Origin of the sequence: Bacillus cereus group sp. BcHK124 (genome assembly GCF_027712065.1) — a bacterium.
In the GTDB taxonomy this organism is placed as follows: domain Bacteria; phylum Bacillota; class Bacilli; order Bacillales; family Bacillaceae_G; genus Bacillus_A; species Bacillus_A pacificus.
Window position 1 is genome coordinate 57,672 of record NZ_JAQFPJ010000013.1, and the last position, 57,671, is coordinate 115,342.

Below are 57,671 nucleotides of genomic sequence, written 5' to 3' on the forward strand. Positions count from 1 at the left end.
AGATGCAATGAATGGAGATTTTCCTGCCGAAACACTTGAAAAGACAGTGTTAGAAGGCGTATCATATTTTAAAGAGCAAGAACTTTTCGAATACATTAAAGAGTATGAAGAATATCTTGCTACTGCATTTTATAAAGAAAATAACCATGTTAAAGCAAGTCATTATTTCTATTCATGTTCTCAAGCAGGAAAAAAAGCTTTTGAGAAGGAGGCATTAAAATGAAAAAGACAATGCTCGGTTTAGTTGGTGTAATTACTATTTTTACTTTAATGTTTGGTGCCCAATCCCCTACAGAAACACAGAAAGCTATTGATGTTATTCAATATGCACACGGAAATCATGGTGGTTAAAGTCTTAATTTAATTCATTTTTCATAACTCATGCATTATGAAAAGGGAAGAAATTTTTCTTCCCTTTTTTAGATTATTTTATTTTGTATATGTTATTTTTCTATTTTTACTGTCTAAACTTTGTTGTCTATTTATTATAATTCTTGGTGAATCGTTAGAATTATAAATTATTGTACCTAAATCTAATACAATAGATAGATTTTCATTAATTCTGTTCATAAAATAATCATCAGGTAACCAACCCAAAATTCATTAAAGTTCCTCCTTAAGTACATTAACGTGACAAAACTAGATTTCAGCGAGAGATACATTTTGTCATTGAAGGTTGTACTTTTTTAATTAATAACACCATAAAAATTTGTTAAATTAGAGATAGGTTATTATTGCATGGATATAGAAAGATACTAGGAGTTGAATATAATGAAAAAAAAGTATATTGAATTTATCTTAGAAAATCAGGAACATATGAAAAAAATACAGGAATTAGATAATATATCTAAAGAAATTGGAGATCATTTACTTGGTAAGATCGAAAGAACTTCTAATGGCATTTTAATTTCTGAAAGTAAAGTGCATGACTTGAGCTATCTTGAAAGGGAACTTGAGCGATTAATTGAAGATAATTACTTCATGGACAACGATTGTGATTGCTTCGGTATGATAGAGCAAGGATATATGCATGCCCTTTATAACCATTTCCCATTAGATTTGATAGAAGCTATAACCACTGAACAAACGAGAAGACATACAAGAAAAAGGCATCCTAAAAAGAGTTGGGAAAAGCTAAGATCTTATGGATTGGAAACGGTAGATAAAAGGAAGAATACGAACATCGCATTTTAATACTAAAAGTTTAAATTAAAAAATGACTCCCGACAAATTAGAAAAGACAATTAAAACAAGAATGTTGTATAATGTTGTATTTTGATAAAGAAGACCTACATGAATATGTATTAGAATAAATTAAAAAATTTGTGGTTTTATTCCTTCAAGAAAATAACCGTTCAAGTGTATATGTTATAAAAAAATATAATTACACCATTCCTTATACATTTATTAGAATGAGTTAAAAAGATTGGGACATTTAGAGAGGAGGCGCAACTATTAATGCATACACAAGAAGATTTTTATAAGAAATTAATAGAGGAACAAAGAGTAGTAACGATATTTTTAATAAACGGAGTAAGAGTACCTGGAGTCATTATTGCTGTTGATAAATTTTCAGTGCTAGTCTCCAGTAACGGAAAGCAACAATTCCTTTATAAACAAGCTATTTCAACGGTTTCTTTATAAATAAAAATCTGCTTAAAATTGAATTTTGTTAATTTAAGAAGTTGTAAAAATAAAAAAAGGAATCCTTAGTAAAAGGATTCACCCCAGGAAATATAGATAAATAAAAAGAATTAAGTTTATTATAAAATAAAAGCATACTAAACATATTGAGAAACAAAAAATATTGAAGGTTGATAGCAAAGATTAATGTTTGCTATACTAAATGCGCACAAATATATGCAAAATCACAAATAAAATAAGGGCAGCTATGCTAGGCTGCCCTTATTTTATTTTTAATTTCATAATCCGCTATTTAATTTGAGGTATTTATAAACCTAGTACACTAACAATCTGACATGCTTTGGAATTTGCAATATGATAGTACATCTCTAATCCTCTTCTTTCGGAGCGGAGAATCTTGCCACGCATCTTAGATAAATGCTGAGATACAGTTGATTGAGGGACATCTAATAGCTCTGTTAATTGTGTTACATTACAAATTTTGCGGTGTTCTAGCTCCTTCACAATTTGTAATCTAACTGGATGAGCCATAATCTTTAATAATTCTACATCCGCCTCTGGGATTTTGTACATTTCATTACTTGCTTGAATAGTTGTCATTTTAATTTCTCCTTTTATAATTTCTTTTTGTTTTAATTATCTATTTTTAAGTATGTTTTTTTACTTGAGTACATTGTTCATAACCACTATATTGTTTGTTCTTTTGTCTCTGTATCAGATTTAATATATAGAAGTATTATGATGGCTAAAAATCCAATAAAAGATAGCATAGGTATTGAGATGAATCCGAATAAATTTAAGTAATCCTCTGTACAAGAAACTCCTACTGAACAAGTCTTCATCTCACTAATAGGAAACGCTTGAATTGTAATTTGATAGACAGATAACATTAAACCGATACACGCAAATGGAAATGCATACGTGCTGACGTGCGGATCTTTTCTATACATTCCTATCCCCAGTATTAATACTAATGGATACATGGCCATTCTTTGGTACCAGCACAAATCACATGGCGGCAGCTTCATCCATTCACTAAAAAACAAACTAATTAACATTGCACTAGTAGCTATCGTCCAAGCAATTGCAATGTGGTACTTACGAATCCATTCCATTTTATGTTCTCCTCACACGATTTTAGTTGCATTGAAGGTTTTATAATAAGGATGTGATATTATCTCAATTATCTATTTAGAATGTCACTAACTTATTTCCGTATTTGGAATAACCGGTTTCAATGGATAGTATCCAATCATTTAGATCTTCCCAGTCATACCCCTTATCTTTCAACTCTGGTGGAAAGCAATTCTCAAAATCATCACGCATTCCGTACATAGTTTCTAATGCTGTTTCTAGTGGACCGAATCTATATACAATATGTGTTTTCACTCGTTTGTTTTTCTTTTCTGCTACAGCCAAATATACATATCGTCTTTCCTTTGCTAAAACAAACTTCAAGAACCCTGGTATTTGACTCATCTAAAACATTCCCCTTTCGGTTTTCCTTACCCTTTTCTGTTATATACGAGTAAGGAAAACAAGCGCTTTTGCTGTATTAATTTAAGAGATGTCTCATTTTTTTGCTTTGAAAATACAAGAACACACTCATTATGACAATATTTATCACACCAGCTGCAGCTCCAATTTTTGATATAACATACACATATTCATTACCGCTAAATGAAAATAGACTCAAAAAAATAAAGAAAGTAGAAATAAAAAAAGATAAGAGCATGTTTCTTTTGTTTCCATTCATTCAAGAAACCTCCTTTTGGAATAAGTATTGATATTAAGCTGCATCATTACGGTTATAATGCCGATTCTTTTCATCTACAAATCCTTTAATGCTCCACACACCAGCCTTTAATTCTTTTGCTTTTTTTTCTGCTTCTAGCATTTCAGGTAGAAATGTAGTATTAGGTCTAGAAATATAGGCTATAATCCCATAACCAGACTTGACCATTAATTCATTAATATGTATTCCGTTACAAAATACATAAGCCAATTTCCTACCGTATTTGTCTTCTTTTTGTCCCCGATCATAAACCAAAGTGACACTTTTCCCTTCTAGCTGTTTCTTTAAAAAGGAAGAGGCTTCTTTTCCCATCTTTTGTGGTGGGATTTTTTGAGATACAGACTCAGGAGTATCCAATAACAGTAACCTTACCGTCTGTTTCTGACCCTTTACGTTCACGTCTATCGTATCTCCGTCCTTTATATGTAATATCTTCCCTTTAACAGTCTCTAAGCCTTTTATTTTCCCCTTATAAGCTTCTGGAATATCAACAATACCTTTCCCTTCCACGTGCTGTTGTATACCGTTTTGTACTGCTTGGGCAGGTCTTGAATCATTTTTTGTTTGCGTTGAATTGCTACATGCTGCCATTTGAAATACGAATGATGTTATACAAATAGCCTTAATCCATATTTTCATATCGAAATTTCTTCCTCCTAATCAAAATACGTGAATAGCCGCATCTAAAAAACAAACGGACTCTCTATTGTATTTACTTCTCGATAATTACAACATAGGCAAAACTGTATCCATTTTGGATAATCATTATAAAGCGCTCTAAATGAGCGTTTCTTACAACTTGGACATATTGAAACTATATTTTCTTCATTCTCTTCCTGACTTTTCAATTTTTCAAAAGAAACATTAGTAGATGCTATACTAGTGGTACACAATATATATCCCCCTTTTGAGTCTTGAAATTTCAAAAACAAATAAAAAAGGACACACCTATGGCATATGTATGCGTAGGTGTGTCCTTTTGCAAGATAGTTTTAGAAGTATTTTGTTACTTTTATCATATCATAGTTCTAATTAATTTTATATATGAAATTTAAGATTTTGCGATATTATTTCTTCTTCTCATATATAAACGAGACTCTCTTCTGTGAAGAGTCATATGTTAATTTCGCATCGAATGATTTTCCTGTTTTTTTCGATATAAATCCTTTTATTGTATCCGTCATATTCTTTTCTAATAATTTTTTTATTTGACTAGCTGTAATTCTTTTTTCAAGTATCATTCCTGAAACAATGAAATCACAGCCCTTCTTGTATTGTTCGCATAGATAGTTTGTTTTCCCTATTATGACTCTACTCTGGCATAATGGACATTTACCTACTGTACGATCATCTGTAGTTGGAAATTCAAAACAAATACTAAGATCCGGGTTTAATCGAATCGCAGCTGTGAATTCTCCTTTTCCCCCACTAAAACCACTAATGAAGTCTGTTACATTGTTATTAACTAGCTTTTTAATCTGGCTATCGGATAATTTCTTGCCTTTAATTTTAGCCGGCAACATAAAATCGCATCCGTTTTGATATTCTGAGCACCCAAAAAACGTTTTACGGTTTAGGATTTGTCCTTTTTGACACTTTGGACACTGACCTAGCGATAATTCTTCAACTGAAGGTAGATTAAAGCTGACTTCACCGTTAACAAATGCTAGATAAGCAGAAAACTCTTTGCCATTAGATTTAAAACCTTTTATAATGTCCGTTTTATTTTCTTCAAACAGTTTTTTAATTTGTGCTGCAGGAATTGTTTTTTCTTTTATTCTTTTGGGTAATCCAATGTTACAGTTTGGATGATTGCTACACCCGAAAAATTTCCCTCTATCTAAAATTATTCCATTTCCACAAGGACATTGGCAGACTTCTATTTGTTGCTTCCAGGTCTCTATTAGGTTGTGCGAAACCGTGTCAGGTATTCTTATAATCTCTTGTGTTATTTTTTGTACAAATGTATTTGTTTGGGCAATGAAGTCCTCATAACTCATTTCATTTTTTTCAATACGGTGTATCATTCCTTCCATTTCAGCTGTGTATAGTGGATCTTTAATTTGCTGAACAGGAAATTGTTCAATAAAGGCACGGCCAATTGGAGTCGTAGTAATTTTCCCTTTTTCAATGGCTATATAGTTCTTCTCATGTAAAGCTGGAATAAAGGTTGCTTCGGTTGCAACGGTTCCAATTCTTTTCCCCTTCATTAATTCCTTTAAATGTTCATCGTCAATTTTCCGTCCTGCTGTTTCCATGAAAGTCAGAATTGAGCTTTCTGTGTGTAGAGCTGGTTTCTTTGTTTTGGATTCCTGTAACTCAAAATCGCAAATTTGAAGTTCCTGTCCTTTCTGCATGATAGGAATTTTAAATACTTCCACACTTTCTTCCTCTATTTCCTCTTGAAACACTTCTAGAAACCCTTTTTCTCGAAGTACACTTTCTTTTGTTTGATAGTTATTTCCCATCGCGTCAATAAGCGATACTTCTCTTACCAGGTATACTGCAGGACGCATGAAATTACCCACAAAACGTTTTACCACGAGGCTATATAGTTGTTTTTCAATCTCTGGACGACCTTCCTCTTGATATTGTTTAGTCGTCGGTATAATAGCAAAATGGCTTGATACAAGCTCATCATTGAACGTTTTATGTTTCACATCAATTGCTTCAATGTCGACGGATTGTACCAGTAAAGAATACTGACTCTTAGCTAGTGCCTGCATAACACCTTTTACACGGTCCACTTGTTCTGTAGGTAAATGCCTAGAAGATGAGCGAGGGTAGGTTATGAAACCTTCTTCATACAAAGTTTGAATGTGTTTTCTGGAAGTTTCAGCATTAATTTGTAATTGCGCATGAGCATCTTTATACAGGTCTGTTAAGTTATATAGTAATTTAGGATTCTTCTTCCTGGTTCCCTCTTTAAACTCTTCTACTACAAGATATTGTCCTTTTAAATCTTCTCCTAAACTTCTTAATGGCGATGGGTTTAACACTTGGTCTTCTGTTTTCATAACCGGTTTAAGTCCTAAATCTGTTATTAGCTGCAGATGATAATAAGATTGTTCTTTATAGTTTTCAATTGCTAATTCGCGTTGGCGTATCTCATTTAATAAACACATTTGTACACGGCCGGATGACAATAAGAACTTATTTTGTGCTAATTTTGTGGTACATCCCCTGGTTATATTCATCCCTAATAGATAATCCAGATACTGCCTTGCTTTAGCAGAATACGCGAGTCCATCGTATTTAGACGCACTTTCTAATCGATTGAGAGCTGTCTCTAATTCTGCCGCTTCAAAAGAGGATTTATATACACGAGATTGCTTTTTATTCACACCTGCAAATTCATATACTTCCCTATAAATTAACTCTCCCTCGCGGTCCGCGTCACAAATGTTCACCGCATGGTCAACATCAGGGCGTTGCAGCAGTTTAACAAGGATTTGTAATTGTTCAGCATTCTCTTGTTTCACCTTATAAGCTGGCTCATAAATTAAAGGTAAGTGTTCTAAACTAAACACTTTGTACTTTGGATCCATCTCTTCTGGATTTTTTAATTCCAGCAGATGCCCACGGCACCAACTGACAATATAATGTTCATTTTCATAATAACCATAATAAGGTTTGCTACCAATGTACTTTTGTGAGTGACGGAATCGTGGCGATTTCATAATTTCATTGGCCACTTTTGGTTTTTCGGCAATAAATAATGTTTTCCCCATAACTTTTTCCTCCTTAAGCAAAAAAAGGACACACCTACGCTATGGTTATGCGTAGGTGTGTCCTTTTGCAATATGATTTTTTCAGTATTGGATTACTTATATAATAACATTTACTCTATTTATATACAAATCGAATCAATGTTCAATGAGACTCCTAAATATCTATCAGGTTGTTTAAACTTCGCAATGATTTTGTGAAGTGCCGAGCATTTCCCCAATTTCAATACATCTATTGTTATGTTTTAACCCCGATAATAGATAGATGATTAATAACGAATATTGCGACAATCCCTTGTATATCAACAATATCCTGCTTTTTTACCAGCAAATTAATGTATTATGTAACGGTCTTTGTGTTACACCCTTCAAAGCATTCAGGATGCCTTTGTATCAATGTTTTTTAACATTCGATACTACCTTATGGAGCGTATACACCTGGTAAATTTACCGTGTATCACTTCTCCATTTATGGCGTGGAAATCCGCCGAAAATTTAATAATTCACACTCCTGCACCCAGGGTTTCTTAATGATTTGTTATCTTTTTAAATACATCTATTAGTTTGTTAAACCCTAAATAGAGGGTCCTAACCGACTTATTAATAAGTATTTCAATACATCTATTATTATGTTTTACCTACCAGGTTCCTCCTTTTATATAAAAAGAGGACGCATTTCAATACATCTATTATTATGTTTTTCCTAAGATTCCTACTCATATGGTTACTTGGCTGTCCGCATTTCAATACATCTATTGTTATGTTTTATCTCGATAATATATGGATGATTAACAATAAATATTGCGACAATCCCTTATATATCAACAATATCCTGCTTTTTTATCCGCAAATTAATGTATTATGTAACGGTCTTTGTGTTACATCCTTCAAAGCATTCAGAATGCCTATGTATCAATGTTTTTTAACATTCGATACTACCTTACGGGGCGTTGACACTTGGTAAATTTACCGTGTATCACTTCTCCATTTATGGCGTGGAAATCCGCCAAACTACTTCCTACTACATTATTTAATTAATATTTTCCATCTGCTCTATATACTGTTCTTTATATTTTGTTAAATTTAATTTTTCTTGTAACTTCAATTGTTTTTGTATTACCTTCTCAATATTGTACACAGAAATGTTTTTGGCAGCATTGTAGTCTGCATGAACTTTAAAACTACATTGCTGACATTCAAAGGTAGATTGATTTTGCCGATTATTTTTATGGATATACCCACATTCACTACATCGTTGACTTGTATAGGATGGGTCAATTTTCACCACTTTAATCCCATATTGATTTGCCAGATTCTTGATTTTTTCCTGCAAATCAAAATACGTCCAATTTTTTAGGAATGTTTGTTCTTTACTTATTCCTTGTAAATCCTCTAATTGTATAGTGCCACAATTATATTTTAAGCACTGTTGCACTATATAATTGGCATACTTATGATTCGTAGCATTTCTAAACTTGGCTATTTTATCATTTAGTACTTCAATTGGTTTAATTCGTTTTTTACGGCCTTTCCCTATCCTATTTCCACTACAATACTTACCTTGGCGTAATAAACTTATACGTCTATGCTCAATTTTTTTTCGAAAAGCCTCAATTTCTTCACCACTAATTGCCCCTCTTACCAAACCTTTATTAAACGCAAAATAGAGAACATTTATTTTCCCCATATCTATGCCCATAATTAAATCTTCATCAAATTTAAGTTCTTCTTTTATATTTGACTTATAAGTAATAGATAAATACCATTTCTTTTTATGTTTATGGAGCATGCAAGCGCCTTTGGCATATGTACTATCAATTATTCTATCTAAAATTACCTTCATACTATTTTGTTTTCTTGTCGATAATTTCACTAAAATTTTACCATTGGGTAAATCGTTTTCTTTTATAAATTTTGATGAAAAAAGAGATACGCTTGCGATATAATCACCACTCTTTTCTTTTATTATCTGAATAGAGTTTCCATGAATATCAATTGGTAAATTGTTTCGGAATGAAGGAATGGACATCTCACCACTCCAAATTTCTTTTTTTCTACTATTCCAGGTCTTAATTGTCTTCTGTAGAGTAGTGGACATATTGGCTTTATTAATATCTTGATATTCTTCTTTTAACTGATCATAAATATATCCACTTATGGTTTTTTGAGTACACCCATATAATTGTTGGGCACTTGGATATTGGCCAGTATCCTTAAAGTGCTTCAATGATTGATTATCATATTCCCACAATTTTTGTATAGTTCTATTCCCAATAGTTCTAAAATGATATGAAAGTGTACGTAAATATATTTCAAACGTCTTCCATTCTATATTTACAGGACAGACTATTTGGTATTTCATTACTTTTACAGCTATGCTCAAATATGTCACCTCACCGTTATATTAATCAATACATCAATATAACCGTTTTATTAAAAAATATACTCTGTTTAGCTTTTATCCTTATTTGTGCTGCATTAAAATATATACTAAAATGTAGTACCCTGTCCCACTCGTAACGGAACTAATGTTTTAATATTTAAAGAAAAGACGATTGTTTATCATAAATGTAAGGATATTATTCTAATTCGAAAAAAATTTGCCATATAAATATCCATTCGACAATATATTACATTTTATAAATGTATATTGTGTTATGATATCGAAGGATTTATCTACAGTAGGAGGAACGCATAAATATGTTAAAAAAATTATCAGTATTTCTTATTGGTACTTTGCTATTATTTGGTTTAGCAGCCTGTGATAGCATCAAATCGGTGGCTAGCGATGTTACAGTAGGAAAAGTAATTGAAGAATTTAAGACTGCAGGACTTGAAGCAGAACAGCCTAGTGATCTACCGGAAAAAGAATTTGGGAATACTAGAAAAGATGCGAAACGCATTCTTGTACCAGCACTAGGAGAAGATAGTGGTGGTAGAATATTTGAGTTTAAAAACAAACAAGATCTTGAACAAGCGAAAAAGTACTATGACGATTTAGGTAACGGTAATCAAATGTTATTCTCTCATACTTACGCAAAAGGTAATTTTCTTTTACAAATGAATGGTGACATGGAAGATGCCCAATTTAACAAATATAAAGAAGTAATGGACAAAATAATTAAGTAAGTTAAGGAATCCGCTTTCATTTTTCAGAAAATATGATATGATTATATTTGGATGGTAGCTCGTATAAATCTTATTAAATTTAAAGTGGTTATCAAGTCGAAGAAAAGGCACTCAAATGAGTGTCTTTTCTTATGGACAAAGTAATATAAATTATATTATAAATATATAGTAATTATAAGTAAATGGGGTGTATATCATAATTAATTTCGAGCCATTAAGTCCAGTTATGAATGACATAGCAATCAAACTTGCCATGGTACTATTTATACCGTTATTCCTAGCATTAATTGTCAAAGTTATACTTATGAAATTTATGAAAGAGTCGATTGCTGGCAGAATTGCAAGTCTATCTCTATTATTTTTCATGTACTATGTATTTATATTTGTTGCAGGATAAACAGGTATCTTAGGGTGTCTGTTCCTTTTAAAAGTTAGAATCAAAGTGATTTTATAATTTCATTGGCCATTTTTGGTTTTTCTGCAATAAATAACGTTTTCCCCATACCTTTTTCCTCCTTAAACAAAAAAGGACACACCTACGCTATGGTTATGCGTAGGTGTGTCCTTTTGCAATATGATTTTTAAGTATTGGATTACTTTATATGATAACATTCCCTCTATTTATATACAAATAGAATTAAGATTCAACGGAACTCTTTAACATCTATTGTTACGTTTAACTTCCGATAATATAAGAACAATTAGCATTAAATATTGTGAAAATTCCTTAGAAAACAACAATATCTTGCCTTCCAACCAGTAAACTAATACACCGGTCTTTAAGTTACATCCTTCAAGGCATTTTCAATACTCACATATCAATAATTTTTACACCTGACATTATCTTGTAAAAGATTAGCATCTAGTGAAATTAATTGGTGTAATTTTCCATTTATGATGTGGAAATCCACCAAACTATCCCCTACTAACTTAATATTTTATTAGATTTAATTTCTCTTGTAGTAAACTATAAAATATAAATATAGCAGTTTACATTATACTTTAATATAAATGCCGTTGATTCTCTACAAATCATTAGATGACATCAAGTTTACTTGTTTATGTTAATCATACATCATTTCTACAATAATGGTTATCAGTATATCTAAGCTTTAGATGCCTATTATAATTTCTCTGTAGCTCTTTGTATCAAAAGCTCATTACTGAATCTGAAAACTTGCATTCTTGTTTATAAATCTAATTTTCTTTATCAGGTCTTCTAAATATAAAAGTTTTGTGTATCCTTGTAATTCAGTTGAAATTAGTAGCCTTGCAATAGAGCACCTATAAAAAGTATTTATAGTAACAGCAAATAGTAACAATAATACCTACTACAGCAAATAGTATACTCCCTAAACTGAATGTAGAAATTTTCATTTGAAATGTTTTGATTTCACCTATCTCTACTCCCGCATTAAAATACTTATCAGTAACTTTAGCAATATTCTCTTGATAATTAACAAAATAAGGTACTAACCAAATATAACACAAGAGGACGAGGCTTCCTATAAATAGTGCATCAATAAATGGAACACTCCAATTTAATGAAACAATAAATATTATAGTGAGCTCTATTAAAATAACAAACAATATAATTATTATATTTTTAACTTTTTTGGGAAGTGTTTTAAATAAGGTGTCATTTAGAATTTTTTCTATTTTAACCCATAAAATACTGAGTAACAAAATCAAGCCTAATAATATAAAACTTACTAAAATTTTAAATACAGCAAAGATAAAAATATACATAATCACACCTCAAAAAGTTAAACATGTTATTTTATTAAATATTTGAGTTTTTGTTCGGTATCGCTCAGAACTCATTTTTGCTTTATTTCTTTATAATTATTATTTGCTACATAGTTCAAGTTTTTTATGTTCTTAAACACTTTTTGTAAAGAAGTTATAATTTAATGCTATTAAAGAAGTTTTCAAAACTTACGTAATACTATAAATAAGAAAGTTTATGGAGCTAATCCAAAATAATCTTTATAAAACACCAGAAACCGTAAATGTTTATATTGCATATATAACTTAACAATATTTGACGTGAATTTGTACATTCGGAACCACTTTTAATTGCTAGAGTTTAGAATTAACTTGGAGGAAGTTGTTTTATTAACGATGTAAGATATTGTTTCCCAAAATTCTTTTTCTAATAAGTATATATCCTCTAAGCACTTTTGAATTTCAATTAAATTTTTTCTTTCTTTAGTTCGGCCTGTAACAAAGAATTTTCTACCAAGTAATTTGTACAACTTATTGATTTTTTGCATTTTATTAATACAGGAATACTGCTCAATTTCTTTGAAATACGAAGAAGCTTCTATTAAAAATTCTGTATATAACTTTCTAAATCCACTTCCCCCACTTCCAATTTTCTCAATCATCATATAAGTATGGAGGCAACATTCTTCCCATTCTGGTAATTCAGTCCAATAAGGTATTTCAGCTGAAAGTTTTTTAATGTTCAGAATTCCATAATTATCATTTTGATTTTGAAGCATATCATTAGCATTTTTCCACATACCTTTCAGCATGGCTTCACGAATATCTTCGATAACAAACGGATACACAGGTGCCCAAACATTTTTACGATCATATGGCACTTTCGCTTGATTAATTGCTTTTTTTAAATCTATTAGGCTTAATGAAAAATATTCACTAGATATAAAGTCAGATACAAGGAAAGTCTTCTTTCTTATATCAAAACCTAAAATAGTAAACGTATGTCCAGCGACATTTCTTCCTCCTTTAGTTCCATAAAAATCCAAATAACCAGTTTCCGAAATTACTAATATAGGGATATCATTTTCTAAAAAACTAATTATTTTATCTACGTTCAGTACTTCACCACTATACCACTTAAAATTATGATTAATAGCATTAAAAAAATTATTTTCAAAATAGGGTGTACGAGTAATTAATAACCTTGGATAGTTATTTGCAAAACTAAAATAACTAAAAAACAAACCGCTCCCAATCCCAAAAATCATAGCCTCACTTAAAGGCTGCTTATAATACATCATAATTTCTTGAATAGCAGTAGAAGAACAATGTTTTCCAACTAAAGAAGGAAAATCAGAAATTATGTGTGTGTTCACTTATACTTCCCTCCCGTACAAATTTTTCTTGTTCCAGGCTAATCACATTATCTTCTAGCGCTGGATTTGCAAAATGATCTACAACAATAATTGTTATATGTTCTTTCAAACTGTTCATTACATTTTTGATCTCGTATCTAATTTCAGAATCTAAATTGGAAAAAGCTTCATCCAGAATTAATATTTCCGGATAACTTTTCAAGACGCTAATAATAGATAATAGTTGTTTTTTTCCCCCAGATAATTCTGAAATAGTTTTACTAGGTTCTAATAAAGAAACTAGTACTTTCACATATTTATCAATTATGATTTTTTTCTCAGGGTTTATAAGCTTGTTATAATTATTTTCTTCAATTAAGTTTAATTGATCGGTAACATTTTCTGCAATAAATTCAGGCTCTTGAAATGCAACACTAATGTTTTTTCTTAACATTTCAATATCATATCTTGTTACTTCATAACTATCTATATAGATTCCACTAGATTTTATAAATTGAATTAAAGATAAAATTAGCGTTGATTTTCCAGATGCATTTCTTCCCACTAAATAATTAATTTTTCCTCTTACAATCTCACCTGTAAAATTACTAACAATATTTTTATTCCCTAGCTTTACTTGTGCATTTTTAAAAAGCACATTACCTTGCATATTTTTTTCTAACTTAACATGATTTTTTTCTTCCAAGTCCAAACATAGTAATTCATGCACTCTTTTTATAGAAATTACACTAATCTTAAAATCAATAAACAATGACATAATTCTTTGAATTGGTGAGAAAAAATTCATAGTATAAACTAAAAATGCAGACAAGGCCCCAATGCTTAAAGTGTTATTCTTCACCTCTGAAAACCCAATTATTGCAATTAAACCAATTAATAGACAAAATAGAATAGTCATTGTAATATTCATAACTGCAACTAATTTAGCATTCTTGGATTGAGTTTGAGAAATTTTAACGACCCTATCGTTATATTGTTGATCAAAACCATTTTTTCTTACATATATTTTATAATTTTTAAAATTAAGTTGAATTTTCTCTATTACATTTGATAAATAATCTCGATGTTCTATCAGTTGCATATTGATTATATTAAGTTTGCTATTAAATAGATAAAACACACCATAATATATTGGTAAAATCATCAAAATAATTAAAGTTAATTTTAGGTTAAGAGCCATTAAAATTAAGAAGGTACTTATAAATACCAAACACTGCACGATTAGGTCAAATATTATAGAATTAAGAATTCCTTGACACTGTGGAACATCATATGTAATAATCTGCGTAAGATTTTTGTTTTCAAGATTTATAAATCTAAAATAATCCGATCGTTTTAATGTTTCATTTATCTTCTTTCTTAATACTAAATTACTGTCAATTACAACTTGATTATCTAAAATTACAGCATAATATTTTATTATTAATTGAACAATTATGATAGAAATAAAGATCCAGCCATATTTTATTGCAAACCCATACAAATTACTAATTGTAACATTATCAATAATATATTTTAAAATAAGTGGGAAAGCGATTTCATTTAAAGCAAGAAAGCAGGAAAATAAGAACAATATGATAAGTTTATATTTTTGCTTCTTATACAGATTTACGAGAAACTTCCATAGCACTTTATTCTTCACTTCCTGTTTCCTCATTTTCATAATATAAATCACTATATTTAGTCCCCATTATTATTGGGGTAGGGTATTTTATTCCTCCGAAAACATGCGAAAGTAACACAAATTCGTTTTCTCCATCAATTTCTAAAAAATCATTTACTTTATTTTCATATATTCCAAAAATTGCTCTAATACCTAAGTGTTGTGCACTGCTTAATAAATAAAGATTTTGAGAAAGATGCCCCATATCTAAATGTATTAATTTATAACCCCTATCTTCATATTTACTACTTGTTTGATCAAGATTTGCAACATGAAACATAATAAAAGAAGCGGAATGAATATGTGTATTATCAACATATAGATTATTAATAACTTCTCTAAAATTTCCTTTTCTAATCATTTCTAAGGTACTTTCTTCCTTATTATAATAATATATACCTTGTTCTAAATTTTCGACGTTAAAAATCGCTATATAAATACTTATAGGATATTTCCCCCCTGCAGATGGGGTAGCATTATGCTGTTGATTAACATATCCATATGAAAAATGAAGCAAGTTTGAAAGTGTTTTAAAACCAATTCTTGTGCGGATTTCTAATTCTGCAACAGATTGCCTACTATTTAAAACTTGATAAAATTCTTGCTTAATCATAGTCTTATCTATACAAAGAGGAATGCTTTTAATACAATAATGTTGTTTTTTTATTTTTGTGGAATAGTCATATACTTTATGCTTTGAAATCCCAAATGAGCTCATGGGGGTTGCTCGAGTATTGCAATCATACATTCTGGATAATATATACTGCTTTGTATGATCTTCAAATTTATTCACAACAATTACCTCCTCTTTTTATATATTCTTTACGGGAATGGATGTGGATTCTTATTAAAAGTTTTCGCTGGAACATATCCCATATTATTGGGGGCATCTATTAATCTATTGCAACCTAACATAGGTAAAGTTATTTCCAGAAAAGCCAACTCTGGCATTAACACTCTATATACATATAAACCTAAAGAATTTATATCTTCTGTAGTTAAATCATATGAATAAAGATTTAACTCCATCTTATCGAGATTTTCTTTTAGTTCTTCAAAATTATTAACTTTCGAATAATTATTAAATGGCTTTTCAGAATTCGAAATCAAGAAATCAAAAGCTTCTTTATCGTTTCCTGCTGCATAATAAAGCATATGATCCTTGATACTCCTTATATTTTTCACGTTTTTAATATCCGAAAATTCCGCCATTTCAAGGTTAGGATCAGCTAATAAATTTAGACTTGCTAACGTTTCCATTAGAGCTCCTTTTAACGCTATAATAGGTTCATAATGTGCTTTTGCCCCTACCTGTATATAAGGGTAATTATTATAGAGATTTCTTATTAAGACAAAATATGTAGGAACTTTGATATCTGTTGTTATCTCAAAGAAGAAAACTTCAAAACCTTTTTCATTTGCAACGTTCAAATAATACTGCACAGTTTCATCTGGAATCGTCTTAGAATCTATTAATGGAACTGTCAATTGGTTCAACCATGTAATCATAATTGCGTCTCTTTCTATACATTCTAATGCTGCGTTTTCTATCGCTTGTAACCTTGTAGAACCTGTTGCTAAACCAGTAGAAATTGAATCTCTTATATGCGGAAGTAAGAACTCTTTATCAACATCAAAATACATTGTGTTAGCAGGAACTAGTATTTTTTTATTATGGATTTCATCCATTGCTTCAACCCAATAAAATATGGTTTCACCATCAATTTCTTTACAAGTATGATATGTTTCTTGATATTGTTCATTCAACGGCTGTGTAATTGATAGTGGATTCAAAGCATGAACGTTTTTTTTTACTAAAGAGTTAAATGAATCCTTTATTAAAACCTCTGAATTTAGGTAACATGAACAATAACGCTCAAGTGCCTCACCCACAGCTGATATTAATGCCGATTCAGGACAGTCATAACTATATCCTAATCCGCTATAATCCCCACGAATTTTTACTCCCTCACTAACATCAACTAATTCATTTCTAAATGCAAAATAAATGTGCATTGGAAATGGCAGTTTGAAATCCATCTTATTCTTTACATGATGTATAATTCCAGTATTTTTATTTATAATATATTCTAAAGCATTCTGCATTCCCATAATTTTTACTCCTAACTATTTAATACAAAATCTTTGATTATATTTTTATTAAAAGTTCCACATTTAGAACATCCTGGAACTTTTAATACGGGGTTTAAATTCGAATTTAAGCTAAATACATTATAGGTAAATTCTTTTCCAATTATTTCGCAAGTCATACAATTAGAGAAATATTTCATAATAAAACTTAATATTTGAAAACTAAACATCTCTATTGTCCCTGGAATTAAACTAATATGAGTTTCATTCCATTCACTATTATATCTCTTCAGATATTTATAGCTTAGGTAAGAATTTTCGCAATTCGTAATTTTCCTACTCAAAAAACAATTATAACAACTAGTTTCACTAAATATAAATATTGGACCAATACTATAATATTGCTCTTGTACTAAAGCTCTTAAAAATGGGATTCCATAAGATTTAGATAATTCATTTGCTTCACTAAATAAGTCCTCATTTTCAAAAAAGTCGACTGCTATTATTAGACTTGCATTTTGAATTTGACTCATTTCTAAAAATGAAAATTTGGTACCAAAAGCTTTCTTTAAATTCTCCTGTAATTCTCTATTTCCCATTAATACTATTTTTTTTGTATGAGTAACTTCTATATCTCCAAAAGCACTGGATACAGAACCTGTTAAATTTGAGATGAACTTTTCATATCTTTGCAAATCTTTATCCATAAATTTATATTTTTCAAGCATATCATAATTCTTTATAATGTTATTTTCATCTAGCACTTTAATTATTTCGCAAAGATATTCGATAGGTAATTCCAATTTCTTCGCTAATTGTTCTGTGCTTAATTCACCAGATAGTAACGGAATTAAATCAAGTATATCCTCAACAGAATCTCCATTAAGGGTTATATATGTATCTCTATTAAAAAAAACTATTTCTTCACTCTCTTCTTTCACAAAACAATAGCTATCTAGTATGGGTTTATAATTAAGAATTAGATGATCCATTATTCCCCTCCTATATTAGTGCTTAGGTACACGGTTTCATTAATCTAAGAGAATTTTAAAGAAAAAGGGAGGGAATCCTCCCTTTTTCTAATTGTTATCCAGAACATTTTTTCCATATGTCTTTGCCAATTGTTCCTGGTTTAGGACCCAAACAAGAAGTCGAACCACCACATCCTGCTCCTGCACAACCGGGATCATGGTTTTTTACATAATTAATTTTTCCAGACTCAGTTAATTTAATATCTAGAATTTTTTTCTGTTCCACATATATCAACTCCTTTCCTGTATAATGATAACGCCTAGGCATTTTCCAATATAGCCCAATTTTAGGGGTAAATCAACAGAAAAATAAATTTTTTTTGTTTTATATTAATATTCAGAATAATATATTGACAATGCATTAAAAAAAAAGTAATATGAAACTTCACGTTAAGTAATAAAATTCACATTAAATTTCAATAGTCTCATATTAAGGATAATTACTTTGATTACGCTAAATTAAAATTAAGTTCTTCTAAAAAAATATTTTTAAATCATTGAATTCAAAATACTCTTTATAATAAAATCAAATAAGGAGAGGACATATATGACTTCTAAAAAAAAAATCACTTGGTTACAAGTGTTTTTTATACTGATTACTTCATCTATTATAGTGATTACTACTACATTGGTAAGAAACCTAGGAAATGAAAATATTATAACATGGTTTAACTTTGAAATTTCTTTGTATTCTATTATAGTAACATTCTTATTTTTATATAGTGCATCCTATCATTATTTAAAGGGTGAGTGGAACTTATTTGCTCTTTTAAAGTGGAAAAACTATATTTTATTTTTCACAGCGATTATACTACAATTTATAATTTCCGCCTGGCTATTAAATATCCCCCTTCTTAGTACCTGGAAACTGCTTACTAGTCCCACGGCTTATTATTTTGAAGCTACATGGGCACAAAAAACTTTATTCATTATAGGAATGACTCTATTAACCGCAATAGCTGAAGAAGCTATATTTAGAGGGATTATCTTTAATAAATTACTTGAAAAATTCAATCTTTTCATTAGTATGTGTCTATCTGCTGCACTTTTTTCAATTTTACACCTTCCAATAACATTTACCGATGCATTCATTGCTTTTCTGCTTGGAATTTTAGCTACATCTTTATATCGCTTTACTAGGTCACTTTCTATACCAATTATTTTTCATAGTATTTGGAATTTATTTATCATCTTTTACAGTAACTATTTGTAATAGAATAAATAGTTCCGTTGTAAAAGTGGTTATTAGGAACATAGAATAGCCAATTTTTCACATTTCCATCTTATAAAACTAAGACAAACAATTTATGAATAACTATCTTCTTTTTTCGAACAGACTTGTTTGGTAAAACACTTTATCCTTTTTCATTAAGTTGATTAATTTTACAACTTTAATCAACTACTTCACTAGGCCATTATATTGATTATTACATTAACATAGTCGATTCATTAAAAATTATAATAAACAAAAAAGGCATCTCTACTGATGCCTTTACTTTTTCACCACTATATATAATATAATAATAAATTCACTTATTTTTCTTTCTCACCAAATCTTTTGGATCCCCTTTTAATTTGTAATACTTCATGTTAAGACGAATAGATACTACAGAGATTACAATGAACCCTATTACATATAACATTATTCCTTTCTCCATTTCTTATTGTTTTGCAAACTTATTGTGTAAATACTTCACATGTTTCTTTTCGATATCCTTATCCATAATGTCCGCTCGCAATATTGTTTGGTAGATGTGCTGGACCTCATCATTTGTTAGTTGCGTTTCAGTATATGATTCAATACATTTTTGTAGATCGTTATAATACAGGACATGTTTATCTTTAGATTGAACATTTACTCTTTTTAGACTGCATTTTGGATGGAACGCTACAATAGAGATACACGGCAGCTGTTGTTCTATTAACCATTCAATTGCTTTTATATGTTTATAGTTTTGTCGAAATGGATTTTGAAAAGAGGATTTTTTTCTAAAAATACCCTGTGTCCACCTTGCAGATTTCTCATTTCCATAGATCCATCCCTCGTAGTTCTTCGTCTCTATAACAAATACACCGGTTTCCGCGATAACAATATGATCAATTTGCGTTGTATCACCATACTCCGTATGAACCGTAACATCATGTAACACATAGTAACTTTTTGGATCCAATTTACTTAATATACGTTTTACTAATTTTTCTCCCGCTTTCCCTTTCCATTTTGGGACATGTTTTTTTACAACAATATTCAACGGAATCAGAATCGCAATGAGAACTAATTCAAATATTAATACTTTCATAATAGCCCCCCCTTTTTTACACCCTTGCGTTTCTGCGCATTAAACGATATACATGCGTTTCTAATCCTAAAATAAAATATGAGATACATAGGCCTTTTATCACCATCTCTACGAATCCTAATGCTAATGAAACAAGGAGCCCACCTCGAAACTGAAAAGGTCTGGTCACCCTTCTATTTACTGGTTTTTCAATGACGCCAAAGTTAGCCCAGGTAGGCAAACGTTTTTCCACATTTTTCACGGTACCCATTAATCCGTATTTTAACGATAGAATGAAACATCCGATTAATAAATAAACAACAGAAGAAAAATAGATAGATAAGCCTATTACGATGCATGTCAGTAACCAGCCTATTAATATAGAATTTCGCAAAGCAATATATTCTCGATTTCTTTTCAAAACAAACATTCCTTTCAAAATAAATTAGGGTATTTTTAAATGGAAAATATTTACATTTAAAAATAAGCATGATATGATACGTCTATATTAAATTTTGAAATAGCCTATAAAGGATTGTGATAGATATGTTAAAACTTGTAGTAGATAATACCGTAACAGAACCAGAACCAAAAACAGATTCAGCTTTTTCAAACTACTTCACCTGCAAAGACTGCGTATATTATCTTTCAAAATCAGATTCTTGCAGTCTACAATTAGCAGCTGATTCAAATAGTCCCCTTATTCCTTATGAGTGTGGGAATTTTGAGGAAACCTATGAAATCGGAACGGAAGATCCATTGAATTCACATATTCATCAACGACTTCGTGAAGAAAAAGCACAAATACTAGATGAAAGCTATCCAGCACAACCTGCTATCGATCCAATCCATAAAGACGCAATATGGTATGGGTCAGTAAACTATGGTTGTTGGATTATAAATGATTCAAAGAAACGTTTTGTACTTGCAGAACAGGTACCTTTCGGTGATAATAATATGTCATCTAAAAAATACGCATCTCCTTTTCCTTTACATGACCATGATGCAAAAGAAGGTATCCGGCACTATATGTGTTGGTACGTAAATGAAAAAGGAATTGGCGAATACCATCTTCTTATTGGTGGTGTCATCATGAAAATTGCAGAAGGAGTTAAGAAACTTGGATTCAATTACTAATCGTATCTACAAGAAAAGAATGTTAGAACATACCATACTATTTAGTTTGGTACAGCTGGTACCACTGCTCGTATCTACCGGTATCATATATATATTGCTAGAACTTACTGATACGGAGTGGAAAACCTGGTTTAGTTATGAAGGAATCTTTGCAACTATTTTTCTTATAACGAGGTTCCAGGTGTTTCAGAATAAAAAAAGTATTATTTCTTTAAATCAACACGAAAAGTGGTTTTCAAAGTTAAATATTTTCTTGGTCTCTATATTTCTAGTATTATTTGCATCCATACCAACTCTATTAAAGATTGCTTTCATTCTACAAATGACTGTTATTCTATTTCTACTAGAGTACCTTTGTTTGTATATTGATCGTTTACCGATACATAATTTATATAGAGTAAAAGAGATCATTTGTGATAAAAAACAACTCAAAATTGAACGAATTATTCCAAACAATGAGGAACACGGTACTCATACAATTAAAACAAGGGATGAGCAATACTTTTTATATACCGCTGTGTATTTGAGCGGCATACTATCGCCAATTTCAGAAGAAGTCTTTGAAGAATATGAAAGAAACAACCTAATGGGTAGATAAAAGGTACTGAATGCAGATTCAGTACCTTTTCTATCTTTACATATGGTTCTTTACATATTAGCAAATAGCCATGGAGCGAGTACGGCTAACATACACAGCAAACAAGATCCCGTTATGACACGATTTGCCCAACGGTAATATTCCGGCTGTTTCGTACTCTCATGAATTCTTCTTAAACGAATACCTGCGATTAACATAAATGGTGTGAAAATAAGTGCTGTTGCTTTAAACAGGTCTAAAAAATCCGTAAAGATGTTCATAAATGAAAATACATCGGAACTAAACAAGAAGTATACACTTAGTCTCATCGACATCATGCTGATAAATGAGAAAATCATACTTCCAGTTGCCCACTTCATCCATTGACCATTCTTTGTAATTAATGCCATAACCATGACAATAACACCCAATACGAATGAAATAGAAAAGATATTGACTCCTACTTTAAAAGCCGGTGCATACAATCCTTCAATCTTTTGTATGATTGATGATCCAAAGGAATCATCTTTCTCTGTTGTTTTCGTTCGATTATTTAGTCCATTTTTAAATGATGACGAAACATCATTTCCTTTTAATTCATTAAAATCTACTTTTACAGAAGCTTGAGCTGCTTGTAAGGGTACAAGTAATAAAATCATTAAAATAAGCGTGCATAAGACTCCTATCATTCCTTTATCTCGTTTCATCACACATCACCCGCTAATTTTGGTTTGATGCTCTTTAATTTGATTTCATTTCCTACTGCTGCATAATAAAGATCTGCTGCATAATAGATATTTGCTTTTGTATATGCCCCCATAATTGCATTTGCAATTTCTTCTTTTTCTACTGCCACATATGTTTCATTTTCATTGTAAAACTCAATTTCAATTCGATTAATATTATTATTTAATACTGTAATATGTAATTCTTTTAAGCTATCTAATCGATTGCCTAATCCACACACTAACTTAAATACTTTATTTGCAATTGTTGGTGGTTTGACATACGTCGTATTAAAATGAATTGTTTCATCATCTATCACACCATCTTCCTCGACTTCACACGTCATGATGAAAGAATGATTTTGTTTTTCAATTTCTTGTTGACTCAACTTGCGATCAATGACATACTTCACGCTTGTTGACAGGTTTTCTATATATTCATCCAGTTCGGTATTTGAAATTTTAACCTCTGAGAATTCCGGAAAAATCATGTAAGCATGTACATTTGAACTACTTTTACTTACACGTAATACCTGGATTTGTTTCTTTTCATAGCGCACCGTTTGTTCTAATTTTTCTACTACGTTGTTGCTTATATGATCGATTGCCATATATTATCACTCCTATTTACTTTGATAAAATAATTCTTCATACACTTCTCATGATTTGATGCTATCTATTTAAAGCATTGTAATATTACGAAGAGTTCTCAATTCTCCTGTTTTAAGACTGTTAATCACCTTAATCTCAAAACATTTTAATATTACAATGACGTACAATGTCTCATTATAGTCGAATATCCTTATATGGTGAATCATTCTGTCCCACTCATTTGTACAAAAATAAAAAAATATTTTATCCTTGTACAAATGAGTGAGAAAATGCTGTATTTCATGCTATTTAACCAAGAAAATACAACTAGGAAATACATTCAGCTATTTCCTAGTTATCTTTCACTCCATCTAACTAGTGTATAGGAATACAATGAATCAATTTGTAATTCTATATACAACAGTTGATTTTCTGGTAATATTTCTCCCTCTGTATGAATCCAATAACGCTTGTTATTAGACATATTAAGTACACGTGTCAGTCCTTGTTCTCGCCCTATTACTTTTGCGATCCATTTTACAAAATCCATATCATCTACCCCTGAAATTCCTTGTTGAAAAGTGACGATATGCTCTGTTTCTTGTGGGATCGGCAACTGTTCTAGTTCCAGAAATGTCTCCTCATATTCTAGTAATTCCTCTGGTATATCCTCATCGCTAGGAAAAGGGATATTATATACTGCTTCAGAAGCAGGAGTATGGTGAAAATCTTCAACATACTCCACTTCCTTTGCAACGTCCTTGTTCTGTTCTAACGTTTTTTCTTCTTCACCTACATTCATTTGAATCGATGCAGCAACTAAATCATATATATTTGCTACATCCTTTTCTAAGGTAATTTCTCTCGTTGGAACAGTAACACGTTCTTGTTCCCTGCCAATAGGCCTATTTTCTCTTGGACACCAATAAACAGGTCGTTCCACCGGTTCTGGTCCTTTTTCTTTACTTTTCTCTTCTATCAACATATTTCTTTTTGTTTTGTAAACTACAAAACATATATAGCAAATTAATGCGATAAGAAGCATCTTAAACATGATTTTCCCCTCTCATTTAACCAAATAAATCAAACTCAAATTGTCCTTCAATTACTTTATTTTTTTGTTTCCCTTTCCCTTTCTTTTGAGAAGTATCTACTTCCACAATCAATTCATCCCACAGTGTAATGTCTTGTTTTTGTACAAGCATACGCTTATCTGTATTCAGTGTTGTTAAAGTTCGAATCACATCTTCTATTTCTCCATCTATTTCAAGTACATTCTGCTTCATTCGAACACCAGGTACTTGCTCTTTTTTAATACATTCAACAGCTTTTTGTACAAATTTAGCCTCTTTCATAAATGCTACGTTCATTGTTTTTGGCAATTTTTCCACCCAATTCATAAATTGAATTTCAATTGGTTCAAATACAGTCTTTATTACATTGCCAAAGTTTTCAAGGACGCGTTTAGATTCATCAGATGCTGCTTTTGTCCATTCCTCTGTTGAACCTTTTAATTGATTCCCTCTCTTAATGTTTTGAATTAATAGAGTCTGTAGATCACCAGTATCACCAAGCATTGCATTCAGTCCGTCGCTTGTTGCATCACCGTTCATTGCTTCAGCAGCTTTGTTCTTTTGGGCAATTAATTGCGCCAGTTGTTCTTGGAACGTTTCTCGGTAACCAAGATAGAAAGTTCTGCACTGCTTTGTTTGACCAATACGCCAATGTCTTCTTGCAGCCTGATTTAACGTAAATAAGCTAAATGATAATTGATAATATCGATAGGTAAGGCTTTGAGGTAATCTCCACCTTTTCCCCCGATCCACACCGTACTTGCGCCTTTCAACACATACGGCGCTCCCTCGTATCTAATAAAATATCTGTTTCCCTCACAACAATTTAATTTGGATAGTTTGCTTTTCCTAACATCTTAGGTGATTAGGTTTTAAATTTTGTCATTTCCTGCTTTTTTCCTCAATTTATTAAGCTTGTCCAGTTGCTCGTCATTTAATTTCAGAGCCTTTAGATATTTCTTAATAACTTCAAGGTTGGTTGCATGAATTAGTGCGTGGACTTCGTAACTTACAATTACAAGGTTTTTATACGAGTCATCCTTCGTTTTATGGTAAGGGTTGACGTGATGACATTGCATGGTTTCAAGGTCTAATTCGATTCCAGTAATAGCGCATTTTCCACCCTGAGCTATGAATTTGGATATTCTATTATCTGCAAATTCAATGGATACCCTATTGTTTACTACAGGATTTTCTCGCAGCCACTTCAATTTCCATTCAGGAATGATTGACTGATTTTTGTGAATTCCTAATCTACCTTCTTTTGTATACTTGTTGATCGAAACTTTGGCATTCATTGGACTTTTGTGTTGAACATAAGAAATGGGCAAGATGGGATATTTGCGGTAGTATCTCACACCGGATGATTCCATATATGCGAGAATGCCTTTATGCTTCCCTTCATATTTCCCTATCTTACTAAGTCCATTTAACCTGTTATATAAGGTTATTAGGATGTGACCCCCTAGTGTGCCGAAATCTCTTGATACATGAGAAGCTAAACGGTAGTAGTTGTGAATACCGTTTACCATGCTGTTGTATTTGTTCATTTCTGCTAGGGCTTTGTATCCTCTATTTGCCTTTTGAATTTTCTTAATTTGGTCGCGTAATTGGTTATGAATTCGTTTTATGGCTTTTGGTGAGACATTGGAGCGTATGACGAATTTTGTTTCGCCTGATGCTCTTTTTCCCTTTTGCGCCATTCGGAATGTGAAACCTAAGAATTCACTGGGTTCTCTTTTGAGGTTAGTTATTCTTGATTTCTCACTGGAAATGGTTAGTTTCAACCTTTCTTCCAACCATAATTTAGCTGCATGATATGTTTTGACCGCTTCCTTTCTGGTTTGACAGAAAATCTTAAAGTCGTCTGCATATCTTACAAGGTAAATTTCTTTAAGGTTGGTCGATTTCCTTAGCTTCACATTTTCATTTTTACGATTTCTTCTACCATCTTTGCGATATTGCGGTGTAATTTCTTTTAGATTTCTTTCCTCCCATTGGTTGGCAATCCACCAATCAAATTCATTTAGATTGATGTTTGCTAGTAGGGGTGAAAGAACCCCACCTTGCGGAGTACCTTTTGTTGGGTAAGTGATCTTACCATCGGGCATGACGATTGGTGCTTTTAACATCCGTCTGATTATGACCAATAGTTGTTTATCTTGTATTCCTAGTGACCATATTTGACGCATTAGCTTTGTATGGCTCACGTTATCGAAAAATCCTTCTATATCAATATCAACGACATATTGCATGTTGCTACTATTGACTCGATGTGAAACATCGGCAAAGGCTTGTTCGGTTGAACGGAATGGTCGGAAACCGTAGCTGTGTCTATTGAATTTAGCTTCACAAATTGGCTCCATTACCTGCAAGATACACTGTTGAGCGATTCTATCCCATATTGACGGTATGCCAAGAGGTCTTGTTTTACCGTTACTTTTAGGAATATCTACTCTTCTTACCTTTCTTGGTTTGTAGAAATTAAACCGTTTTTTAACCATTATAAGAAACTCATTAGTCTCGATTTTCTCTATATCCTTGATAGTGATTCCATCAGTTCCAGGTGTCGGGCTACCAGTGTTTCTTTTGATATTCCGATAGGCGAGTATGATGTTATTGTCAGATGTTATGAGTTTCATTAAATTCTTGAAGCTCTTACCATCCTTGCTATCTTGGTATAGTGCATCAAATTCGCTTTGCATATCGTAATACTCTGCGTGGCGAAGATTAGCATTTTTTCTTGCTTTGTTCTCCAAATTGAATCTCATGGTTTATCACACTCCTTTCTGGATCTGTGACCTTTTAAGTCTTACGAGAATCCATGAAGTGTGAGGTTTCAATTCTATTAGGTACGACTTGTGGCTGTTCCTCCATCCTCATTACAAGGACTTCAACGGTCGTGCCACTACTTTCACTATGATTAAACAAGGTTATGAATTCCCTTGTACTGCTTCAACGGGTGTGTTCCCTCCACATCCATAGCTTCCAACGTTCCTTTATTCCTATCAGACCTAGACTTAGGCGCTTGCTTTAACCCCGTATCCTTGATGTAGCCTATAACTACATATGGTTTTTCCTAATCTTCAATCGTACTAAACCACAGATACCACGCTTTTGTTGCGTGCCATACAGTTTCTATATGGTCACTTCAGGAGCCGTACATTCGCAAGTTCGTCAGTGTTTCCACACATTCTCGCCATATCTAGTTTTTTATGACCCCCGGCATATCATCTACGGACACTGCCTCCAGCGCCTTTTCGCATTTCATTTATAAAAATGAATTTACGGCAAACTTCTGCCGACCTTAACGAGCCTCGTACAAAGAAATAAACACATCTTTCAATGCACGTCGTAGCTTTAGGGGAAGCGTTTCGGGGCGTTACTCCGTCATTCCACTTCTCGGAATAAAAGTTCTCCTATCTTTCTGTGTTGCTATTCACATAGAAACTTCTGATTGATAGTGCATCATCTTTTCAATGATGAACGTTTCGCACGAAAATCAATGTTGGCGTTGCCAGCAGTCGGGTAGGTCAAAGATGTTACCATCTCTTTCCCCCCTAAGAACCGGACTTGTACCTTTCAGCACATCCGGCTCAAGCCCTCTTTCATCCGAAGACAATTAGTATGCAAACTTCTTAAATGCATCCATCATATATTTGACCGCTTGTTTACTGTTTACATCCACATTATTTCTTTTAAGGTAAGACTGAACTTTTGGTAATTGCTTACCGTTACCATATCTCTCTAATAATGCATGATGTGTTTTATGACAAGACTTATGAAGTAACTCAAGGTTCTCATAAGTGTCACGACCACCTATAATTTTCGGTATTATATGATTTGCTTCTAATGGTTCGTCTCCAACAAGCGATTCATGGCAGACCCTACATTTGTATTTAGACTTTTTAGCAAGTTTTTGTTTCGCTAAAGTGTTCTCCTTATCGAACTCTTTTTTATCTCGTCGCTCGAAATACTCTTTTAGTGAAGCGTCAAATGGACTGTTATATTGTTTGATTTTAATATGTCTTTCGATTTTTACCCAACTCATTTTCATGAGTTGTTTTGTATTATCATGTGGACACGTAAGAATCCATTTGTCCTTGCTCACACCAGTATGGTCGGGTTTGAAATATATCTTTCTAATCCATTTAATTGATTTACGATGATGTCTATGTTTCAAGTAAATTAGCGTTCTTTTCAGAATATAACTATCTATATCTCTGAAGATCTTCTTGGCAACCGTAGGAGACCAATAGTTCGTTATTCCTCTAACGACACGATTTAATCTATCAATTAGGACCGACGTTTCTCTACCTTTACCCCATTCGAATATTTCTTTAATCTTTTGTTTAGCTCGTTTGACACTATCTTTGGAAGGCTTAATGAACAAGCGCATTCCGTCTTTTGTTGGATATTGTCTGAAATTAAATCCTAAGAAGTCAAACCCTTTACTAATGTGTACTACTCTTGTTTTGTCTTTCGCAAGATTTAATCCACGTTTGTTCAGGTATGGTTCTAACTTATCGTACATGCCATATGCTTCTTCTTCTGTAGGACAGACAATTACAAAGTCATCAGCGTATCTAACAACACCGACTGAATTTGAGTACAATGTATCTCCTTGTCGTGTTGTATGGATGTATCTAACACCGATTTCTTTCTCCATTCCATGTAGTGCCACGTTTGCTAACAATGGTGAGATAATTCCACCTTGTGGCGTTCCTTTTGTTGTCTCATTGAATACATCATTGTCTACATATCCACTTTCGAGCCAGTCTCGAATTATTGATTTATTAGGGAAGTTATTAATACAACCCATAATGTAATCATGATTCAAATTGTCAAAGCAACCTTCAAAATCCCCCTCAAAAATCCATCCCTTAGCACTACCTTTGCTTAATTTAGTGAATAAATCACTCATTGCATCATGCGTACTGCGTTTAGGTCTGAATCCATAAGAGGTCATTTCAAATTTTGCTTCCCATTGTGGCTCTAATGCGTTTTTGAATACATTTTGATATACTCTGTCAACTATAACTGGAATACCTAGTGGACGAAGTTTACCGTTCTTCTTAGGAATATAGGTTCTTCTAGCTGGTTTAACCTTGATATTTCTAACACTATATCTGCTTAATTTGTTGAATAAATCAACTCTTTCTTGAGGCGTGTTAGAGATATAACTGTCTATACCTGCTGTCTTTTTACCTTTATTCTCTTGAGTGACTCGTCTAATACTTAGAAGTAGATTAGCCTTGCTTCTTAAAAGTAATCTTTGAAGTTTTCTTACTTTCCTTGTTTGGTTTAACTGTTCGGCACGATAGATTCGTTGTTGAAGTTTCCTAACATAGCGTTGAATTTTCACCCAATTAATTGAGTGCCAATTCTCCACTAGTGGGGAAACAGCCGACTTAACACTCTCGTTAGTTTTCATAACATATCTCCCTCTCTATAGGATTATTCTTTTCGCTTTCTTTCGTGTTGAAGACCATGTGGAAGTCAGCAACCTTTCAGTTCGGGTATTGCCCTATCCAACGACTTATACAAATGAGCTTTCGTCTGAACTTTCGTTCTGTTGGCATTCGCTTTTTCCACAATCCTTTACCCTCTGTATGTTGTAAGTCTCTTACGATTCTCCTACCTCGAATGAGAGGAATACATAGGGCTTACCAAGTTTCACTAACGATAGATACGATTGGGTTAGGCATCCTTCTTTCCTCCGGCGGATCTATGGGTCGTCGCACAGTCCCTCGACCGTAGAACTTTTCCTATCCGCTTCTACAGACTTTTTCTACCACAGTACGTCTGCTGTCGGTGACGGAGTCTACAAAGGTTCAGCTTCGCTTATACCTTCTCAATCTTTCCCTAGCTCTGTTGAGCTTCTGTGTAAAGTCCTCCATTAAGCATTTAACCCTCATGCAACCCAACAATTCGATTACTCGAAAAGCAGTTTTGGGCGGGAACATCTCTAACGACTAAGATGACTTCTTATGAAGCACTATCTGTTAGCAACTTCTTGTCGCACAGTCCAATCCTACCTTTACCAATTCTTGTGAACAGATGATAACATTCACACCACTATTTACTTGTTCTTTTAACCATTCGCTACGTTTTGGCGGAGTAACTGTATTGGTACGTAAAATTGCTACTTTCGCACCAGGTACTTGCTCTGCAACTTTCTGTAAACGAGGCTGAATGTCTCGTTCCTTCACTGTAGATCCTGTATCTGATACATAAATGATAGTAGGTCGGCTCTCAGAAATTTCAGTACACAATATCTCTTGCAACTTCTTTTCTTTAGGCTGTATACAATCCTCATCGAATCTAAATTCTCCATTGGACCAAACAACATCTTTTTCATTACCATCTAAGTAATAGTCAGGATAATGATTCATGTTATCTGGGTATGCATTGCCTGTACGGATGTAAGAAAGCCATAATTTGCCGACATCAGGTGTACCTTTCGCTGCTTCAATTGCTTTTTCAAACGACTCTTTCATATGCTCATATGCTTGTTTTTGCTCATCTGACATATCAACAAGAATCGTAGGTACATTGATTAATTCGACTGGATTTGGCCATACATCTTTTAAGCGTATATTTATTGTTGTATCCATTAAAAATTGAGTAAACACATAAGGTGAAATACCAGGAACAACTTTTGTCTTATCCAGCATTCCTTGCGCACCACGTGAAGCTACATTAGATACAACTTCACCATCATGGTAGTACGTTCTCTCAATATTTCCGTAGGTTTCATTCCAATCCATTAAAGAGCTATATTCAAACCCACTTTTAACCATCTTGGAAGGATATAAACGCCATAACGTATAAAATACATCGCTTGCCTTCCCTCCAAATAGAGTTCCTGTTCCACCTACGAATTTCTTACAAACTTTAACTAAACTCCCTAGAGCAGTTCCTTGTGCAGTTTCGCTTTTCAGTTCATGTATTTCGTCAGCGATAAGAGCATCGAAGAAATGCTTCATTTTCCTACGAATATACTCAACTGTAGCTACTTTTCTATATGCTCTTCCTGAGTGTTTTGCACTATAAGGTTTGTTGCGATTTTCTAACTCTAGTTGTTTTTGTAAAGTTTTATTTCCCTCTTTAATTGCCTGTACTAATTTATTCTCATATTTTGTCCACTCTTTAAAACTTGCATATTTTGTTTTTACCTTCGGGCTCCAAATATTTGAATTACAATCGGCACATACACTATTTTTATTGGTTTTAGAATCTAAGTCACTTCCTGTAAATTCTTTATACTGACAGACTTCCTTTTGTTCGCCATTAGCTTGTTGAACCATAATAGAAGACACTTTTTTACGTAACCTAGCACCACAATCTGGACAGTAGTATCCATTCTTATAATATCTTTGCACCTCTTCCTCCGATTTCTTGGAAAGTGCAATTTTCTTATAGCGTAATGGCATGTGTTTAATAGAATCCCCTCGCATCGTAGTAAAACTAATGACAAAGTAGGTTGGTTTTTCTGGTTTTGGTCTTCCAGATTGAATCCATGATTGATGAATGCCAATTAAATCCTCTGTACGTTTAATCAGATGTACTTCTGCTTCTGGTATTAAGTGTCGTATTTCTTCTTTTGCCCACTTCTCAGTAAGAGTAGGTGGAACAAATACGCAGGTACGATACCCTTTTTTCCCGGTTAAATGGAAATATCCATCTACTGTCGCTGTCATAATTGCACTTTTGCCGGACGACATTTCCCCCTGTATAATGATTCCTTTTTGTACTTGTAATGCTTTTGCTGCACCTGTTGCTACATGTGCCTGTACAGGGAATAATGGTCTTTTGTATGTATCAAAATGAGATAATGCCTGATCTTTCATTGGTTGATGCAATGGCTCATCTAATTTTGTTACCTTATCAAGCATGACAGGTGAATATTCCAATAGATATTCATTTAAATCTTGTATTTTATTAATTTTTTCACCTGTACCCTCTTGTGGAAATTGACATTTTCCAGAGCGAATCATTTCTGATAAAAACTCTTTACAATCCTTTTCTTTTAGTACGACTTGTGCAATAGATAGAGAAGAAAATTCATTCTTATCAAAATATACCTTTAATGGCTGTAATAGATTTCTTGTTAGCATCTCCTCATAAATTGGCTTCGCCCATTCTTCTAAAATTGGCAAGCCGTACGGAGGAGCCATTAAGAAGTCTCTCACTTGCATTTCTGGTGCTTCGTCAATTGCAACAATGTATTTCGTCTCTAATTGTTTAGAAAACGCAATAATTGCTTTCTTTTTATTGATAGTTTGCGTATTAATAAATTCAAATTGTCCTTTTGAGATCACATTCACTTTTTTATCTAATGTGTAATGTGATTCTTCCCTTTTTCCTTCTCCAAAATACAAACGGCTAGTTCCCATCGATATGGCAGCCCTAAATGACTTTAATGTACTATCATTCGCCCCTAGTACTGCAAATTGTATTTCACGATGATGATTTATTGCCATAGCAAAGCAGAAGGCTGAATGGGAAGCAGTTCCCGTCTCCAATTGCAACATCGCTGGTGTTTGTCCCTGATCAAATGTATCTTGTTGAATCATTTCTTGTAACATAAGTTTCCCTCCTAAAATAAAAAACGCATCTTATTCGATACGTTTCATGTCCTACTCATTCAATTTATTGGCTGAAAATCTATAAACTGTTTCCACTCTGGTAATGACTGTTCAGCCGCATGTAACATATCACCTGCACCTAATTGAGAAGCACATAAACAAATGACTGTAAGTACAATAGCAATACGAAACATACGATTACTAAATTCCCATACGATAAATAATGCTCCTATTCCTAATAGTACATACATAGCCTTCTTCCTTTCCTAGACAAGTTCTTTGACTTCACCTTTTGGCGTTGCAATGATAAATTTAGCGCGACGTTTTTGTAAAACAACTTCTTTTGTTGTTTTTTCTAATTGCTCAAATGAATGTTCATAATACACATTTTCAGATCCACGAACTGCATGGAGTGTATCACCTTCACCAAGCAAACCATCTGCCACACCTGTTATCAGCAATAGTCCTAATTGTCCAGAAGCAATTGGCATCTTTGCTCTCTCTGCAGCTGTTTTCTCGCCTTGTAGTGAGTAACCATTCCCTCTATTTAAACGCTTTTTGAGCGACGAGATACCTTCCGATTTCCCTACTCCTTCATAAGCACTTTTATAATCCACTCTTGATGTAAAAATGATTTTTTTCTGATGATGCAATTCAGGTATAATCCAACTTTTACGATTCACCATTTCTGCTAATGTATTCACATTTTTTTTGACGAAAATAAGGTCTGACATATTTTCACAAAAATTAGCGAACCGATCGTTAAAGTATGTATCATTTTTCATAGCTTCACGCTTACGACCGATGAAGACACACTGTTTAAATGCATCGAACTCCTTATTTTCATCACCAAAACGCATTAAGCCTATTTCCTCATAATTCTTAGCCAAGAAATAACTGATATCGTCTCTAGCAAATCTGTCATATAGAATTACATATACCATAATCCCACCTTCTGCTAAATAATGGTGAGCACGTTTTAGGAAGTTGAACTCCATTTCCTCTGATTTTTCATTATCTATACGAAGCTCCGTATTATAAGGTGGATTTAAAAAGATTAGTGGAAAATAGTCATGACTAATCATCATGCTTTCAAAGCTCGAGCGTACCACTACATCTAATTGCTCTTTTGCTTTGTAATATCGAGTTGCATCTAATTCCACACCATATGTATCAAGTTGTATACCAACTTGTTTCACCTCATCTGCAAAACTTCGTAAAATTGTACCTTCTCCACAACACGGGTCAAAGCAAGCATAAGCTCGCTGTGATTCCATTTGTAATAATTGTACTAAATGTTTCCCTTCTGTTAGTGGTGTTGGATAAAATCCAGCCGCTAAATCATTTCCGATTCTCATTATATTTTCCTCCAAGTTCTTTTTTTATAATAAAAAAAGGAAGATCCAAGTATATACATTACTTAGTTCTTCCTTTTACCCTCTATACACTACCTCGACATAATTAGAATGGTAGTTCTTCATCTGTAATCTCCGGTAGTTCATCCACACCAGCGAATATATCATCCGGTTCTTGAGATGGCCCTCTTGTTTCCTGCTCTTTTGGATCATCTAATACTGTCCAAATGTTATCTTTTTTCATATCTATCCCTCTATCTTCCTTATTTTTCAGTCTCATAAACAACTTCCTCGTAGTCAAAAAAATAATCTTTCAGCTTACGCATAATTTTACGAAACTTCGGTTCAGCTACGACCTTTGTACCCTGGAAAAAACTTTGTTGCCCGACAAAGCGCCATAAGATAACATAGCCTCCTTTTGCTTCCTGTACGCCTTCAATAAATAATGCAATTTCTTGAATGGCTTCCTTTTCATGAATGGCGTTTGGTTTAAAATATTGCATTTTACCATCAGGTAATATGATTTCTGCCTCTAAACAACCTCGCAATTGATTAATTCTCGATCTGGATTCGATTAACATTGCTGATGCAGCATATGACTTCCGGTTTTTTTCCATTCGTTTTTTATGTTCCTCTACTGTTGGTATTAGTCTTAAGTGTCTACAATCGTTTTTCATTTTTTATCTCCTCTACTTTTTAATTTGTTATTTTATAAATCAAAAATAACCCCGCCTGCAAACCTGAAAACAACACAAAAAGGGCTTCTTCAAGTCGATTAAAAATGTGTATAGCAAAATAAGCTATATATACACTAATCGGCTCAAAGAAGCCCTTTCACAATTGAAACAAGACGCAACTTGCTTCTACAACTCAACCACAACACATAAGGTGTGGGAATAAACGGAATCAAATAAACTAACAATATACCTATATATTATATAATATTGTTATACATTTCAAGAAGGTTTTAATTAAAGTTAACGCATTACCAAAAGAATCCTTTTCCCTCAAGATTATGAAGGACGTTAGTCAAATAGTATATGGGTAATGCGTTAAGGCTTAATAAAATACTATCAAGTGTCTTATCAATTTCAATCCAAACACCTACTAAAGGTGTGACTCCCATACAATTCCTTTAGACGTTTAGCACTAGCGATCTCAATTCACGCACCTATATAAGGTGCGACAGTACTTCTTTCAATTTCATAGTATTCTTTAAGATTTCAATCCACACACACCTATATAAGGTGCGACTTTTTGTTTTTTCACCTGTCTCTATATCCGTCACATTTCAATCCACGCACCTATCGCTTTACGCGCATTCCATTGTTCATAAGAGTTTTCTTGTCCTTTTGTTGTAACTGTGATGGCATCACTTTTCATTGATTCATTACCAGATGTATCGACAGCAGATACTACATACTTATATACTGTATTCGCTTGCAAATCTTTGTCCATAAATGAAGTTGTATTAGCAGTACCTATTTCTTTCATGGCCCCTCCAACTTCTCTGTATACAATATAATGGCTCACATCTACATTATCCTCCGATGGACTCCACATTAAATCAATACTACTCGTAGTAGTTCCCATACTGTGTAATCCTTTAGGTTGAGTTGGTGCTTCTGTATCTGGTTTTTCCTCTGTTGTTTTAATAACTAATGCTTCACTTTTCTCAGATATATTTCCTGCAGCATCTACTGCTCTTACTGTATACGTATATTCTGTGTTTGGGTTTAATTTTTTATCAATTACACTTGTACCGACTACAGTATTAATTAGTTCTCCATTACGTAGCACTTGATATTCTTTCACTCCTACATTGTCTGTTGCGGGTTTCCAATTAAGTTCTACACTATTTGAGGTAGTTTTTACTACTTGTAGTCCAGATGGCTGAGCTGGTGCTTCTGTATCTGGTTTTTCATCATTTATTAGATTCACATCGATTACATTATAGAAAGCGTTTACAGTATCAGCTACATCCCAAACAGCTAAAATAACATGGTACCCACTGCGATCAGTTGGTACATTGATTTTATGTGATAAATTATTAGATGCTTTAGAACCATCGTGTTTTACAGTACCAATTGGCTCAAAATCTGCTCTTGTTAAAGGTTTATTTGGATTCCATCCCTTTTTCGTGATGTAATAGTGCCATTGACTTGTTGAATGAGGAGCTGTGTATTTCCAAGTAAAGGTGTTTTCTCCGCCTTTAATCGTATTCTTAAACCATCGATCAGCTGTTTGTTGATCAAGAATCCCACCAAACAGGCCTCCTGCTGAAGCAATTTTCCCGTCTGCTGGTCCACCCTGTGGGAATCCTTTAGGAGCTTCTAAACTTTGTGGTTCATACATTATATTTCCACAATTTGAATTTAGCGCCCCATAATTTTGACTGCATAAAGCTGCACGGCTACCTGGCTTTTCAACAAACCCATGTGCATAGGCATTTTGAGGAATAAGAGTTGTACTCATAATTCCCACTGCTACTGCAGCAGCACTTAATCCTTTTTTATTTGTAGCCATTTTTCTAAACTGCCCTAAAATTTTTTTATTCATACTACTAGTCCCCTCCTATTGAATTTCTTACTATATTAAGAGCATGAATGTAAGTGAAGGCTAAACACGTATAACTAAAATTAACAATTGAATACAAAACCTTATAATTTCATACTCAATTATTCATTTACCTTTATCACATTCAAATAACCCTATAGTTAAATTATCGCATATCAATTTATTAAACTCGCACAAAAATTATGACAGTTATTGGACTTTTTCCTGTAGCTCTCTTTTGTCTTAAAAGTTCTTCTTACTGTAATTTTAGAGCAACAAACATATTTCCTCTTACATTTACCTATAGGAATTTAAGAAATAAATAATTTAAAAGGAAAAATAAAAATATTACACCAATAAATTTCCATTTATTTCTTTTTGTTGGTTTCCCAGCATGTAGTATATAAAAAAACAAGGCAATACATGCCATCGTAAATAAAAAAATTTGATAATAATCCATCATCCGTATTCCCCCTCTATCAAAAAAATAAGAAGCCTCTTTTTGAGAGACTTCTTATTTTTTATACAAACGACATACATAGGTTAAATATACACAATAAGATTAGGATGTTGAACCTTATTGCAGCTTTATTATAGCATATAATCATTTAATTTTGTTTAATAATTCCATATTATACAACTTTATCAACATTTGAGTGTTTATTTACATTATATACAATGCACGATAGAAAACAACAAAATATTTACTTATAGAACCAACGTATATAAAAACCAGCCACCATCTCATTCATAGTTTTGAAAAATTGTCCTCTCCTTCTTTAAGAATACTTTAAACTTCGGATAGATTACCCTATATCGACACCTTATGTATGCAGAATTACATATCAAATCTCATTGAAAATCATTCTCGTTGTAACTATAATGGTTTCAAGGAGTGATATTTTCACTCCGGTTTCAAATCTCACAGTATATTAAAGGAGGAACTAGCATTATGAAAAAAGTTATTTTAGCAGGGGCATTAGGAATTGCAGTACTATCAGGTATGAACTTACCAGGAGCAGAGGCACCTAAAGCGAGTGCGGCAACTACAAATTTAGATATTCAAGAAGTTACAAAATATTACTCTATGAGTTCCTATGAAGTTTCTCAAAAAGAATCATTTAATCTTAATAAAGGGGAAGAGCTTACAGTCTTTGTACAAAATTCAGGGTTCCCAATTTCTTATACAGTCTTTGATGCAGATAATCAAGTAATTGGCACATACAATGCTAATTCACCATACGGTCGCGTCTTCAAAGCACAAAAAGATGGTAATATTTCCGTTCAATTTCAAGCAGGAGTAAATTCTTCTTACATGAAGAAAATGAATTTCACAGCTAAATTTGCAGTATCTAAACTAAACCAACAATAAAAAATTGAACAGCCCTCTTTAAAAGCAAATTAAAAAGGTATATCCCTTGAATGGGATATACCTTTAACTTTAGTGAATTTTATATTGACCAGATAACTGCTCTTGCGCCATACGAACTAAACGTTTTGTAATTTCTCCACCTACTGAACCATTTGCTCTTGCTGTTGAATCCGGTCCAAGTGTAACACCAAACTCCTGAGCAATTTCATATTTCATTTGTTCAATTGCACTTGCTGCAGCTGCTATTAAAATTTCGTTTGAATTATTATTTTCGCGAATTTGCATTTTTTAAACACCTCCGTTGAATTTGGTAATATCATGCTCTATTACCAACAAAATATGCAAAAAAATTATTTAGCCATTATATACCTAAGCTTTCATCCCTCTTTAGAAAATAGTAATCACTTGAAAGGCATGTAAGACATGCCTTTCTTTTTTATGTATAATTTATAGCTTAACTTCAAAAGATAGTTCTTTATGCTTATATTCACCCCACAATATTTTCGAACTTTTCCATAGTATTACTAATTTCAATTTGATTATTAATCACTTCTCTTTGTAATTTTTCAGTCACATTCCTAACAATGGTTACACCATTTGTGATACTCTCTACATTTAAATTTATTTTTTTTATTGCACCATCAACATTACTTGCCAATCTTCTTACCTCTTCTGCTACTACTGCAAATCCACGTCCATGTTCTCCTACTCTTGCCGCTTCAATTGCTGCATTTAAAGATAAAATATTAGTTTGGGAAGAAATTTCCTTAATCATTTGAGCAATTTCACTTACTAAGTTAATCTGTTCTTTTAAAGATTGTAGAGCTTTCATATTTTCCTTAGAATTAATGTCGACTTTACTTCCTAAATCTATAGATAAATTCTTTAAATGTGAAACAACTTCTCTTGTTTGATTTTCACGATTTGTAATATCCGTTGCAATTTTTAGTACAGCATCTACTACCCCTTGTTCATTTTTAATTGGAATATAGGTAGCCTCAAACCAAGTTAAATCGCCTTTTTTACCAACTCTTTGAATTTTCTTTTGAAACTTAATTCCCTTTTTTAAATTCTCCCATAACTGATTATATTCTCTACTATTTATAAAACTATGGGGACAAAATTGTTTATGTACCATGTTCTTCATTTCACTGATTGTATAACCTAAAGCTTGTGCAAAATGATCATTTACCCAAATTACCTCTGTATCTAAATTAAATTCTATCATTGCTAAATTGGATTCCAGTCCAACCAAAATCATTGTTTGATCTAGTACCTGATTGCTTACACTTGATGAAAGATTCATAATAACCTCCATTTATCGTTTACACATATTATAACATTTAATAAATATAATTAATACAATAAAAGGACCTACTTGTATTAACAAGACATAGGTCCTTTTATGATTTAAATGTTAAAAACATAAAAATATTATAAACGAATTTTAATTTACTTTACGCCCACTTGATTCCAAGCATTTTCTACTGCTTTATAGGTTGCACTACCATAGCCATCATAATCAGCTGCGGATTGTAATAAAGCTGTACGAGCTTGTTTAAAATCACTTGTTGGTGTTAAATATGTTGTTAACGCGCGATAATAGATCTTTTCTGCTTTCTCTTTACCAATAGCATTGATTGTCAGATATGCAGCCTTATTCGGAATACCACTATTAATATGTACCCCACCGTTATCGCCTTCTTCAGTTGCAGGAAGGTATTGATAATCCCTCATATGAGAAGGTTGGCCATATTTTTCAGGATTTGATAAACTGCGAAGTGCATCTCCAGAAATACCAGGCGTATATACAGCTTCTCCTAAATCCCAATTTGTTGGATCAACAAAATATCCAAATACATCAGAGAAAGATTCATTTAATGCACCTGATTGATTTACATAACGAAGATCAGCTGAATACTGTGTCACAGCGTGAGTTAATTCATGCGCAACAACATCAAGGGAACCTGAAAGTGGAGAGAATATGCGCCCATCACCATCTCCATAAACCATTTGCTGCCCATTCCAAAATGCATTATTTACATTTACTCCATAATTTACACCAGAGCGAATTGTTTTTCCTTTTCCATCAAAACTGTTACGATTGTGAATATTTTTATAGTAGTCATAGACTTTTCCAGCATTATAATGAGCATCGACCGCAGGTCCTTGATCTTTATTTATCCAAGCATTATCATTATCCAGTAGACGATAGTTAACTGGATAATCTGCATCACTATGATTTACCGTAAATGTTTCAATATAGCCTCCATTCATAGGCTTTGTTGTGTCTTTTAAATAGTATTTTTTCTGTACACTATCAAATGTTGTATTCAGTTCTTTTCGATCCCCTAATACTCCATATCCATATCCTTTTTGAGCGCTATCTGCGTCTGTAACTGCATTATATGAATCTATGATTGATCCATCTTCTGCATTCACATAAATTTGCCAGTTAGCTCCATAAGGTTTAATAAATTGCAGTTGCACTTTAAACGTTAGATAATACTTTCCGTCTTTTTCATATACAACTAAGTCCGCTTTTTCATTTGTAGAATCTAAGTTTTCTTTTACCTGGTCTAATGTGTTTCCATCTACTTTTACTAATGTATCATTTTTTGTAAGTTTAATATGTTTCCAAGCATTTGAAAGCGCTGTTTCTTTTGTAATCTTTGCTTCTGTATCACCTTTTAAACTTTCTGCAGCAGCCGGATGAACATCTCCATTTACTGTTTTTACCTTGCCCTCTTTATCTGTATGAACAATGAATTGTGCACCATCAACAGGCACCTTATTTACAGACCTTGTATAAACATAATGTTTCATACCTAAATCATCCGATTTCACTTCTTTCAGTGTCAGATCCGTTTGTGGATTTACCTTAAATAGTTCTTTATTTTCTTCAAGAAACTCTTTCACTGCTTTTTGAGTTTCTACCTTTTTATCAGATAATTCACCTGAAAGAAATGATGGACTTCCTTGTTCCTCATTCCAATTCTTTTGTTGCACTTCCATTTTATCCATTACTTCTTTTTGGGATGCTTGTTCTTCTGCAAATGCAGTTGAAAAAGGCGCACCTAACATTGTTCCTGCAGCAAGTAATGTAATAACAGTTTTTTTCATACATCTTCCCCCTTCAATATAAGTCAAATAAAAAGTATAATTACAAACTTAAATATACAATTACTTTTAAAATATTTATATAAATATGAATAATTGCATATTTATATAAATAAAGTGGTGTCTATTTCTAAAACAAACTCAGAATATTGGAACTAATGAACGGAAGGTAGATTTCTAAAAAATGAGTTAAAGGTATGTTTTTGAAGACTTCATCTATAAAAAACGCCTGCGATTTCTCTAGGGGTATTTTTATGATTTATTATTGATTGATTCCTTTTCTATCTACTATTTTCTTATAACAGCCATATTTGACTACCTGTCTCACATTTTATGCTCCTATTTGCTAGCTAGGGAGCATTCGAGAACCAAATTTTAATTGTGTCATATTTTTTACATATTAGAATTTCAAGAGGAATTATGTGGATATTAGAATAAATTAAAATAGTATAGAAATAAAATGAAAGGGGCGTTACATCATGGGTTATAAAAAAGTAGTGTGTACTTGAAATTTTAAAAAGTTAAGTAACTTAATTTTTCGTTTTAATAGTTTTTTCAACATATCATATGAGGATGTGAGAAGATGAAGCTTGCACAAAGAATTTTAATTATAGTTGTATTTATTTTATCTCTGTGGAATTTTACTAATGTCAATGATGTGTTTGCCGAAGAAGTTGAATTTTCAGGTGTAACTGCTCCTATCGGGGTAAATGTGCGCGATAATAAAGATTCGACTGGAAATATAATAGATGTTCTTCAAGGAAATCAAACCGTTTACTTCAATGGTTGGGAATATGGAGAGGGTTTAAAAGATTATTGGACTGGAAGTATAGATAATCGCTGGTTTTATTTTTTTAAAAACGGGAAAAAAGCATATGTTGCTTCGGCATTTATAAATGGAAATCCACCTAATTCTACAACAACTATTAAACTAAATGTTCCTAACATTAAACAACAGCAGTCTAATTGGTGTTGGGCAGGTACTTCAGTATCTGTTTTAAACTATTTTGGGCAACCAACTACACAACAGCAATTTGTAGGATATGTAAAGGGAGGCTTATACAATTATCCAGCTACTTCTAGAGAAATACAAAATGGCCTTATTTATTTTGGTTTAACTTCAACAATTAATAGAGGAACTCTTTCTTATGATGAGTTTAGAAGCCAAATTAATAGCAATAAACCAATGATTACACTAATTAATTGGAAAAACGGAGGGAATATTGGTCATTTTCTTGTGTTAGATGGTTATTTTAAAGGTATGAATAATATGAACTATATTACCTATATGGATCCTTGGTATGGAGATCATTATCAACATAACTTTGAATCATTTAAAAATAACGATAGATTTTGGTGGAATGAAACAGTTCAAGGTATTAGTAGAGGATATTAAATGAAAATAAGGAGGAAAATAAGTTTATGAAAAAAATAACGAGAACTATAATTTTAGGCGTATTTTTAAGTATTGCATTAATAAGTATGAATAAAATTGCTCAAGCAACAGATAATTCTAAAGAGTCACCTGAAAAGATAGCACTAAAAGATTATCAAAATAGTAAAAGTGCTCTATTAAAAGACGGCAAGCAACTTTATCAAAATCATAATTTTACGTCTAATTCAACTTTAGAAATATCCACATTTTTTTTCCATGTTTATGAAATACAACAACAAAACATTATAAATAATGACTCCAAAAAGCTATCTGAATATTTATTGCCCACAGATGAAAAATTATGGTTTATTTTAAATAGAAACAATCCAGAGGGATTAATTTTTACAAATGAACAAGAGCCTATACGTATGGGGGGAGAAAAACGTAGTAAAGATTTATATGAAATCTATAGGTCTATACAAACAAATGTAAAACAAATTAAAAAAATTATATATATTGAATTTGAAGGACAAGGGTTATTTATTGTTTCTCACGAAAATGGAGAAGAAGTATATGCCAGTGAGGGGGCTTCTGCTATTTTAGGAGTTCCATCAGCCAAAAAAATTAATTCTGATGAAATCATTTTAAAAATGAAGGAAAGAATTCTCTTATCTCAACAATAAGATTGATGAAGGGACAACAGGGTCTCATTTAGGAAGAAATTTCTTTATTAAAATACTGTTAGTAAAGTAGTTAAAACAGTAGCTGACATAAAAAAAACGAAACCCTTAAAGAAGACTGCAAAAAACTAATTTTACAAAGTATTCTATAGGTTTTCATCAAGTTAAATTTCCTCCTTCATTTCTTTTATGAACATGCTAAAATATTTTTGAAAGCATATCATTATTTATACCCTTCACCAATACGATCACTCATCATACTTCCCCCTTTCTATTGCTTTGTAGCAATGGAAAGGGCTTTTTTTGTGAAGCAGCTTTTACTTTCTTATATGGCATATTGAAGCGATTTTAACTTTTTTCCTTTGTAAAGAACTATTCATACAGATACACCAATTTTATTTTATTGCTTCTCTTGTCTTATAATTTTTCTCCACTCTGAGATGAAAAATTTAATAAATTATTGAAGATTGATAGTTTAAAGCAAATGATTATCAAAAAGAACTGAAGTCAAAATGAACTTCAGTTCTTTTTATTAAATCTTATATTTTTATTTAACTCGACCGTATCCTGCAATATATTTACTCCAATAAGAACTATTTAAACTAGCTTCACCAACTCCAGAATTACTAGCATTATAAAACTTGTTGTTGCCAATATACATACCAACGTGAGTGATACCTGACTTGCCTGAAACTGTTCCTTTAAAGAAAACTAAATCTCCTGGTTGGAGAGCACTTCTAGCGATACGTGTAGTTTTATTATATTGATCTTGTGCTGTACGTGGCAATTTAATCCCTTGTGTCCCATATCCCCATTGCATTAACCCCGAACAATCAAATCCAGTTTTAGGACTATTCCCACCATATTTATATGGTGTGCCTTCATATTTTTTCATGGCTGCATAAATTTTATTAAATTGATTCGTAGTTATTGATTTTGTGGTTGAAGCAGATATTGATTGAATTGTATTTTCATTTTTAGAAATGCTATCAAGTTCATCTGCAGCAGCAAAACTACTACCAGATCCTAGTATAACTCCTATTGTTATTGCACCAACTAAAATTTTCTTCATAAATTTCTCCCCCTATAATCTATTGTAAGATTTTATTCTTATCACCTAATAGATTAATTGTTATATAAAGAGGAGAAAATATAATAAATTAGACAGTATTCTACATATTTTTTACGTTTTGTATTTTTATTAATATTTAATTTTAATGTCTTTGTTTTTTCAATACATTATGAGATTAGATTAATGATTTATGCAATAAAAGTACAAAAAATACATAATGCGAATATTCTAATATCAATTGAGAAATAAAGAGAATTATTTTATATAAAACTTACCTTAACTATAAACTTATTTTGTAAAGCTGATAATCTTATTCTTTTCATTTTATAGCGAAAAAAACCATTAATACCAAAGAAAATTATATGATATCGCTGGTTCTTATGAGTTTAACATTTTGTATGTTTTGTAAAACTCATTTTTCAATTTACAAATATTAAATACGTTCTAAAAGGTGTACCTTTTAATAGCGTACCAGAAATGTTACTTGGAAAATGAATCCGATTATCTTAAAAATCTAAAGCACGTATAACCCCGTTCTGATTTTTAAAACGGGGCTATACTAAATTCATTTAATTTTTGATGTGAACTCTTCATTATACTTAAATATAAAACAATATAGTCGTTTCTGTAGTGTTATTGTATAATCGTACCTGGTTGTTAAAGAAGTTACAATTACTATTGTTTATCTCCCAATGATGCTTTTTTTTAATAAAATTTTTTTATAATTTAATTGATTATTATTTCTTCAGCATATTGTAATTCGGTATTATTCAATTCATAATCTTTAAGCTCTTGCTCAGTAGAAAAATGAATAGATGATTGATAAGTTTTTCTTCCTTCTACTGGTTCAACCACCAAAATACTTTTACTAACATCAGCTTTATTTATTTCCGAAGATTTTATATCAGTCACTTTAAAATCAAAGTAACAGATAATGCTATACAAGTCTAAATTAACCCCAAATACTTTAACATTATCATGTTGATGAAATGACATAGATAAACCACTCTGCCCTAATAACTTCTCAACATCATTAGTACCTGTCAAAGTTAATTCACTGATATTTATATATTCTTTATAGGGTTTTTCTTCAATTAAAGTCCGGTACAACTTTTCAATCAATACTATATCTTCTATTTCAAGTTTTGACTTAGGGATAAAAGTAACCCTCAATCTCCTTTGTAACTCCAAAACTTTTTCCCAAAACTTTATCGTCTCCAAAACAGAGGTTTTCTCTGTTTCTTTAATCGCATATTCATTAAGTTCAGACCCATTAAGTTTAATATCACCTGAAACGAATGCATAATATAATTTTAGTGCTTCAACTGTTTCCTCAACTGTTTTTGTATTTTCAAGATTTAGACTAAAATTGAATTTTAGATGTTTCTCTCTCTCATCTAAAACATAAGAAATACTGAAAGTTTCATTATCAATATTTTTAAATAGTACTTTGTGCATATCAGCAAAAGGTTGTCTTTTGAAAGTAATATCTTTCTTTACTCCTTTTCCTTCAAAAGACAGCTTAAATGGCTCTGGAAAAGGTTGCGGATAAATAGTTATGTCATATTTCCCTATTTCATTTTCTTTGAAAGGATCTTTAATTACTTCATCTATTTTAAACTTATTACCATTTATAGTTATATACTCATTAGCGTCTTTACTAATTGTATATTTACGCTGAGTTCTATATAGAAACTCCAAAACTTCTTTAACATTTGAAGGTTTGAACTCTGCAAATACATCATTGTTTAAATCGAAACTAAGTCCACCAAATTCCATAGATGAACTATTTGATGTTAGTGCAACTACACCTTTCCTATCTTCTATTTCAACATAAACTAAGTCATTAGGAAGTTTCTCGTTTAATGAACCCAATACTTCTTTCGGTATTTTTGTATCCTTTTGATTATTGTTTAATAAAGCTTTGTTAAAATTAGCAAACATTTTTACCAGTCCTCTCTTAATTCATCAAAAACAATTATTTTAGAGAATAATATGTATTGCTCGTAAGTTTCACCAATATTGTTTTGGACGACAAACTCTATAAGTTCACTTCTCTCGCTCTCTTTGCTAACAATAATATGTTTAATGTGCTCAAATTCAAAATTCAACCATAAATCAGGACATTGGGCAATAGCTTGTGAATAAGTAAAATAACTTTTTGGGTTCATCTGCTCTTGACTAATAATTAAAGGTAATTCTGTTTCTACCTGCTCAATATTAGGTATATATCTCCATTCTTTTTCATCATGAAAATTCCTTATAGCTATTTCTCGGTGATTATTTGTTGGCATTTCTCCATCAAGAGGCTTCATATACAATAAATCATGTAACAAATAATTATTATAATCATTGTTTTCATCACTTTTTTCTGGTGAATCATTAATGGCTTTACTAAGAATAATACTAAAATCTTTACGTAAATTTGAGTGTTTATTAATATAATGGATTGGCTGAATTCCCTGTCTTATACCCCACTCTTTACTCAAACCAATCCCATACGAACCGTAATTCACCATATGTGGTACAAGTTTGTTTAAATGAATATCGCAAAAACAGCTCATAGGAAATGCAATTTTTTCCAATTCTTCAATTTCCAAGTAACCTATTTTTTCTTCGTAATATCGAGGTAAAATAGCCTTTTTCAATAAAATATCTTTAAGAAATTCTATTCTATTCATAAACTTAAACAAAACATTTGCACTTTGTAATGGCCTAATATAAGAAGTCTCCTCCTTGGTTTCAGGTTTTTGTTCAAGTTCAATATGTATACTTGTTTCACTCATTCGACTTCATCTCATTTCTATAAAATATTTCATCTTTAATATTAAACCCACTTATTATCATTTTACATAGCAAACAAGAAATAAATACTTTATTATTGTTTCTGCTATATTTAAAGGGCTTTTTTCTAATACAATAAGAAAAACAAAAAGAACTTGTAGAAATCACTACAAGTTCTTTTTGCTTTAAAACGAATACACGGAACACATAAATTATCTCATTATTCATAACGGGGAAACCATATTGATTCCATTATATAACAAATATTAACGTCTAGAGTTTTAATGTTTGAAAATTATGTGAATCAATAAATAAAGATCTGCCCTTCCTCTAAAAATCTCATTTATTGATTTTATATAAACCGTTTTAAATCAACTTTGATACCATAATAAATACGTAAAAATGTATACATGGGTAAGTAAAGAAGAATGTTGCAGTCTTGCAGAAAGATATTTATCTATATTTAAGAATAATATTTATATTTGTAATGTACATATAGTTAAACGTAACTATTAATCATGAGGATATCAAACCGTCTCTACTTCCGTCATCACCTTTTCTTTTTAAAGTATTCCAAATATGAATTAATGTATAATTTCTATATAACAAAGAAAAAAGCACCTACTTTCATAGATACTTTATCGTATATGAGTAATGGGGGCTTTGGCTATTTTAAAAATTCAATTAAGGGTTGCATTTACACCACCATCAAATCAAGAAATTGATTCCTCCTCAAAACAAAAATGAATTAAATTCTCGTATATATTAATTTTATAAATTACATATTGAAAAATTGTATAAAATTAAGGTCTGTTTAAGATATAATTGGAATGAATTTACTACTAGTCTTTTTCTAATCAATGTATAAGGGGGAACTTTGAATGGAACGTTTCAGATTAAAACGTATAAAGGGTTTTATTGATAGTGAGGAAATAGAACTAAAACCTTTAACATTTATAATAGGACAAAATAGCTCTGGAAAAAGTAGTATTATGCGGTTTCCATTAGTACTAAAACAAACATTTCTAGATGACTCTATGGCACCTTTGTTATTATATGGAAAAACAATAGATTATGGAAACTTTGAAGATGTGGTATTTGAGCATGACCGAAATGAATCCATAGAGTTTGAATTAATTATTGATCGTAAAGAACTTAATCGTTTTTCTCCATATGTACGCAACAGGTTTTTAAGGTTTTTTTCTGGTTTAGAAAAATTTAAACTTAATGTTTGTATTTTACAGGACGAATACGGAGTATTAAAAATCAAAAAATTTATCCTTTCCGATATAGATATAAACCATGGTGAAGTATTCTCTTTAAATTTAATAGGAGATTCAGAGTCTTATGAAGTGAAAGGAATAATTCAAACTAGCTTTAAAATCAAAGCAGAAAAGTTTGTATTTGATAAATTCATTCCAGATTTCAAAATATTACCTTTAGATGTTAAAGATGATGACGATGAACAAGTTATGGCTTTCCGCTATTTGTTTATGGAATTAATACGATATCTAAACTTTTATGCAAGTAATATTTTTTATATTGGTCCATTTAGAAAAACCCCTGAACGTTCTTATAGATATAGAGAAAATGCTGTTAACTATGTTGGACATGACGGAGAGTTTGCTCCTGCCATCCTTGGACAGGATATAAGGAAAGGAAAGCAATTAATTAATCAGGTATCAAATTGGCTGAGTAAAAATTTAAACCATAGAATAGATGTCGAAGATTTAATAGGAAGTGAATATGGCGGCAGAACTGATTTATTTCGGCTGATGGTAACGGATGAAATAACTGGTCAAAAAAACAATTTAATCGATGTTGGACACGGCCTATCTCAATTAATTCCTATTGTTGTACAAACTTTTTTACACCAGTCTAAAACATCCTATGATGCCAAGCGTAGTTTAGCAAAATTACATATAATAGAACAACCAGAATTACATTTACATCCCTCTGCTCAAGCTTGCCTAATTGACCTATTTATTGAAGGAACTAGGGAAAATTATGGTTTTAAAAACAAATTTTTAGTTGAGACACACAGTGAACATATGATTATAAGATTGAGAAGATATATAGTAGAAGGAAAAATTAATCCTGAAGAAGTTGCAATTTATTATACAGAAAAATTAAAAAGCAAAAATCATAATATAATAAGAAAATTGAAAATCGATGAATTTGGAAATATATCTAACTGGCCAGAGGGATTTTTTGAAGAAGATTACAATGAAGTCTTAAAACTTAGGAGTTCTTTACATGAGAAACAGGGAGGCAGCAAAATACCATGGTGATAAACCTTCCAAATGAATTAATGTCAAAAATAGGTGATGAAAGAGTAAAACAAATTATAAAGTTCCTTTTTTGTTACTTTGAATCAGGAAAGCATGAATGGTTTATTGATGATAAAGACGATTTAACACTTTTCGAAACAACTGCTTTAGAAAGCTATAGAGACTATATAACAAAACAGGTAGTACAAAATACTCTTTATAAATCAAAACAACATGAAGATAAGACAATAGTTCAGGTATATTCAAGTGTAGAAGAATTAAATACTCTTATTGAAAGCCAAATTGGTACAATTTCAGGAGTACAAGTGTTTAAATATTTAAATGGTCATAGGTATACTGTTATTTTAAATGGGATTAGATATGAGTTAATAACTATAGATACTGTATGGGATTTTCTAGGACAACCATTAAAAATAGTTTTAGAAAATGTAGAATCCGATAGACTTTTTATAGAGAAATGTTTAGAACTTTTAGGAGAAAGCAGATCGAATAAATTATGGATTGAGTTTGTACATGGTGGGGGAAGTGATTTATCAAAAGTTGCCCAAAGTATAAATGGAAAACATAGGACCATTTGTATAATAGATAGTGATATTATTTCTCCTCCTAGTACATATAACACCCCATCAAAAGAAAGATACATTAATAAAATTAAACGTATTTGTGAAAGTCATGGTTATATATTACATATCCTAAATAAGCGAGAAATGGAAAATTACTTACCTGATAAAGCTTTAGAGGAATATCTTGAGCAAGAAAATCGTATTTTAGAACATGTTTATTTTTCCTTTCCTGATCAATGTAAAGATTATTTTGACATGAAAAAGGGGTTAACGCTTCGAAATTGTAAATTACCAATTTGGTGTGATCTCAATATACAAGGAACTGAAGAGGTAGCAGCAACCGTTTCAGGTAAAAGTAGTATTGTAGATGGATTTGGCGAGCAGGTTTGGAAAGCTTTTCACTACGTAAAAAGCCCAGCAGAATTACTATCTAGAGATGATAAGAATGAATTAAAAGAACTAACCAAAAAAATTATTCAATTTGCCTAAATTTACTCTTTATATATCAATCACTATATAAATTTCTGATATATAGTTATGTAAACTGATTATTCATACTAAATCTGAACACCAAAAAGAACTTGTATAAATTGCTACAAGTTCTTTTTCAGTAGTAGTAAAAATTATTTTGGTATTCCTCTCGTCCCCTATTCCATTATATAAAGAAAATACCATTGAAATATTTCCAAAACGAAACCTATTAAAATATTAACTTGAAAAATTAGTTAAAAATTTATTTTTAGTCATAAAATATATAATTGATTTGATATCTAATAATCCTGCCAAATAAACCAACTACTTACAAAACCTTTTTCAAACAATTGAATCTTAATTTATCTAAAACTAATGAACTTTTATAATAGATCAATTTGCTCATCTCTTTTATAAAGGATACTTTTGTTCTTTCATTCTAATTAAATTATAAATTAAATCCCACGAAATTTTATTACACCCCTACGTTTGTAAAGGTATACCTTTACAAACGATGGGTCCATATTCATGAAACATTGAAATATCAAATTTATAAAGGTGATATAAATAATTTTATAAACGTTTATTTTTGTTGAGCACCTTTATAAAGTAACCCTTTTATTTGTTTTTCTACCTGTATGTTTAAAATTCAATGAGAGCAAATTTATAAAATGTTTCTGCAACATTCTCCTCAAGATGATAAGAAATATATTTCTTCAATACCTTCATTGACATGGGCTTTTCATCTTTGAAAGCAATCGTCTAATCCATTAAGAAACTTCAATTCCAGGATGAAATTGCAATCAAACAGCTATATTTCATCCCATGTTTACCAAATAAACCGTTGGTGATTCACGTAATTTACATAAGAAAACAAAAAAGACTATTCCCCTCAAATAAATACAATAATTGCAAAGATACTACAATCAATTTATTACAATATCCATTATCCTTATAGTTGGATTTTGTTTTATAACCATATTTTATAGGTGTTAAATTAAAAGTTCTTTAAGGTTTAAGACCTCTCTTTATTTATAGAAAAGGAATCAGTAAATACCTTGAAGTAATTATTAAAATTCGCTCTTACTTTACAATACCAACGCTTTTTCATCCTCTACTTGATAAAGGGCAAGCACAATTTCACTTATAAAAATGTTAACATTCTATAATATATTTTTATAAAGTTATTAATCATTATATATAGTTTTATATTTTTTATTTAAACAGCAATAGAAATACACGTTAGGGAGAAAAATTTAAATGTCTATTTACAAAGAAAACGCTACCCTTTTAAAGGCAATATCACATTCAATAAGAATCAAAATAATAATAGAACTTACTAAAAGAGGTCCATGCAATGTAAATCAAATAGCAGACTTTTTAGAAAGGCCACAGTCTACCACATCTCAACATCTAGCCGTAATGAAATCACAAAAAATACTAGCTAGCAATAGAAAGGGATACGAAACTTATTATAGTGTGCAAGATAAAAGAATAAATACCCTTATAGAGGTGCTATTAGGACAAAAAATCAAATGATTATAATAATCAACAAAATAGTAATTATCATATTTAAGTGCGGAGGAGAAATTTGTGGGAAATACAATAAAAGTAGGTACAATTATTCAAATCTTCTCTAATGAAAAATTAACTGGAAGAACCTATCACTAACATTGCCAAACAAACCAATCTTCTCGCATTAAACGCTGCTATTGAAGCTGCGCGTGCTGGAGAAAATGGAAAAGGGTTTGCAGTAGTTGCAGCCGAAGTAAGGAATTTAGCAGAGAAGTCGAAAGAATCCGCAAATGAAATTAATCATTTAATACAATTGATTCAAACAGATACAAAAGATACGGTGAATGTCATGCAAAAAGGTCAACAAAAGGCTACAGAAGGAAAAGAAGCTGCTTATCAAGCAGATCAAGCATTCTCATCTATTATGGTGGCTATTAATAAAATCACTAGCCAAATTCAAGAGGTATCTGCAGCAACAGAAGAAATGTCTGCTGGTACAGAAGAAGTTAATGCTTCTATATCAAGTGTTTCTGAAACTGCAACACAAATAGCTAAAGAAACCACTCAAACTGTACAGTCAATCCAATCACAAGCGGCATCAATTGAGGAAGTATCAAATCAATCTAACAACATAAAAGAAAAAGTAGAAGCATTATCAGAATTAGTTTCAAAATTTATTATTGAAACGCAAAAAAATGGAAAATAAAATAGGATAAACATAAAAAAACTACAGGTTCTTAATCAATTACAGACCTGTAGTTTTTTATTATGATTTATCTATTTTCAACCTTGGCCCTTCTTTTTTGTAAAACGAAGTGAAAGTAGGAGTAGTTCAAATCTTTTCAAACATTAACTATACTTCCTGGTGGCGGTCACTAAAAAATAATACCTACAAGTATTTGTAGTTGTTACTTTTAATTATTTAGGCTTGTAAAATATTTCGTATTTCTTCTATACGTAAATTTGTAAACTTTGCAATATCTTCTATTGGCATTCCGTTTTTATGCATACCACGAATAAGTTGCATTTTCCCTTTTTCAATCCCTTTTTGTTCTGCATAAGCAAACTTTGCGGCTTCATCCATCAACGCTTTCTCCCTTGCTTCATACGCTTGTCGGAAAGAAGAATCTTGACTCATACGTTCCCATTTATTCATCGCTTTTTGTAAAATAGGGTCTTGGTTCATCGCAATATCCTCCAATGTTTGAGTTAATTGTTCATCCTCATTCGCTGGAAGTAATAACAACCAACGAACAAAAGAATCTTCCCAGGGATTAACTTGTTCATTCCGCCACTGTTGCATGAGTTTTGGAATCTCCACAATATGAACTTCAATATCATCACTTAACTTCTTTTGTTGTTGCCGATTCCATAAGATTCCTGTTGTATGAAATGCTTCATATTCTGGAAACATTACAAAGTTTAATAAATTAATCGTAATGGTTTTGTGAAGAGAACTATATGGCATTCCCTTTTGTAGTTGGGATGTATATAGCCTTCCCCAGTAATACAAACTTCTCTTAATCATGTCATGATTGTTATTCAGCTGTATTTCTACATTTACCTTTGTTCCTGTATCTAATGTAGCGGAAATATCTAAAATCGATAATTTATCCTCTTCATGTTCTCGGTGCAAGTGTGGATCTTCTAGTTGTAACGAAACAATGGGTGATTCTAAAGATTCTTGTAACATCGCATTTAAAAAAGCAATGAGAATATCTTCATTTCCACTTGTGCCAAATAATTGTTTAAAAGCAAAATCAATGCGTAAATTCACTAATTGTTTGTTGGACATGGGTTTTCCTCTCCCCATCTCATATGATGTTTTTCTTTCATTGTACATAAAAGAGTGATACATATGCAAATAAGCTCTTATATCTGTGGACATAAGAGCTTATTTGCTACCATACATAATTAACAGATTAGTTGGCTTTCATAGAAATTGAAAGATTGCCTACGTAAGGAAAACTCACGTTTAGTATACAAAATACGAACAAAAATGCCAATACATAAATGTATTCAAGACAGTATATGACATTTGAAAAGTTGCTTCTAGATTTCTTTAAGAGTGTTTTTCATGAAACTTTACTTTTTACTTGTTTACGGGCTATCTTATGATAACGCCCATGCTTTACTACCTGTCTAGCATCAATTAACTCCTCTTCCATCATATCTGAAACCTCTACAACAATGGTATTCGTTAAAACTCTTACCACATATCCAGTTAATTGCAAGGAAGGATTCTTACGATAAGAAAATTGAACGCAATCACCAATTTTTACTTTTGCTGTATGTTTCATATAATAACCTCCTAAATTATCATTAATCATTCAGTAGATTTTTATGTTTTGTTTCTTCATACTGCTTAGCAAGTTTGTAAAACGAAGAACGTTTGATACCATATTTCTTCATGACTCCTACTGCTGTAATACCACCAGACTTCCATTCTTTATAGGCTTCAATAAATTCGGCTGTAATTTCTACTGGAGGACGTCCTAACCGTTTACCTTGCCTTTTAGCTAGAGCAATACCCTCCGCTTGTCGCTGTTTAATATCATGCCGTTCTTTTTCTGCAAAAGCAGATAAAATGGTAAGCGTTGCTTTCTGAATAGCACTTTGAATAACATCATTTGTACTCTTACCTGTGTAATTTACATTAATGAATGGTTCTTTTATAAATTGTAAATTAATCTCATGCTTTTCATAGTATCTGAATTCCTCGAGGACATCATTCATGCTTCTTCCTAGTCTAGTTAAAGAATCAAATACAATGGTATCACCTGTACGAGCAAGACGTTTTAACATTTGATAATTTTCGCGTTGCATATTTCTACTAGATTGTTTATCGATAAAAATATCTCGATCTTCTATTCCTAAATCTTTCATATTTCGAATTTGTCGTTCCTCATTTTGATCTTTACTGGAAACTCGTACATATCCAAATGTTTTGTGTTTCATTTCATACACCTCATAAATAATTATAACAAAAACATCTGTAAATGTTTATGTAATATACAGACATCCGTAAAATTCAAAACCAAACTTTATAGACACACAAAATACTTTCCATATCTTCGAATACATAATAATAAAAACCCGTTGATCTCATGTAGACATACTGAGATCAATGGGTTTTATCAGTTAAACTTTTTCTAATATTCTAAACAACCATTTGTAATTCCGTGCATACTTTATTGATAACAATACCGTTACAGGTATGTTAAAATCCATTTGACACATTGCTTTTGGGAATACAATTGCTATTATAATCGCAATTTATTTTCGACAATAAATAGGTTAATGTGTTTTCTTTTTCCTATCTACTATGAGGGTAGAATAGCATACTAAAAATAGCTTCTTTTTTGTAAAAGTTCTAAGATTCTAGTGCAGTAATTAATTGCTGACGTTCTTTATCTCTAAAAATTTTAATTTCATGTTTAAATTCATAATTTCCTTCTTCAAATCTAACCCATTCCTTACTTGTCCAATATATAACGTCTACATTTGCATCTAAAATTACCGAACATATGTCTACTAATTCTTCTTCATAAAATGGCGCTTCTTTTGCTAGTTCAAAAGCTAGTACTTTTGGATCCTTACTTTTAATTTGAAGTTCCCTTGAAGTTTGCCCTAAATACTGCCGTGGGGAGTGTAGGGATTGCACATGAACATTTTGAATTTCTTTAAACTGTGATGGAGAATGTATTGTAGCAGCAAATGTAGGTTTGCTCACTCCTATTGTTGTGCCTAAAGCAATAGAACCAATAATAAGTTTTTTAATCATTTTTCCAGCCCCTTTAATTATTTTGGATATGCTTCATTTTTATACTACGTTCATGTTCGTGTAAATGAAGATGATTTGACATGATTCATCATTTTTTTCAAAAACTGTATATTAATTAATCGCTATAAATTTACCAAAAACAAAAAAGTTTCCGTGAGGAAACTTTTTTGTTTTTGGTATACATTATATGTATAAAAATTAGTTTTAAAAATATTTACTTATTTGTTGATAAAATTGTATGTGGATATTGTTCCTACTATTAACTACACACATCTCATGCAAAGCCTCGCTACAACATAAACAAATTCATCTTATGACTGCGTTTCTTCTTACGAAAGTTTCTTCTTACGAAATTAAGTAATTGTTTCAATAGCTGGTTCGGGAATCATAGAATTACTTTCTTTCTCAGTCCTATTATTCTGTTCTTTTGCCTAAAATTCCAATATCCCCATTACTTCTTTCGTAAATAGTTTAAAATCAGTTAAATGTTTTTCAATAATTTGACGAACAATATCTAAATTTACACTTTGATAATCATGAACAGCAATATTACGAAATCCAACCATTGCTTTTAACTTATTTGCTAGATCAACGCTAAGTAATCCTGCTGTAACCAATAAATCAAAAGCCTCTCGACTAGATTGGGGTAGTCCTAATTTTTTCCCTGCAACAATATGCATTGCTAAATCAATACTCGCTTCACAAGCTCTTTGTATGTTCAATATTATTGAATCTTGTTTTGTAAAGTCCTCTAAATTTTCAGGGTTATTTCCATATACATCTTGGATTCTTTTTATACAACGCTCTATTGTAGAAATTTTATTTAAAATAACCTCATTCTTCATATATAGAACCTCTTTTCTTTATATCATCAAATACTATCTGTCTTTCTTCGTTCAATTTTGAATACATTTTTAAGGTTTTCATTTCAAAAATGACCTTACGTTTTTCATCTGAACAAAATATTGTCTTTCCTGTATGTATAATCTGAGCTTGAAAAACTGTAGAAGCTTCGGATAAATCAACTAAATCAACATCTCTATGAACAATGTTAGCTAACTCCTGTGCTAATAAAAAACGTTCATAGTTCCCTAAAGTTGTGTCACTTAAATAAGCTATATCAATATCACTATCTTCTCGTTCCCTGTTCTCAGCCGTTGATCCAAACACAATTATCCAATAGGGATTCACCGTCTCTTGTAATTTTTCTATAATAGCTGTTATCATACTTTGAAAAATCATCTCATTAATCCCCCTTAGTATACTTGAATTTTATTATATCATAACCAATGATAAGTCCTTTAAACTACCACAAATACTTAAATAAAATTAAGCCTTTTTAGTACTTAACTCCTCACAAAATTAGAAGTTTATTTCTGACCTAAATTATTATAGTTCAGGGGTAGGTATGTTGTAGTTTTGTATCTATTCAATACGCAAGGAATTTTCCGCACATCCCTTCAAGATATCATGGACACTGCTTCTCTGCCTAAAGGCGCTATTTATCGCCGATTTAAAAGCAAAGAAGAAATTGCATTGGCTGCACTTGATAAAGGTGGAGAAATCATATGGAAA

54 protein-coding genes and 4 pseudogenes (2 of these 58 cut by a window edge) are annotated in these 57,671 nt (G+C 31.7%); 17 read left to right on the forward strand and 41 right to left on the reverse strand.

The features are described 5' to 3' along the window. The 4 genes from PDK19_RS18440 to hfq form a co-directional block, all read left to right on the forward strand. Window positions 1-223: the 3' portion of a Rap family tetratricopeptide repeat protein gene (locus PDK19_RS18440; RefSeq protein WP_046648662.1), read on the forward strand. The gene continues 872 nt to the left of window position 1, outside the view; 223 of the gene's 1,095 nt are visible here — the last part of the coding sequence; the start codon falls outside the window, past its left edge; its stop codon occupies window positions 221-223. Continuing rightward, entirely contained in the window at window positions 220-351 is a 132-nt protein-coding gene (locus tag PDK19_RS18445; RefSeq protein WP_086706967.1) for a Phr family secreted Rap phosphatase inhibitor, read from the forward strand. The genes PDK19_RS18440 and PDK19_RS18445 overlap by 4 nt, the downstream gene beginning before the upstream one ends. Before the next feature lie 420 nt (window positions 352-771). After that, window positions 772-1,194, forward strand: a complete 423-nt coding sequence (locus PDK19_RS18450) for a hypothetical protein (protein WP_046648660.1) — start codon at window positions 772-774, stop codon at window positions 1,192-1,194. 264 nt (window positions 1,195-1,458) lie between these two features. Continuing rightward, the gene (gene hfq / locus PDK19_RS18455) at window positions 1,459-1,644 is read left to right on the forward strand and encodes an RNA chaperone Hfq (RefSeq protein WP_046648658.1); all 186 of its coding nucleotides are present in this window, start codon (window positions 1,459-1,461) and stop codon (window positions 1,642-1,644) included. Window positions 1,645-1,950: 306 nt separating this feature from the next. Here hfq and PDK19_RS18460 read toward each other — a convergent pair whose 3' ends face one another. From PDK19_RS18460 to PDK19_RS18490, 7 genes are all read right to left on the reverse strand, one after another. Next, entirely contained in the window at window positions 1,951-2,244 is a 294-nt protein-coding gene (locus PDK19_RS18460; RefSeq protein WP_000207870.1) for an ArsR/SmtB family transcription factor, read from the reverse strand. Window positions 2,245-2,330: 86 nt separating this feature from the next. Then, a complete protein-coding gene (locus tag PDK19_RS18465) occupies window positions 2,331-2,759 on the reverse strand; it encodes a disulfide oxidoreductase (RefSeq protein WP_046648657.1) in 429 nt (142 codons plus the stop codon). 76 nt (window positions 2,760-2,835) lie between these two features. Further along, window positions 2,836-3,123: a hypothetical protein gene (locus PDK19_RS18470; RefSeq protein WP_000078380.1), complete on the reverse strand. Its 288-nt coding sequence runs from the start codon at window positions 3,121-3,123 to the stop codon at window positions 2,836-2,838. A gap of 76 nt (window positions 3,124-3,199) precedes the next feature. Further along, window positions 3,200-3,400: a hypothetical protein gene (locus PDK19_RS18475; RefSeq protein ID WP_044797021.1), complete on the reverse strand. Its 201-nt coding sequence runs from the start codon at window positions 3,398-3,400 to the stop codon at window positions 3,200-3,202. A gap of 33 nt (window positions 3,401-3,433) precedes the next feature. Further along, window positions 3,434-4,078 (reverse strand): thermonuclease family protein, encoded by a 645-nt coding sequence (locus tag PDK19_RS18480; protein ID WP_000708129.1) that lies wholly within the window; start codon window positions 4,076-4,078, stop codon window positions 3,434-3,436. Window positions 4,079-4,506: 428 nt separating this feature from the next. Next, window positions 4,507-7,170, reverse strand: a complete 2,664-nt coding sequence (locus PDK19_RS18485) for a type IA DNA topoisomerase (protein WP_046648653.1) — start codon at window positions 7,168-7,170, stop codon at window positions 4,507-4,509. Window positions 7,171-8,197: 1,027 nt separating this feature from the next. Then, a complete protein-coding gene (locus PDK19_RS18490) occupies window positions 8,198-9,559 on the reverse strand; it encodes an RNA-guided endonuclease TnpB family protein (protein WP_080344570.1) in 1,362 nt (453 codons plus the stop codon). Window positions 9,560-9,867: 308 nt separating this feature from the next. On the opposite strand from PDK19_RS18490, the gene PDK19_RS18495 reads away from it, so the two are divergent. Together PDK19_RS18495 and PDK19_RS18500 are read left to right on the forward strand one after the other, a co-directional pair. Then, window positions 9,868-10,296 (forward strand): hypothetical protein, encoded by a 429-nt coding sequence (locus tag PDK19_RS18495; RefSeq protein WP_046648649.1) that lies wholly within the window; start codon window positions 9,868-9,870, stop codon window positions 10,294-10,296. A 187-nt stretch (window positions 10,297-10,483) separates the two neighbouring features. Beyond that, a complete protein-coding gene (locus tag PDK19_RS18500; protein WP_071713415.1) occupies window positions 10,484-10,693 on the forward strand; it encodes a hypothetical protein in 210 nt (69 codons plus the stop codon). Between the two features lie 887 nt (window positions 10,694-11,580). On the opposite strand, the gene PDK19_RS18505 is transcribed toward PDK19_RS18500, so the two are convergent. The 7 genes from PDK19_RS18505 to PDK19_RS18535 all read right to left on the reverse strand — a co-directional run bounded on the left by PDK19_RS18505 (window position 11,581) and on the right by PDK19_RS18535 (window position 18,411). Next, window positions 11,581-12,045 carry a hypothetical protein gene (locus PDK19_RS18505; protein ID WP_225991071.1) on the reverse strand — a complete coding sequence of 155 codons (465 nt, stop codon included), beginning with the start codon at window positions 12,043-12,045 and terminating at the stop codon, window positions 11,581-11,583. Window positions 12,046-12,371: 326 nt separating this feature from the next. Further along, the gene (locus PDK19_RS18510; protein ID WP_046648648.1) at window positions 12,372-13,400 is read right to left on the reverse strand and encodes a BtrH N-terminal domain-containing protein; all 1,029 of its coding nucleotides are present in this window, start codon (window positions 13,398-13,400) and stop codon (window positions 12,372-12,374) included. Then, window positions 13,378-15,042 (reverse strand): ABC transporter transmembrane domain-containing protein, encoded by a 1,665-nt coding sequence (locus PDK19_RS18515; protein WP_046648680.1) that lies wholly within the window; start codon window positions 15,040-15,042, stop codon window positions 13,378-13,380. Before PDK19_RS18515 ends, PDK19_RS18510 begins: the two co-directional genes overlap by 23 nt. Continuing rightward, on the reverse strand, window positions 15,032-15,856 hold the full coding sequence (locus PDK19_RS18520; protein WP_046648647.1) for a SagB/ThcOx family dehydrogenase: 825 nt from the start codon (window positions 15,854-15,856) through the stop codon (window positions 15,032-15,034). Before PDK19_RS18520 ends, PDK19_RS18515 begins: the two co-directional genes overlap by 11 nt. 29 nt (window positions 15,857-15,885) lie before the next feature. Then, window positions 15,886-17,175, reverse strand: a complete 1,290-nt coding sequence (locus tag PDK19_RS18525; RefSeq protein ID WP_046648645.1) for a YcaO-like family protein — start codon at window positions 17,173-17,175, stop codon at window positions 15,886-15,888. Between the two features lie 11 nt (window positions 17,176-17,186). Beyond that, the gene (locus PDK19_RS18530) at window positions 17,187-18,146 is read right to left on the reverse strand and encodes a hypothetical protein (RefSeq protein WP_046648643.1); all 960 of its coding nucleotides are present in this window, start codon (window positions 18,144-18,146) and stop codon (window positions 17,187-17,189) included. Window positions 18,147-18,240: 94 nt separating this feature from the next. Further along, window positions 18,241-18,411: a hypothetical protein gene (locus tag PDK19_RS18535; protein ID WP_162837638.1), complete on the reverse strand. Its 171-nt coding sequence runs from the start codon at window positions 18,409-18,411 to the stop codon at window positions 18,241-18,243. Window positions 18,412-18,732: 321 nt separating this feature from the next. Here PDK19_RS18535 and PDK19_RS18540 point away from each other — a divergent pair, with 321 nt between their 5' ends. Then, complete coding sequence (locus PDK19_RS18540; protein ID WP_046648641.1) at window positions 18,733-19,398, forward strand: CPBP family intramembrane glutamic endopeptidase; 666 nt, start codon at window positions 18,733-18,735, stop codon at window positions 19,396-19,398. A 448-nt stretch (window positions 19,399-19,846) separates the two neighbouring features. On the opposite strand, the gene PDK19_RS18545 is transcribed toward PDK19_RS18540, so the two are convergent. Together PDK19_RS18545 and PDK19_RS18550 are read right to left on the reverse strand one after the other, a co-directional pair. Further along, complete coding sequence (locus tag PDK19_RS18545) at window positions 19,847-20,485, reverse strand: nuclease-related domain-containing protein (protein WP_000866032.1); 639 nt, start codon at window positions 20,483-20,485, stop codon at window positions 19,847-19,849. Window positions 20,486-20,501: 16 nt separating this feature from the next. Then, window positions 20,502-20,885: a hypothetical protein gene (locus tag PDK19_RS18550; RefSeq protein WP_071713414.1), complete on the reverse strand. Its 384-nt coding sequence runs from the start codon at window positions 20,883-20,885 to the stop codon at window positions 20,502-20,504. Between the two features lie 125 nt (window positions 20,886-21,010). Between PDK19_RS18550 and PDK19_RS18555 the strand changes: the two genes are divergently transcribed. Continuing rightward, a complete protein-coding gene (locus tag PDK19_RS18555) occupies window positions 21,011-21,601 on the forward strand; it encodes a hypothetical protein (RefSeq protein ID WP_046648638.1) in 591 nt (196 codons plus the stop codon). A 19-nt stretch (window positions 21,602-21,620) separates the two neighbouring features. Then, a complete protein-coding gene (locus tag PDK19_RS18560) occupies window positions 21,621-22,199 on the forward strand; it encodes a hypothetical protein (protein ID WP_003305759.1) in 579 nt (192 codons plus the stop codon). 50 nt (window positions 22,200-22,249) lie between these two features. On the opposite strand, the gene PDK19_RS18565 is transcribed toward PDK19_RS18560, so the two are convergent. The 12 genes and pseudogenes from PDK19_RS18565 to PDK19_RS18620 all read right to left on the reverse strand — a co-directional run bounded on the left by PDK19_RS18565 (window position 22,250) and on the right by PDK19_RS18620 (window position 37,072). Further along, window positions 22,250-22,885 (reverse strand): hypothetical protein, encoded by a 636-nt coding sequence (locus PDK19_RS18565; RefSeq protein WP_000817512.1) that lies wholly within the window; start codon window positions 22,883-22,885, stop codon window positions 22,250-22,252. Then, complete coding sequence (locus tag PDK19_RS18570; protein ID WP_046648635.1) at window positions 22,885-23,514, reverse strand: hypothetical protein; 630 nt, start codon at window positions 23,512-23,514, stop codon at window positions 22,885-22,887. Before PDK19_RS18570 ends, PDK19_RS18565 begins: the two co-directional genes overlap by 1 nt. A gap of 335 nt (window positions 23,515-23,849) precedes the next feature. After that, the gene (locus PDK19_RS18575) at window positions 23,850-24,548 is read right to left on the reverse strand and encodes a hypothetical protein (RefSeq protein ID WP_046648633.1); all 699 of its coding nucleotides are present in this window, start codon (window positions 24,546-24,548) and stop codon (window positions 23,850-23,852) included. A 16-nt stretch (window positions 24,549-24,564) separates the two neighbouring features. Next, window positions 24,565-25,281: pseudogene (locus tag PDK19_RS18580) on the reverse strand (hypothetical protein); the annotation flags it as partial. A 158-nt stretch (window positions 25,282-25,439) separates the two neighbouring features. Next, window positions 25,440-27,338 (reverse strand): group II intron reverse transcriptase/maturase, encoded by a 1,899-nt coding sequence (gene ltrA / locus PDK19_RS18585; RefSeq protein ID WP_172656215.1) that lies wholly within the window; start codon window positions 27,336-27,338, stop codon window positions 25,440-25,442. Between the two features lie 851 nt (window positions 27,339-28,189). Further along, window positions 28,190-30,001, reverse strand: a complete 1,812-nt coding sequence (gene ltrA / locus PDK19_RS18590; protein ID WP_046648629.1) for a group II intron reverse transcriptase/maturase — start codon at window positions 29,999-30,001, stop codon at window positions 28,190-28,192. 571 nt (window positions 30,002-30,572) lie between these two features. After that, on the reverse strand, window positions 30,573-33,158 hold the full coding sequence (locus PDK19_RS18595) for a DEAD/DEAH box helicase family protein (protein WP_046648627.1): 2,586 nt from the start codon (window positions 33,156-33,158) through the stop codon (window positions 30,573-30,575). A 59-nt stretch (window positions 33,159-33,217) separates the two neighbouring features. After that, complete coding sequence (locus PDK19_RS18600) at window positions 33,218-33,409, reverse strand: hypothetical protein (protein WP_046648625.1); 192 nt, start codon at window positions 33,407-33,409, stop codon at window positions 33,218-33,220. Window positions 33,410-33,424: 15 nt separating this feature from the next. Then, entirely contained in the window at window positions 33,425-34,516 is a 1,092-nt protein-coding gene (locus tag PDK19_RS18605) for a DUF6094 domain-containing protein (protein WP_046648623.1), read from the reverse strand. Between the two features lie 103 nt (window positions 34,517-34,619). Continuing rightward, on the reverse strand, window positions 34,620-34,793 hold the full coding sequence (locus PDK19_RS18610; RefSeq protein ID WP_154304934.1) for a hypothetical protein: 174 nt from the start codon (window positions 34,791-34,793) through the stop codon (window positions 34,620-34,622). Next, window positions 34,777-35,190: a DUF6018 family natural product bioysynthesis protein gene (locus tag PDK19_RS18615; protein WP_046648621.1), complete on the reverse strand. Its 414-nt coding sequence runs from the start codon at window positions 35,188-35,190 to the stop codon at window positions 34,777-34,779. Before PDK19_RS18615 ends, PDK19_RS18610 begins: the two co-directional genes overlap by 17 nt. Window positions 35,191-35,797: 607 nt before the next feature. Continuing rightward, complete coding sequence (locus PDK19_RS18620) at window positions 35,798-37,072, reverse strand: lytic polysaccharide monooxygenase (RefSeq protein ID WP_046648619.1); 1,275 nt, start codon at window positions 37,070-37,072, stop codon at window positions 35,798-35,800. A 949-nt stretch (window positions 37,073-38,021) separates the two neighbouring features. On the opposite strand from PDK19_RS18620, the gene PDK19_RS18625 reads away from it, so the two are divergent. Beyond that, window positions 38,022-38,441: a hypothetical protein gene (locus PDK19_RS18625; protein ID WP_000755782.1), complete on the forward strand. Its 420-nt coding sequence runs from the start codon at window positions 38,022-38,024 to the stop codon at window positions 38,439-38,441. A 69-nt stretch (window positions 38,442-38,510) separates the two neighbouring features. Here the strand turns inward: PDK19_RS18625 and PDK19_RS18630 are convergent, their stop codons facing one another. From PDK19_RS18630 to PDK19_RS18640, 4 genes and pseudogenes are all read right to left on the reverse strand, one after another. Then, window positions 38,511-38,726, reverse strand: a complete 216-nt coding sequence (locus PDK19_RS18630) for an alpha/beta-type small acid-soluble spore protein (RefSeq protein ID WP_001167047.1) — start codon at window positions 38,724-38,726, stop codon at window positions 38,511-38,513. A gap of 202 nt (window positions 38,727-38,928) precedes the next feature. After that, a complete protein-coding gene (locus PDK19_RS27485) occupies window positions 38,929-39,372 on the reverse strand; it encodes a methyl-accepting chemotaxis protein (RefSeq protein WP_372586867.1) in 444 nt (147 codons plus the stop codon). Then, window positions 39,355-39,759, reverse strand: a pseudogene (locus PDK19_RS27490) (PAS domain-containing protein); the annotation flags it as partial. The gene PDK19_RS27485 and the pseudogene PDK19_RS27490, both read right to left, overlap by 18 nt. 134 nt (window positions 39,760-39,893) lie before the next feature. Beyond that, a complete protein-coding gene (locus tag PDK19_RS18640) occupies window positions 39,894-41,564 on the reverse strand; it encodes a M4 family metallopeptidase (RefSeq protein ID WP_000754399.1) in 1,671 nt (556 codons plus the stop codon). Window positions 41,565-42,144: 580 nt separating this feature from the next. On the opposite strand from PDK19_RS18640, the gene PDK19_RS18645 reads away from it, so the two are divergent. Further along, window positions 42,145-42,957, forward strand: coding sequence for a papain-like cysteine protease family protein (locus PDK19_RS18645; protein ID WP_046648613.1), 813 nt, complete (start codon window positions 42,145-42,147; stop codon window positions 42,955-42,957). Window positions 42,958-42,983: 26 nt separating this feature from the next. Then, the gene (locus tag PDK19_RS18650; protein WP_000724525.1) at window positions 42,984-43,619 is read left to right on the forward strand and encodes a hypothetical protein; all 636 of its coding nucleotides are present in this window, start codon (window positions 42,984-42,986) and stop codon (window positions 43,617-43,619) included. Between the two features lie 544 nt (window positions 43,620-44,163). Here PDK19_RS18650 and PDK19_RS18655 read toward each other — a convergent pair. From PDK19_RS18655 to PDK19_RS18665, 3 genes are all read right to left on the reverse strand, one after another. Further along, entirely contained in the window at window positions 44,164-44,688 is a 525-nt protein-coding gene (locus tag PDK19_RS18655) for a C40 family peptidase (RefSeq protein WP_046648611.1), read from the reverse strand. A gap of 726 nt (window positions 44,689-45,414) precedes the next feature. Then, window positions 45,415-46,632, reverse strand: coding sequence for an abortive infection system toxin AbiGii family protein (locus PDK19_RS18660; RefSeq protein WP_046648609.1), 1,218 nt, complete (start codon window positions 46,630-46,632; stop codon window positions 45,415-45,417). A gap of 2 nt (window positions 46,633-46,634) precedes the next feature. Continuing rightward, window positions 46,635-47,474, reverse strand: coding sequence for an abortive infection system antitoxin AbiGi family protein (locus PDK19_RS18665; protein ID WP_046648607.1), 840 nt, complete (start codon window positions 47,472-47,474; stop codon window positions 46,635-46,637). 879 nt (window positions 47,475-48,353) lie between these two features. On the opposite strand from PDK19_RS18665, the gene PDK19_RS18670 reads away from it, so the two are divergent. The 4 genes and pseudogenes from PDK19_RS18670 to PDK19_RS18690 form a co-directional block, all read left to right on the forward strand. After that, window positions 48,354-49,763, forward strand: coding sequence for a DUF3696 domain-containing protein (locus tag PDK19_RS18670; RefSeq protein ID WP_046648605.1), 1,410 nt, complete (start codon window positions 48,354-48,356; stop codon window positions 49,761-49,763). Next, a complete protein-coding gene (locus tag PDK19_RS18675) occupies window positions 49,757-50,815 on the forward strand; it encodes a hypothetical protein (RefSeq protein WP_046648603.1) in 1,059 nt (352 codons plus the stop codon). Before PDK19_RS18670 ends, PDK19_RS18675 begins: the two co-directional genes overlap by 7 nt. Window positions 50,816-52,057: 1,242 nt before the next feature. Beyond that, window positions 52,058-52,336, forward strand: a complete 279-nt coding sequence (locus PDK19_RS18685; RefSeq protein WP_046648601.1) for an ArsR/SmtB family transcription factor — start codon at window positions 52,058-52,060, stop codon at window positions 52,334-52,336. A gap of 124 nt (window positions 52,337-52,460) precedes the next feature. After that, window positions 52,461-53,018: pseudogene (locus PDK19_RS18690) on the forward strand (methyl-accepting chemotaxis protein); the annotation flags it as partial. Between the two features lie 216 nt (window positions 53,019-53,234). On the opposite strand, the gene PDK19_RS18695 reads toward PDK19_RS18690, so the two are convergent. The 6 genes from PDK19_RS18695 to mntA form a co-directional block, all read right to left on the reverse strand. After that, a complete protein-coding gene (locus PDK19_RS18695) occupies window positions 53,235-54,107 on the reverse strand; it encodes an Rpn family recombination-promoting nuclease/putative transposase (protein WP_046648599.1) in 873 nt (290 codons plus the stop codon). Between the two features lie 280 nt (window positions 54,108-54,387). Then, window positions 54,388-54,612, reverse strand: a complete 225-nt coding sequence (locus tag PDK19_RS18700; RefSeq protein WP_000683046.1) for a DUF2187 family protein — start codon at window positions 54,610-54,612, stop codon at window positions 54,388-54,390. A gap of 22 nt (window positions 54,613-54,634) precedes the next feature. Further along, window positions 54,635-55,270 (reverse strand): recombinase family protein, encoded by a 636-nt coding sequence (locus PDK19_RS18705; RefSeq protein ID WP_000681164.1) that lies wholly within the window; start codon window positions 55,268-55,270, stop codon window positions 54,635-54,637. Window positions 55,271-55,685: 415 nt separating this feature from the next. After that, window positions 55,686-56,096, reverse strand: coding sequence for a hypothetical protein (locus tag PDK19_RS18710; RefSeq protein ID WP_046648596.1), 411 nt, complete (start codon window positions 56,094-56,096; stop codon window positions 55,686-55,688). 431 nt (window positions 56,097-56,527) lie between these two features. After that, window positions 56,528-56,941, reverse strand: coding sequence for a type VII toxin-antitoxin system HepT family RNase toxin (gene hepT / locus PDK19_RS18715; protein WP_046647635.1), 414 nt, complete (start codon window positions 56,939-56,941; stop codon window positions 56,528-56,530). After that, window positions 56,931-57,338: a type VII toxin-antitoxin system MntA family adenylyltransferase antitoxin gene (gene mntA / locus PDK19_RS18720; RefSeq protein ID WP_000577223.1), complete on the reverse strand. Its 408-nt coding sequence runs from the start codon at window positions 57,336-57,338 to the stop codon at window positions 56,931-56,933. Before mntA ends, hepT begins: the two co-directional genes overlap by 11 nt. A 177-nt stretch (window positions 57,339-57,515) precedes the next feature. Between mntA and PDK19_RS18725 the strand changes: the two are divergent. Further along, window positions 57,516-57,671: pseudogene (locus tag PDK19_RS18725) on the forward strand (TetR/AcrR family transcriptional regulator); it runs 384 nt beyond the window's last position.

What these genes read in the sequence shown, in the direction of transcription:
- PDK19_RS18710 (WP_046648596.1), bottom strand. Translation starts at nt 56,096, where the DNA reads ATGATTAAAAAACTTATTATTGGTTCTATTGCTTTAGGCACAACAATA.
- PDK19_RS18665 (WP_046648607.1), bottom strand. Translation starts at nt 47,474, where the DNA reads ATGAGTGAAACAAGTATACATATTGAACTTGAACAAAAACCTGAAACC.
- PDK19_RS18565 (WP_000817512.1), bottom strand. Translation starts at nt 22,885, where the DNA reads ATGAAACGAGATAAAGGAATGATAGGAGTCTTATGCACGCTTATTTTA.
- PDK19_RS18505 (WP_225991071.1), bottom strand. Translation starts at nt 12,045, where the DNA reads ATGTATATTTTTATCTTTGCTGTATTTAAAATTTTAGTAAGTTTTATA.
- PDK19_RS18570 (WP_046648635.1), bottom strand. Translation starts at nt 23,514, where the DNA reads ATGGCAATCGATCATATAAGCAACAACGTAGTAGAAAAATTAGAACAA.
- PDK19_RS18700 (WP_000683046.1), bottom strand. Translation starts at nt 54,612, where the DNA reads ATGAAACATACAGCAAAAGTAAAAATTGGTGATTGCGTTCAATTTTCT.
- PDK19_RS18670 (WP_046648605.1), top strand. Translation starts at nt 48,354, where the DNA reads ATGGAACGTTTCAGATTAAAACGTATAAAGGGTTTTATTGATAGTGAG.
- PDK19_RS18630 (WP_001167047.1), bottom strand. Translation starts at nt 38,726, where the DNA reads ATGCAAATTCGCGAAAATAATAATTCAAACGAAATTTTAATAGCAGCT.
- hepT (WP_046647635.1), bottom strand. Translation starts at nt 56,941, where the DNA reads ATGAAGAATGAGGTTATTTTAAATAAAATTTCTACAATAGAGCGTTGT.
- PDK19_RS18600 (WP_046648625.1), bottom strand. Translation starts at nt 33,409, where the DNA reads ATGTATGTACTATTAGGAATAGGAGCATTATTTATCGTATGGGAATTT.
- PDK19_RS18560 (WP_003305759.1), top strand. Translation starts at nt 21,621, where the DNA reads ATGTTAGAACATACCATACTATTTAGTTTGGTACAGCTGGTACCACTG.
- PDK19_RS18465 (WP_046648657.1), bottom strand. Translation starts at nt 2,759, where the DNA reads ATGGAATGGATTCGTAAGTACCACATTGCAATTGCTTGGACGATAGCT.
- PDK19_RS18595 (WP_046648627.1), bottom strand. Translation starts at nt 33,158, where the DNA reads ATGTTACAAGAAATGATTCAACAAGATACATTTGATCAGGGACAAACA.
- PDK19_RS18485 (WP_046648653.1), bottom strand. Translation starts at nt 7,170, where the DNA reads ATGGGGAAAACATTATTTATTGCCGAAAAACCAAAAGTGGCCAATGAA.
- PDK19_RS18625 (WP_000755782.1), top strand. Translation starts at nt 38,022, where the DNA reads ATGAAAAAAGTTATTTTAGCAGGGGCATTAGGAATTGCAGTACTATCA.
- PDK19_RS18450 (WP_046648660.1), top strand. Translation starts at nt 772, where the DNA reads ATGAAAAAAAAGTATATTGAATTTATCTTAGAAAATCAGGAACATATG.
- PDK19_RS18495 (WP_046648649.1), top strand. Translation starts at nt 9,868, where the DNA reads ATGTTAAAAAAATTATCAGTATTTCTTATTGGTACTTTGCTATTATTT.
- PDK19_RS18615 (WP_046648621.1), bottom strand. Translation starts at nt 35,190, where the DNA reads ATGAAAAACGATTGTAGACACTTAAGACTAATACCAACAGTAGAGGAA.
- PDK19_RS18555 (WP_046648638.1), top strand. Translation starts at nt 21,011, where the DNA reads ATGTTAAAACTTGTAGTAGATAATACCGTAACAGAACCAGAACCAAAA.
- PDK19_RS18545 (WP_000866032.1), bottom strand. Translation starts at nt 20,485, where the DNA reads ATGAAAGTATTAATATTTGAATTAGTTCTCATTGCGATTCTGATTCCG.
- ltrA (WP_046648629.1), bottom strand. Translation starts at nt 30,001, where the DNA reads ATGAAAACTAACGAGAGTGTTAAGTCGGCTGTTTCCCCACTAGTGGAG.
- PDK19_RS18480 (WP_000708129.1), bottom strand. Translation starts at nt 4,078, where the DNA reads ATGAAAATATGGATTAAGGCTATTTGTATAACATCATTCGTATTTCAA.
- PDK19_RS18460 (WP_000207870.1), bottom strand. Translation starts at nt 2,244, where the DNA reads ATGACAACTATTCAAGCAAGTAATGAAATGTACAAAATCCCAGAGGCG.
- PDK19_RS18685 (WP_046648601.1), top strand. Translation starts at nt 52,058, where the DNA reads ATGTCTATTTACAAAGAAAACGCTACCCTTTTAAAGGCAATATCACAT.
- ltrA (WP_172656215.1), bottom strand. Translation starts at nt 27,338, where the DNA reads ATGAGATTCAATTTGGAGAACAAAGCAAGAAAAAATGCTAATCTTCGC.
- PDK19_RS18675 (WP_046648603.1), top strand. Translation starts at nt 49,757, where the DNA reads ATGGTGATAAACCTTCCAAATGAATTAATGTCAAAAATAGGTGATGAA.
- PDK19_RS18610 (WP_154304934.1), bottom strand. Translation starts at nt 34,793, where the DNA reads ATGAGACTGAAAAATAAGGAAGATAGAGGGATAGATATGAAAAAAGAT.
- PDK19_RS18640 (WP_000754399.1), bottom strand. Translation starts at nt 41,564, where the DNA reads ATGAAAAAAACTGTTATTACATTACTTGCTGCAGGAACAATGTTAGGT.
- PDK19_RS18620 (WP_046648619.1), bottom strand. Translation starts at nt 37,072, where the DNA reads ATGAATAAAAAAATTTTAGGGCAGTTTAGAAAAATGGCTACAAATAAA.
- PDK19_RS18525 (WP_046648645.1), bottom strand. Translation starts at nt 17,175, where the DNA reads ATGGGAATGCAGAATGCTTTAGAATATATTATAAATAAAAATACTGGA.
- hfq (WP_046648658.1), top strand. Translation starts at nt 1,459, where the DNA reads ATGCATACACAAGAAGATTTTTATAAGAAATTAATAGAGGAACAAAGA.
- PDK19_RS18445 (WP_086706967.1), top strand. Translation starts at nt 220, where the DNA reads ATGAAAAAGACAATGCTCGGTTTAGTTGGTGTAATTACTATTTTTACT.
- PDK19_RS18655 (WP_046648611.1), bottom strand. Translation starts at nt 44,688, where the DNA reads ATGAAGAAAATTTTAGTTGGTGCAATAACAATAGGAGTTATACTAGGA.
- PDK19_RS18695 (WP_046648599.1), bottom strand. Translation starts at nt 54,107, where the DNA reads ATGTCCAACAAACAATTAGTGAATTTACGCATTGATTTTGCTTTTAAA.
- PDK19_RS18660 (WP_046648609.1), bottom strand. Translation starts at nt 46,632, where the DNA reads ATGTTTGCTAATTTTAACAAAGCTTTATTAAACAATAATCAAAAGGAT.
- PDK19_RS18575 (WP_046648633.1), bottom strand. Translation starts at nt 24,548, where the DNA reads ATGTTTAAGATGCTTCTTATCGCATTAATTTGCTATATATGTTTTGTA.
- mntA (WP_000577223.1), bottom strand. Translation starts at nt 57,338, where the DNA reads ATGATTTTTCAAAGTATGATAACAGCTATTATAGAAAAATTACAAGAG.
- PDK19_RS18605 (WP_046648623.1), bottom strand. Translation starts at nt 34,516, where the DNA reads ATGAGAATCGGAAATGATTTAGCGGCTGGATTTTATCCAACACCACTA.
- PDK19_RS18475 (WP_044797021.1), bottom strand. Translation starts at nt 3,400, where the DNA reads ATGAATGGAAACAAAAGAAACATGCTCTTATCTTTTTTTATTTCTACT.
- PDK19_RS18650 (WP_000724525.1), top strand. Translation starts at nt 42,984, where the DNA reads ATGAAAAAAATAACGAGAACTATAATTTTAGGCGTATTTTTAAGTATT.
- PDK19_RS18705 (WP_000681164.1), bottom strand. Translation starts at nt 55,270, where the DNA reads ATGAAACACAAAACATTTGGATATGTACGAGTTTCCAGTAAAGATCAA.
- PDK19_RS18530 (WP_046648643.1), bottom strand. Translation starts at nt 18,146, where the DNA reads ATGGATCATCTAATTCTTAATTATAAACCCATACTAGATAGCTATTGT.
- PDK19_RS18645 (WP_046648613.1), top strand. Translation starts at nt 42,145, where the DNA reads ATGAAGCTTGCACAAAGAATTTTAATTATAGTTGTATTTATTTTATCT.
- PDK19_RS18540 (WP_046648641.1), top strand. Translation starts at nt 18,733, where the DNA reads ATGACTTCTAAAAAAAAAATCACTTGGTTACAAGTGTTTTTTATACTG.
- PDK19_RS18470 (WP_000078380.1), bottom strand. Translation starts at nt 3,123, where the DNA reads ATGAGTCAAATACCAGGGTTCTTGAAGTTTGTTTTAGCAAAGGAAAGA.